55 protein-coding genes (1 of these 55 only partly in view) are annotated in these 56,772 nt (G+C 71.4%); 17 read left to right on the top strand and 38 right to left on the bottom strand.

Annotated elements, in window-relative coordinates:
- Both AB3M83_RS11955 and AB3M83_RS11950 read left to right on the top strand, forming a co-directional pair.
- Positions 1-1,381, top strand: the 3' portion of a protein-coding gene (locus AB3M83_RS11955; RefSeq protein ID WP_412948376.1) for a sensor histidine kinase. Its footprint begins 263 nt before the window's first position; 1,381 of the gene's 1,644 nt are visible here — the last part of the coding sequence; its start codon lies beyond the left edge, outside the window; it ends in the stop codon at positions 1,379-1,381.
- 123 nt (positions 1,382-1,504) lie between these two features.
- Positions 1,505-1,792 carry a WXG100 family type VII secretion target gene (locus AB3M83_RS11950; protein ID WP_412948373.1) on the top strand — a complete coding sequence of 96 codons (288 nt, stop codon included), beginning with the start codon at positions 1,505-1,507 and terminating at the stop codon, positions 1,790-1,792.
- Positions 1,793-1,883: 91 nt separating this feature from the next.
- On the opposite strand, the gene groL is transcribed toward AB3M83_RS11950, so the two are convergent.
- The 5 genes from groL to AB3M83_RS11925 all read right to left on the bottom strand — a co-directional run bounded on the left by groL (position 1,884) and on the right by AB3M83_RS11925 (position 6,034).
- Positions 1,884-3,503 (bottom strand): chaperonin GroEL, encoded by a 1,620-nt coding sequence (gene groL / locus AB3M83_RS11945; protein WP_412948370.1) that lies wholly within the window; start codon positions 3,501-3,503, stop codon positions 1,884-1,886.
- Between the two features lie 162 nt (positions 3,504-3,665).
- A complete protein-coding gene (locus AB3M83_RS11940; RefSeq protein WP_412948367.1) occupies positions 3,666-4,715 on the bottom strand; it encodes a DUF3048 domain-containing protein in 1,050 nt (349 codons plus the stop codon).
- 24 nt (positions 4,716-4,739) lie between these two features.
- Positions 4,740-4,940: a cold-shock protein gene (locus tag AB3M83_RS11935; protein WP_412948364.1), complete on the bottom strand. Its 201-nt coding sequence runs from the start codon at positions 4,938-4,940 to the stop codon at positions 4,740-4,742.
- 179 nt (positions 4,941-5,119) lie between these two features.
- Positions 5,120-5,725 (bottom strand): LytR C-terminal domain-containing protein, encoded by a 606-nt coding sequence (locus AB3M83_RS11930; RefSeq protein WP_412948362.1) that lies wholly within the window; start codon positions 5,723-5,725, stop codon positions 5,120-5,122.
- Positions 5,726-5,773: 48 nt separating this feature from the next.
- A complete protein-coding gene (locus AB3M83_RS11925) occupies positions 5,774-6,034 on the bottom strand; it encodes a DUF3263 domain-containing protein (RefSeq protein ID WP_412948360.1) in 261 nt (86 codons plus the stop codon).
- Positions 6,035-6,123: 89 nt separating this feature from the next.
- Between AB3M83_RS11925 and msrB the strand changes: the two genes are divergently transcribed.
- Positions 6,124-6,528: a peptide-methionine (R)-S-oxide reductase MsrB gene (msrB, locus tag AB3M83_RS11920; RefSeq protein ID WP_412948357.1), complete on the top strand. Its 405-nt coding sequence runs from the start codon at positions 6,124-6,126 to the stop codon at positions 6,526-6,528.
- Positions 6,529-6,531: 3 nt separating this feature from the next.
- Here the strand turns inward: msrB and AB3M83_RS11915 are convergent, their stop codons facing one another.
- The 3 genes from AB3M83_RS11915 to AB3M83_RS11905 form a co-directional block, all read right to left on the bottom strand.
- Positions 6,532-7,497, bottom strand: coding sequence for a DMT family transporter (locus AB3M83_RS11915; RefSeq protein ID WP_412948354.1), 966 nt, complete (start codon positions 7,495-7,497; stop codon positions 6,532-6,534).
- Positions 7,490-8,518: a 6-phosphofructokinase gene (locus AB3M83_RS11910; RefSeq protein WP_412948352.1), complete on the bottom strand. Its 1,029-nt coding sequence runs from the start codon at positions 8,516-8,518 to the stop codon at positions 7,490-7,492. Before AB3M83_RS11910 ends, AB3M83_RS11915 begins: the two co-directional genes overlap by 8 nt.
- A 132-nt stretch (positions 8,519-8,650) precedes the next feature.
- On the bottom strand, positions 8,651-10,807 hold the full coding sequence (locus tag AB3M83_RS11905) for a DEAD/DEAH box helicase (protein ID WP_412948350.1): 2,157 nt from the start codon (positions 10,805-10,807) through the stop codon (positions 8,651-8,653).
- Between the two features lie 296 nt (positions 10,808-11,103).
- On the opposite strand from AB3M83_RS11905, the gene deoC reads away from it, so the two are divergent.
- Positions 11,104-11,814, top strand: coding sequence for a deoxyribose-phosphate aldolase (gene deoC, locus AB3M83_RS11900; RefSeq protein ID WP_412948346.1), 711 nt, complete (start codon positions 11,104-11,106; stop codon positions 11,812-11,814).
- 84 nt (positions 11,815-11,898) lie between these two features.
- Here the strand turns inward: deoC and AB3M83_RS11895 are convergent, their stop codons facing one another.
- From AB3M83_RS11895 to truB, 4 genes are all read right to left on the bottom strand, one after another.
- Positions 11,899-12,864 (bottom strand): bifunctional riboflavin kinase/FAD synthetase, encoded by a 966-nt coding sequence (locus AB3M83_RS11895; protein WP_412948518.1) that lies wholly within the window; start codon positions 12,862-12,864, stop codon positions 11,899-11,901.
- The gene (locus AB3M83_RS11890; protein ID WP_412948517.1) at positions 12,861-13,274 is read right to left on the bottom strand and encodes a hypothetical protein; all 414 of its coding nucleotides are present in this window, start codon (positions 13,272-13,274) and stop codon (positions 12,861-12,863) included. Before AB3M83_RS11890 ends, AB3M83_RS11895 begins: the two co-directional genes overlap by 4 nt.
- Positions 13,275-13,405: 131 nt before the next feature.
- Entirely contained in the window at positions 13,406-13,774 is a 369-nt protein-coding gene (locus tag AB3M83_RS11885; RefSeq protein ID WP_412948344.1) for a hypothetical protein, read from the bottom strand.
- A complete protein-coding gene (truB, locus tag AB3M83_RS11880) occupies positions 13,771-14,664 on the bottom strand; it encodes a tRNA pseudouridine(55) synthase TruB (RefSeq protein WP_412948342.1) in 894 nt (297 codons plus the stop codon). Before truB ends, AB3M83_RS11885 begins: the two co-directional genes overlap by 4 nt.
- A 44-nt stretch (positions 14,665-14,708) precedes the next feature.
- On the opposite strand from truB, the gene AB3M83_RS11875 reads away from it, so the two are divergent.
- Entirely contained in the window at positions 14,709-15,575 is an 867-nt protein-coding gene (locus tag AB3M83_RS11875) for an HhH-GPD family protein (RefSeq protein WP_412948341.1), read from the top strand.
- A gap of 23 nt (positions 15,576-15,598) precedes the next feature.
- Here AB3M83_RS11875 and rbfA read toward each other — a convergent pair whose 3' ends face one another.
- The 4 genes from rbfA to nusA form a co-directional block, all read right to left on the bottom strand.
- Positions 15,599-16,051, bottom strand: a complete 453-nt coding sequence (gene rbfA / locus AB3M83_RS11870) for a 30S ribosome-binding factor RbfA (protein ID WP_412948339.1) — start codon at positions 16,049-16,051, stop codon at positions 15,599-15,601.
- Between the two features lie 128 nt (positions 16,052-16,179).
- Positions 16,180-18,948 (bottom strand): translation initiation factor IF-2, encoded by a 2,769-nt coding sequence (gene infB / locus AB3M83_RS11865; RefSeq protein ID WP_412948337.1) that lies wholly within the window; start codon positions 18,946-18,948, stop codon positions 16,180-16,182.
- A gap of 92 nt (positions 18,949-19,040) precedes the next feature.
- Positions 19,041-19,307: a YlxR family protein gene (locus tag AB3M83_RS11860; protein ID WP_412948335.1), complete on the bottom strand. Its 267-nt coding sequence runs from the start codon at positions 19,305-19,307 to the stop codon at positions 19,041-19,043.
- Positions 19,308-19,316: 9 nt separating this feature from the next.
- Positions 19,317-20,306: a transcription termination factor NusA gene (gene nusA, locus AB3M83_RS11855; protein WP_412948333.1), complete on the bottom strand. Its 990-nt coding sequence runs from the start codon at positions 20,304-20,306 to the stop codon at positions 19,317-19,319.
- Positions 20,307-20,430: 124 nt separating this feature from the next.
- Here nusA and AB3M83_RS11850 point away from each other — a divergent pair, with 124 nt between their 5' ends.
- On the top strand, positions 20,431-21,231 hold the full coding sequence (locus AB3M83_RS11850; RefSeq protein ID WP_412948331.1) for a DUF1206 domain-containing protein: 801 nt from the start codon (positions 20,431-20,433) through the stop codon (positions 21,229-21,231).
- Positions 21,232-21,243: 12 nt separating this feature from the next.
- Here AB3M83_RS11850 and AB3M83_RS11845 read toward each other — a convergent pair whose 3' ends face one another.
- Complete coding sequence (locus AB3M83_RS11845; RefSeq protein WP_412948329.1) at positions 21,244-22,323, bottom strand: LOG family protein; 1,080 nt, start codon at positions 22,321-22,323, stop codon at positions 21,244-21,246.
- Between the two features lie 103 nt (positions 22,324-22,426).
- Here AB3M83_RS11845 and AB3M83_RS11840 point away from each other — a divergent pair, with 103 nt between their 5' ends.
- Entirely contained in the window at positions 22,427-23,902 is a 1,476-nt protein-coding gene (locus tag AB3M83_RS11840; protein WP_412948327.1) for an alanine/glycine:cation symporter family protein, read from the top strand.
- Between the two features lie 31 nt (positions 23,903-23,933).
- Here AB3M83_RS11840 and AB3M83_RS11835 read toward each other — a convergent pair whose 3' ends face one another.
- Entirely contained in the window at positions 23,934-25,691 is a 1,758-nt protein-coding gene (locus tag AB3M83_RS11835; RefSeq protein ID WP_412948325.1) for a proline--tRNA ligase, read from the bottom strand.
- A 70-nt stretch (positions 25,692-25,761) separates the two neighbouring features.
- Here AB3M83_RS11835 and AB3M83_RS11830 point away from each other — a divergent pair, with 70 nt between their 5' ends.
- From AB3M83_RS11830 to AB3M83_RS11820, 3 genes are all read left to right on the top strand, one after another.
- Positions 25,762-27,195 (top strand): RNB domain-containing ribonuclease, encoded by a 1,434-nt coding sequence (locus AB3M83_RS11830; protein WP_412948323.1) that lies wholly within the window; start codon positions 25,762-25,764, stop codon positions 27,193-27,195.
- A 98-nt stretch (positions 27,196-27,293) separates the two neighbouring features.
- On the top strand, positions 27,294-27,887 hold the full coding sequence (locus tag AB3M83_RS11825; protein WP_412948321.1) for a GntR family transcriptional regulator: 594 nt from the start codon (positions 27,294-27,296) through the stop codon (positions 27,885-27,887).
- 84 nt (positions 27,888-27,971) lie between these two features.
- Positions 27,972-28,991, top strand: coding sequence for a 1-aminocyclopropane-1-carboxylate deaminase (locus AB3M83_RS11820; RefSeq protein ID WP_412948319.1), 1,020 nt, complete (start codon positions 27,972-27,974; stop codon positions 28,989-28,991).
- A gap of 77 nt (positions 28,992-29,068) precedes the next feature.
- On the opposite strand, the gene ispG is transcribed toward AB3M83_RS11820, so the two are convergent.
- Positions 29,069-30,220, bottom strand: coding sequence for a flavodoxin-dependent (E)-4-hydroxy-3-methylbut-2-enyl-diphosphate synthase (gene ispG, locus AB3M83_RS11815; RefSeq protein WP_412948317.1), 1,152 nt, complete (start codon positions 30,218-30,220; stop codon positions 29,069-29,071).
- Positions 30,221-30,436: 216 nt separating this feature from the next.
- Here ispG and AB3M83_RS11810 point away from each other — a divergent pair, with 216 nt between their 5' ends.
- Complete coding sequence (locus tag AB3M83_RS11810) at positions 30,437-32,341, top strand: chorismate-binding protein (protein WP_412948315.1); 1,905 nt, start codon at positions 30,437-30,439, stop codon at positions 32,339-32,341.
- Between the two features lie 9 nt (positions 32,342-32,350).
- On the opposite strand, the gene AB3M83_RS11805 is transcribed toward AB3M83_RS11810, so the two are convergent.
- Complete coding sequence (locus tag AB3M83_RS11805) at positions 32,351-33,640, bottom strand: M50 family metallopeptidase (protein WP_412948313.1); 1,290 nt, start codon at positions 33,638-33,640, stop codon at positions 32,351-32,353.
- An 81-nt stretch (positions 33,641-33,721) separates the two neighbouring features.
- On the opposite strand from AB3M83_RS11805, the gene AB3M83_RS11800 reads away from it, so the two are divergent.
- The 3 genes from AB3M83_RS11800 to AB3M83_RS11790 all read left to right on the top strand — a co-directional run bounded on the left by AB3M83_RS11800 (position 33,722) and on the right by AB3M83_RS11790 (position 36,763).
- Entirely contained in the window at positions 33,722-34,294 is a 573-nt protein-coding gene (locus tag AB3M83_RS11800; RefSeq protein WP_412948311.1) for a hypothetical protein, read from the top strand.
- A 79-nt stretch (positions 34,295-34,373) separates the two neighbouring features.
- Positions 34,374-35,093 (top strand): DUF1775 domain-containing protein, encoded by a 720-nt coding sequence (locus AB3M83_RS11795; RefSeq protein WP_412948309.1) that lies wholly within the window; start codon positions 34,374-34,376, stop codon positions 35,091-35,093.
- Between the two features lie 65 nt (positions 35,094-35,158).
- Entirely contained in the window at positions 35,159-36,763 is a 1,605-nt protein-coding gene (locus AB3M83_RS11790; protein ID WP_412948307.1) for a Mur ligase family protein, read from the top strand.
- On the opposite strand, the gene dxr is transcribed toward AB3M83_RS11790, so the two are convergent.
- Positions 36,755-37,837, bottom strand: coding sequence for a 1-deoxy-D-xylulose-5-phosphate reductoisomerase (gene dxr / locus AB3M83_RS11785; RefSeq protein WP_412948305.1), 1,083 nt, complete (start codon positions 37,835-37,837; stop codon positions 36,755-36,757). The genes AB3M83_RS11790 and dxr overlap by 9 nt on opposite strands.
- A gap of 28 nt (positions 37,838-37,865) precedes the next feature.
- On the bottom strand, positions 37,866-38,828 hold the full coding sequence (locus AB3M83_RS11780) for an FKBP-type peptidyl-prolyl cis-trans isomerase (RefSeq protein ID WP_412948303.1): 963 nt from the start codon (positions 38,826-38,828) through the stop codon (positions 37,866-37,868).
- 106 nt (positions 38,829-38,934) lie between these two features.
- Here AB3M83_RS11780 and AB3M83_RS11775 point away from each other — a divergent pair, with 106 nt between their 5' ends.
- On the top strand, positions 38,935-39,753 hold the full coding sequence (locus AB3M83_RS11775; RefSeq protein ID WP_412948301.1) for a lysophospholipid acyltransferase family protein: 819 nt from the start codon (positions 38,935-38,937) through the stop codon (positions 39,751-39,753).
- A 3-nt stretch (positions 39,754-39,756) separates the two neighbouring features.
- On the opposite strand, the gene AB3M83_RS11770 is transcribed toward AB3M83_RS11775, so the two are convergent.
- Positions 39,757-40,227 carry an OsmC family protein gene (locus AB3M83_RS11770; RefSeq protein ID WP_412948299.1) on the bottom strand — a complete coding sequence of 157 codons (471 nt, stop codon included), beginning with the start codon at positions 40,225-40,227 and terminating at the stop codon, positions 39,757-39,759.
- A 39-nt stretch (positions 40,228-40,266) separates the two neighbouring features.
- On the opposite strand from AB3M83_RS11770, the gene AB3M83_RS11765 reads away from it, so the two are divergent.
- A complete protein-coding gene (locus tag AB3M83_RS11765; protein WP_412948297.1) occupies positions 40,267-41,256 on the top strand; it encodes an asparaginase in 990 nt (329 codons plus the stop codon).
- A gap of 2 nt (positions 41,257-41,258) precedes the next feature.
- Here the strand turns inward: AB3M83_RS11765 and AB3M83_RS11760 are convergent, their stop codons facing one another.
- Together AB3M83_RS11760 and AB3M83_RS11755 are read right to left on the bottom strand one after the other, a co-directional pair.
- Positions 41,259-43,919 (bottom strand): FtsK/SpoIIIE domain-containing protein, encoded by a 2,661-nt coding sequence (locus AB3M83_RS11760; RefSeq protein ID WP_412948295.1) that lies wholly within the window; start codon positions 43,917-43,919, stop codon positions 41,259-41,261.
- A 164-nt stretch (positions 43,920-44,083) separates the two neighbouring features.
- Positions 44,084-44,869, bottom strand: coding sequence for a PP2C family protein-serine/threonine phosphatase (locus AB3M83_RS11755; protein ID WP_412948293.1), 786 nt, complete (start codon positions 44,867-44,869; stop codon positions 44,084-44,086).
- Positions 44,870-45,131: 262 nt separating this feature from the next.
- Between AB3M83_RS11755 and AB3M83_RS11750 the strand changes: the two genes are divergently transcribed.
- Entirely contained in the window at positions 45,132-45,680 is a 549-nt protein-coding gene (locus AB3M83_RS11750; RefSeq protein WP_412948291.1) for a DUF4870 domain-containing protein, read from the top strand.
- Here AB3M83_RS11750 and AB3M83_RS11745 read toward each other — a convergent pair.
- The 13 genes from AB3M83_RS11745 to prmC form a co-directional block, all read right to left on the bottom strand.
- Complete coding sequence (locus tag AB3M83_RS11745) at positions 45,673-46,431, bottom strand: YaaA family protein (RefSeq protein WP_412948289.1); 759 nt, start codon at positions 46,429-46,431, stop codon at positions 45,673-45,675. The genes AB3M83_RS11750 and AB3M83_RS11745 overlap by 8 nt on opposite strands.
- Positions 46,432-46,497: 66 nt before the next feature.
- Positions 46,498-46,758, bottom strand: a complete 261-nt coding sequence (locus AB3M83_RS11740; protein WP_412948287.1) for a F0F1 ATP synthase subunit epsilon — start codon at positions 46,756-46,758, stop codon at positions 46,498-46,500.
- A gap of 1 nt (position 46,759) precedes the next feature.
- A complete protein-coding gene (atpD, locus tag AB3M83_RS11735) occupies positions 46,760-48,208 on the bottom strand; it encodes a F0F1 ATP synthase subunit beta (RefSeq protein WP_412948285.1) in 1,449 nt (482 codons plus the stop codon).
- A 22-nt stretch (positions 48,209-48,230) separates the two neighbouring features.
- On the bottom strand, positions 48,231-49,130 hold the full coding sequence (locus AB3M83_RS11730) for a F0F1 ATP synthase subunit gamma (RefSeq protein WP_412948283.1): 900 nt from the start codon (positions 49,128-49,130) through the stop codon (positions 48,231-48,233).
- A gap of 21 nt (positions 49,131-49,151) precedes the next feature.
- Entirely contained in the window at positions 49,152-50,792 is a 1,641-nt protein-coding gene (atpA, locus tag AB3M83_RS11725) for a F0F1 ATP synthase subunit alpha (protein WP_412948281.1), read from the bottom strand.
- Between the two features lie 72 nt (positions 50,793-50,864).
- Positions 50,865-51,653 (bottom strand): F0F1 ATP synthase subunit delta, encoded by a 789-nt coding sequence (locus AB3M83_RS11720; protein ID WP_412948279.1) that lies wholly within the window; start codon positions 51,651-51,653, stop codon positions 50,865-50,867.
- On the bottom strand, positions 51,653-52,210 hold the full coding sequence (locus AB3M83_RS11715) for a F0F1 ATP synthase subunit B (RefSeq protein ID WP_412948277.1): 558 nt from the start codon (positions 52,208-52,210) through the stop codon (positions 51,653-51,655). Before AB3M83_RS11715 ends, AB3M83_RS11720 begins: the two co-directional genes overlap by 1 nt.
- A 29-nt stretch (positions 52,211-52,239) precedes the next feature.
- Positions 52,240-52,476, bottom strand: coding sequence for an ATP synthase F0 subunit C (gene atpE, locus AB3M83_RS11710; protein WP_412948275.1), 237 nt, complete (start codon positions 52,474-52,476; stop codon positions 52,240-52,242).
- A gap of 45 nt (positions 52,477-52,521) precedes the next feature.
- Complete coding sequence (gene atpB, locus AB3M83_RS11705; RefSeq protein WP_412948273.1) at positions 52,522-53,358, bottom strand: F0F1 ATP synthase subunit A; 837 nt, start codon at positions 53,356-53,358, stop codon at positions 52,522-52,524.
- A gap of 87 nt (positions 53,359-53,445) precedes the next feature.
- The gene (locus AB3M83_RS11700) at positions 53,446-53,943 is read right to left on the bottom strand and encodes a Cg1360 family ATP-synthase-associated protein (RefSeq protein WP_412948271.1); all 498 of its coding nucleotides are present in this window, start codon (positions 53,941-53,943) and stop codon (positions 53,446-53,448) included.
- The gene (locus tag AB3M83_RS11695; protein WP_412948269.1) at positions 53,940-55,100 is read right to left on the bottom strand and encodes an MraY family glycosyltransferase; all 1,161 of its coding nucleotides are present in this window, start codon (positions 55,098-55,100) and stop codon (positions 53,940-53,942) included. Before AB3M83_RS11695 ends, AB3M83_RS11700 begins: the two co-directional genes overlap by 4 nt.
- Positions 55,097-55,792 carry an L-threonylcarbamoyladenylate synthase gene (locus AB3M83_RS11690; RefSeq protein WP_412948267.1) on the bottom strand — a complete coding sequence of 232 codons (696 nt, stop codon included), beginning with the start codon at positions 55,790-55,792 and terminating at the stop codon, positions 55,097-55,099. The genes AB3M83_RS11695 and AB3M83_RS11690 overlap by 4 nt, the downstream gene beginning before the upstream one ends.
- 74 nt (positions 55,793-55,866) lie before the next feature.
- Positions 55,867-56,757 carry a peptide chain release factor N(5)-glutamine methyltransferase gene (prmC, locus tag AB3M83_RS11685; RefSeq protein ID WP_412948265.1) on the bottom strand — a complete coding sequence of 297 codons (891 nt, stop codon included), beginning with the start codon at positions 56,755-56,757 and terminating at the stop codon, positions 55,867-55,869.
- Positions 56,758-56,772: the final 15 nt, after the last annotated feature.

Here is a 56,772-nt window from a genome sequence, read left to right as displayed (position 1 = left end):
GACGCCCGATTTCCCCGACACCTTCACGATCGAGCGGACGCTGCTGTTCGGCACCGCTCCGTTCGACGTCGCCTCGGAGGACGGCACCGCCCGGTTCCGCGTGAGCGTCGACGTCCTCGAGATCGCGGGCGCCCGCGAGTACTACTCGCAGATGATCGCCCTGCCGCTCAACGAGGTGAACCGCACCGTCACCAACTACATCGGCATCTACACCGTGCTGGCGCTGTTCGTCATCCTGTGCGGGGCCGTCATCACCCGTGGGCTCGTCACGCTCGCGTTCCGCGGCCTGGGCCAGGTCGAGGAGACCGCGATGACGATCGCGAAGGGCGACTTCAGCCAGCGCATGGGCGACATCACCCCCGGCACCGAGGTCGGCCGGCTGAAGACCGCGATCAACGTGATGCTCGACCGCATCGACAACGCCCTCGGGCAGCGGGATGCCACGGTGCAGCAGATGCGCCGGTTCATCGGCGACGCGAGCCACGAGCTCCGCACTCCCCTCGTCACCGTCCGCGGCTATGCGGAGCTGTACCGCATGGGCGCCATCGACGGCGAGGATCAGACCGCCCAGGCGATGGAGCGGATCGAGAAGGAGGCGATCCGCATGGGCACCCTCGTGGAGGACCTCCTCGCCCTCGCGCGATTGGATGAGAAGCGCGAGACGCCGGTCGGTCCCGTCGACCTGCGGCCCATCGCGCGGGATGCGGCGCTCGACGCACGCGCGGCATCCCCCGACCGCGACGTGACCTTCGCCGGACAGACGCCGACGTCCGCCATCCCGATCGCCACGATCCCGGCCGAGGGTCCCGCGCCGCGCAAGCGTCAGAATCCGATCGCGGGCGCGCGGCGCACGCTGCTGCGCCGGAAGCCGCGAGGACCGGAGCAGCACGAGGACGCCGGGACCCCCGCGCCCGAGACGTTCCGGATGCCGGCCCCGCGCGAGCCGGTGCCGATCGTCCTCGCCGACGAGAACCGCGTGCGGCAGGTGGTCGCGAACCTGTTGGGCAACGCCCGCCGCTACACCCCCGCCGGCTCACCCATCGAGCTCTCCGTGGGCGTCGACCCCCACACCGAGCGCGGCTGGATCGCGGTGTCCGACCACGGCGAGGGCGTCCCGGAGCAGATCCGCGACAAGATCTTCCAGCGGTTCTGGCGCGCGGACTCGTCCCGCACCCGGGAGACGGGCGGATCGGGACTGGGACTGTCGATCGTGGCATCCGTCGTGTCCGCCCTGCATGGCGAGATCGAGGTCTCCGACACCCCGGGCGGCGGCGCGACCTTCACCGTCTCGTTCCCGCTGGCGGTGGACCGTGCGTACGCGGGCGAGTACCTCGACCTCGCGACCCAGCCGCTGATCCGGCCGGCGACGCCTCCGGACTGACTCGTCCCGCGGCCTTCTCCCCCAGACCGCACGGCGGAGGTCACTTCCACAGCCGTGGCGTCGTCGACGGATGCCGTGACGCCCGGCCCTAGCGTGGCCGCACATCCGAACGAAGGAGCAGCCATGAGTGTCTTCACCGTCGACAGCGACGCGGTCCTCGCCGCCACCGCCACCATCCGCGCGACCGGCGACCGGGTGCAGAGCGAGACGGCCGCCATGCTCGGTCAGCTGACCCAGCTGCAGGGTTCCTGGACCGGGACGGCATCCGTCGCCTTCCAGTCGGTCATCGAACGCTGGCGGGCGGCGCAGCGTGAAGTCGACGCGGCGCTCACCGACATCAGCGGCGCCCTGAACCTCGTCGGACAGCAGTACGCGCAGACCGAGCTGTCCGCCGCCGGCCTCTTCCGCTGACGCCCCGGCCCGGCACCGCCCGCCGACGCCCCGTGCGCACGAAGAAGGGCCCCTCCATCGGGAGGGGCCCTTCTGCACGTTCAGCGCAGGATCAGAAGTCCATGCCACCGGTCGGGTCGCCGGCCGGGGCCGCGACCTTCTCGGGCTTGTCCGCGACGACCGCTTCGGTCGTCAGGAACAGGCCGGCGATGGAGGCTGCGTTCTCCAGCGCGGAGCGCGTGACCTTGGCGGGGTCGATGATGCCGGCGGCGAACATGTCGACGTACTCGCCGGTCGCCGCGTTCAGGCCCTGGCCCGCGGGGAGCTCGGCGACCTTGTTGGAGACGACACCCGGCTCCATGCCCGCGTTGAGGGCGATCTGCTTCAGCGGAGCCTGGATGGCGACCTTGACGATGTTCGCGCCCGTGGCCTCGTCACCGGACAGCTCGAGCGACGCGAACGCCTTCTCGCCGGCCTGGATCAGCGCGACGCCACCACCGGGGACGATGCCCTCTTCGACGGCTGCCTTCGCGTTGCGGACGGCGTCCTCGATGCGGTGCTTGCGCTCCTTGAGCTCGACCTCGGTCGCGGCACCCGCCTTGATGACGGCGACGCCGCCGGCGAGCTTGGCGAGGCGCTCCTGGAGCTTCTCGCGGTCGTAGTCGCTGTCGGTGTTGTCGATCTCGCGGCGGATCTGGGTCACGCGACCCTCGATCTGCGCAGCGTCACCGGCACCCTCGACGATGGTGGTCTCGTCCTTGGTGATGATGACCTTGCGGGCACGGCCGAGCAGGTCGGTCGTCGCGTTCTCGAGCTTGAGGCCCACCTCTTCGGTGATGACCTGGCCGCCGGTGAGGATCGCGATGTCCTGCAGCTGCGCCTTGCGACGGTCGCCGAAGCCGGGCGCCTTGACGGCAGCCGACTTGAAGATGCCGCGGATCTTGTTGAGCACGAGCGTCGCGAGAGCCTCGCCCTCGACGTCCTCGGCGATGATGAGGAGCTCCTTGCCCTCCTGGATCACCTTGTCGACGATGGGCAGAAGGTCCTTGATGTTCGAGATCTTCTGGTTCGCGATCAGGATGTAGGGGTCCTCGAAGACCGCTTCCTGACGCTCGGCGTCGGTGACGAAGTAGGGGTTGATGTAGCCCTTGTCGAAGCGCATGCCCTCGGTGAGCTCGAGTTCGGTGCCGAACGTGTTCGACTCCTCGACGGTGACGACGCCCTCCTTGCCCACCTTGTCGATGGCCTCGGCGATCAGGGCGCCGATCTCGGCGTCGGCAGCGGAGATGGACGCGGTCGCGGCGATCTCCTCCTTGGTCTCAATCTCCTTCGCACCGGAGAGGAGCTCGGCCGAGAGAGCCTTGACGGCCTTCTCGATGCCCTTCTTGAGCGAGATGGGGTCGGCGCCGGCTGCGACGTTGCGCAGACCTTCGCGCACGAGCGCCTGAGCGAGGACGGTGGCCGTCGTCGTGCCGTCACCGGCGACGTCGTCGGTCTTCTTCGCGACCTCCTTGACGAGCTCCGCGCCGATCTTCTCGAACGGGTCTTCGAGCTCGATCTCCTTGGCGATCGACACGCCGTCGTTCGTGATCGTGGGGGCTCCCCACTTCTTCTCGAGCACGACGTTGCGGCCACGGGGGCCGAGCGTCACCTTGACGGCGTCGGCCAGCGTGTTGAGGCCGCGCTCGAGGCCGCGGCGGGCCTCCTCGTCGAAAGCGATGATCTTTGCCATAAGTGTGTCGTCCCTCCCGGACGTGACGTTCAGTCTTTAGCACTCAGGATGAGTGAGTGCTAAATCATTCTGGCACTCGACCATGGGGAGTGCAAGCCGCCCGGCCGGGGCGGATCACGCCCGCAGCGGAACTCCGCCTGCTGCGGATGCGACCGGCGGCCGTCACCGGACGGAGATCGAGCCCGCCTTCGGGACCAGCTCGACCCAGGTGTTCCCTGGCGCGAGTCGCACCTCGGAGCCGGCGTCGTTGAGGAGCACGATCCGGCTGTCCTGCTTCTCCTTCGTCCACCTGATCTTCATCGCGGACCCGCCCGTCGACACCCAGCCGGTCCCCGAGCCGACGAGGACCGTCTTGGGGATGTCCCCGTACCGGCCGTCGATGGACACCTCGAGCGCGACGACGTTGGTCGCGGTGATCCGCTCGCCGCCGTCGACCCGATCCGGCTGCCCGGCCTGCGAGCGCTCGTAGGCCTTCGCCGTGCCGTCCCATCGCCAGCTGCGGGCGGACACCTGTGAGAAGTCGATGTCGATGCCGCTGGACTTCTCACCGAACAGCGGCGCCCACCCTCCCGGCGAGTATCGGAACTGCGCTGCCGGCGCGTCGAGCGCCGCGTACTCCTCCACGATTTCGGGCGCGCGGAGGATGACGTTGTGGGGCGCCGCGCGCTCGCCGGTGCGGAACATGAACCGGTCGTCCGCGCCGCCGTGGATGGCGTTGTGCAGGCCGGTGTCCTTCATCATCCGGACGAACCGGCCCTGCCCGCCCGAGTAGGCGATGATCCCGCCGAGCGGCGACACGATGTCGGGGTCCATGGGACGGATGCTGCGGACCGGGCCCACCACGGCGGGCAGGTCCGAGTGCCACACGGCGACGTATCGGGTGAGCCCGCCCTCGACGAGCTCCTCGAAGACGATGTCCGTGCGGTCGAGGCCCCACTGCGGGCGGGCATCGACCTGGTTGTCGATCTTCGCCGACAGGGCGGGGCGGCTCGCCGCCGTGATCGGCATGTCCGTCCCCCGCAGCGGCGCCACGGCCGTCGTCGGCGGCGGGGACGGTGCCGGCGTGAACGTCGAGACGCTGCGTGTCGGCGTCGGCGTGGGCGTCGAGGTGGCCTCCGGCTGCGGTGTGCACGACACCAGCAGGGACGCCGCCAGGAGGAGCGGGAGTGCGAGGCGTCGGGCGCGCCGCACGGGGGAAAGCGGAGGGGTCACTCGGGAAGGATAAGCCGCGGCGACTCAGACGACGCGGACGGACTCGGCCTGAGGTCCCTTCTGGCCCGATCCCATGGTGAACTCGACCCGCTGTCCCTCTTCGAGGACGCGGAAGCCGTCCATGTCGATGTTCGAGTAGTGCACGAACACGTCCTCACCATCGACCTGGGTGATGAAGCCGAAGCCCTTCTCGGCGTTGAACCACTTGACGGTCCCCTGTGTCATCTGTGCGTCTCCGTCATTTCTGCGTGCTGCATGATCCCCGGAGCGGGGACCGTCGCCAGGCTATCCAGCCGCGTCGGAGCGGGACCGCCGATCCGGCACCTTTTGACATCCACGCCGCGAAGAGTTCACACCCGCGAAACACAGCCTCGACGCCGTCGTCCGCGGCGTCGCCGGACGCCTCACTCGGTGCGGTGGTCGAGGCCCACGATGACGACCAGCTGCAGCCCGACGGTGCCGTCGGCGGAGGGCGTCCCGGGGTCGTTGACGACCTGATACGTGTCGTCCAGCGAGACCTCCGCGCCGCCGATGACGTCGGCGAGTCCGCGTGCGGCCGCCTCGTCCGCTGCGCTCTGGTAGTACACCGTCGTGGTCGGGAAGTCGTCCGTGTTGGCGTTGTCGTCCTGGACGTCGCCGCCGGACCACCCGGCGTCGACGATGAGGTCGCGAATCTCGCCGCCGAGGCCCTCCTGCGCCGTCGCGTTGAGGACGAGGACGGGATAGGACGTGTCGACCTCGGGCGCGACCGGGCCGGCGCTCTGAGACGCGGCCGGTGCGGGCGCGAAGCTCAGCCGACCCGTGGCCAGCATCGTGCCGAAGACGCCCACCAGGATGATGACGACGGTCGCGATCGCCGACCACAGCAGCACGCCTCCGAACCGCAGGCGCGGGTTCTCCGCCCGGTGTGCGCCGACGCGCCGCGGCTCCGCCGGGAGGTCGTCGAAGCGGTCCTGGGGAAGCGCATCGGCTTTCGGAGCGGACGGACCGTGGGGGTCGGAAGCATCCATCGGGTCGGAGGTTTCCTGCGGGGAAGACGGGGTCGACACCCTGGAATGCTACCCGGCGCGGACCGCGGCGACCTGAGCGCGGCCCCGGCGGGCACGCTCCTGCTCGTCGCGGAGCCGGCGCAGCCGGTGCACCAGCACGGGGTCGTAGGCGACGGCATCCGCCGTGTCCACGAGACGGCCGAGCAGCTGGTAGTAGCGCGCGGGTGTCAGCTCGAGCTCGGAGCGGACCGCTTCCTCCTTCGCCCCCGAATGAGCGTTCCAGCGGCTCTCGAAGTCGAGCAGAGCGCGGTCGCGGTCAGAAAGGGGCACTCCCCCACGCTAGCTTCCGGATGCCGTCACATAAGGGAACAGCAGGGCGGGTCGTCCGGTTGAATAGGACGAGCGGAAGGGATCTCATTATGAGCAATCGCGTGGAGAAGACAGAAGAGCAGTGGCGTGCCGAGCTCACCCCCGAGCAGTACGCCGTCCTGCGTGAAGCGGGAACCGAGCGCGCCTGGACCGGCGAGCTGCTCGACGAGAGCCGCGCCGGCCTCTACACCTGTGCGGCGTGCGGCGCCGAGCTGTTCCAGAGCGGCACCAAGTTCGACTCGCACTGCGGCTGGCCGAGCTTCTACGAGTCGGTCCGCCCCGAAGCGGTCACGCTGATCGAGGACAACAGCCACGGCATGGTGCGCACCGAGGTGCGCTGCGCCGCCTGCGACTCGCACCTGGGACACGTGTTCCCCGACGGCTTCGGCACGCCCACCGGCGACCGGTACTGCATGAACTCGCTGTCGCTGTCGTTCACCCCGAAGGACGACTGAGCCTCACCGGCGGGTCCGCCAGAACCCCGCCACGAACACCGAGCACAGGGCGATCGCCACGGTGACGGTTTCGACGGCGAGGCCGGGGCTCGCCGGTGCCGGCCAGACCGCGTCGACGGCGAGGGACGCCACGAGCTGTCCCGACACCGCGGCGAGGCCGAACAGGAGAACGCCGGTCTGCGCGACCAGGGCCGCCGACATGACGATGTAGACGACGCCGAGCGCTCCGCCGAGGTAGAGCCACGGCTCCGGCGGCAGCGGGCGCGGCGGCCCGCTCACGGCGGCCACCACAATGGCCGCGGTCACGAGCATGACCGAGCCCACGATGAAGTTCACGAACGTCGCCGTGAGCGGCGTGCCGACGCGCTGCCGCAGCCGCCCGTTGGTCGCCTGCTGCCACGACAGCCCGACGCCCACGAGCAGCGGGAGCACCAGCATCCACACCGGCACGTCGCCGACCCCCTCGCCGACCGTCAGCATGACGCCGACGGCGACGAGTGCGAGGACGCCGCCCACCACGCGCGGCACGGTCACGGGGACCACGCCGCCCGGGCCGTACCCGACGCGGTCGATCACCAGCCCGCCGACCGTCTGACCGGCCACGAGGCCGACGGTGAACAGCGAGACGCCGATGATGCCGACCGCGAGGCTCTGCGTCGCCACGGTCAAGGCGCCCGCGGCGCCGCCGATCAGCATCCACCAGGGGATCGTGCGTTCGCGCACTCCCCGTCCGAGCGCGGCGAATCCGCGCCGGCCGGACGGCACGATGAGCGCAGCCGTGGTCACGATCACGAGACCGCTGCCGAACGAGATCGCCGCCGCGGCCATCGGATGATCGAGCCGCAGCCCGAGCTGGCCGTTGATGCGCGCCTGCACGGCCGTCAGCATCCCCACCAGCACGGCGCCGACCAGCGCGAGCCAGAGCGGGGGTGCCGGACGGGCGCCGGCGGCGTCGGATCTCTCAGCCAAAGAGCGCGGCGGCTTCTTCGTAGCGGTACAGCGGGACGGAGTTGAGCTCGCCGAGCGCCTCCTCGAAGGCGACGCGGACGATGTCGGTGCCCTTGAGCGAGACCATCTGACCCCAGGCGCCCTCGACGACGGCGTCCGCCGCGTGCAGGCCGAGGCGCGTCGCGAGGACGCGGTCGAATCCGGACGGCGACCCGCCGCGCTGGATGTGACCGAGGACCGTGGCACGGGTCTCGATGCCGGTGATGCGCTCGATCTCGGGCGCGAGGATCTCACTGATCCCGCCGAGCCGCGGACGGTTGAAGGCGTCCATGCCCTTGTCGCTGTACGCCTCGTCCATACCGGTGAGCTTGAAGCCCTCCGACACGACGACGAGGGGCGCGCGGCCGCGGTCGTGGGCCTTCGTGACCTGCTCGGTGACTTCGTCGATCGACATCGGCACCTCGGGGATGCAGATGACGTGGGCGCCCGCGGCGATGCCGGAGTGGAGCGCGATCCAGCCGACATGGCGGCCCATCACCTCGGCGACCATGCAGCGCTGGTGCGAGTCGCCGGTGGTGCGCAGGCGGTCCATCGCCTCGCTCGCGATGTTCACGGCCGTGTCGAACCCGAACGAGTAGTCGGTGGCACGGAGGTCGTTGTCGATCGTCTTCGGCACGCCCAGGACGTTGATGCCGTCCTTGTGCAGGCGGTTCGCCGCGGCGAGCGTCCCCTCACCGCCGATCGCGATGATCCCGTCGATGCGGTGGCCGTAGAGCGTCTTGGCGATGTTGTCGGCGCCGCCGCGCGGCCCCTCGTAGGGGTTGGTGCGACTGGTGCCGAGGATCGTCCCGCCGACCTTCGAGAGACCCTTGACCTCGTGGCGGGTCAGCGGGAAGAAGTCGCCGTCGACGACGCCGCGCCATCCGTCCCGGATGCCGACGAATTCGATGTCGTACGCCGTCGAGCCCTTGAGGACGACGCCGCGGATGACCGCGTTGAGTCCGGGGCAGTCGCCGCCGCTCGTGAGGATGCCGATCTTCATGGGAGATCCTTTTGTGGTTCGGGAGTAGCTGACGGCGACGCTGCCTCCCCCGACACTATCGCCGGATCCGGTCACCTGCCAGCAGGCGCGAGCGGCGCGGCCCGCAGCCGCGACCGCCCGCGGCGGCGGGCGTCAGGCCGCGCCGAGCGCCTGCCGGAGCAGGTGCATCAGAGCCGAGAGCTGCACCGAGTCGCTCGAGGTCGGGTCGACCGCATCGCCGTCGAGGGCACGCTGGGCGAGCCCCTGCTTGCTGTCGATGAGTTCGGCGATCTTCGTGTCGATCGTGTGCGCGGCGATGATCCGCCACGCCGTGACCGGCTCGTCCTGCCCGATGCGGTGCACCCGGTCGATCGCCTGAGTCTGCTCGGCCGCCGTCCAGCTGAGCTCCGCGAGCACCACGTTGGAGGCCGCCTGCAGGTTCAGGCCCACCCCGGCGGCGGTCAGCGAGCAGACCGCGATCGCCACGTCCGGGTCGCCGTTGAAGGCGTCGATCGCCTCCTGGCGCACGGGCGTGGTCTGATCGCCGCGGATCGACACGGTGCGAAGGCCCGCCGCGGCGAAGTGCGCCTCCGCGGCATCCATGACGTCGATGTGCTTCGCGAAGAAGACCACCTTGCCGACGGAGCGCTGCAGCTGCACGGCGTAGTCCGCCGCGAGGTGCGCCTTGGCCTGGCCGATGCGCCGGACCATCGTGAAGACGTTCTCCGACCCGGTGCCGGCGGCTTTCGCCTCTTCGAGCTCGCCGTGGGCGACGAGGCGCACGATGTCGGCGTCGGCCTCGCCGGTGACGACCCGGTCGCCGCGCGCTTCGATGATGCGACGGTACTTCGCTGCCAGACGCTCGCCCAGTTCGCGCTCGGCGGCGCGGATCGAGCGGCCGAACTCGTCGTCCAGCTCGACCGGGAGGTCGGCGATGAGCTTGTCGGGCAGGTCGGCGGCGACGTCCTTCTTCTTGCGCCGCACGATGCCCATCGAGATGACCGCGTCGCGCGCCTCGGGATAGAACGCCTTGTCGGCCGGGGTGTAGCCGGTCGCGTCGAGTCGCTCCATGAGCTCGGGGCCCGGCTTCTCGCCGTTCGTCCAGCCGAGGAAGCGCCAGATCGCGTCGAAGTCCTCGACGTCGTTGATCAGCGGGGTGCCGGTGAGCGCCATCAGGAGCGGATCGCGCACCTGCTCGCGGATGCGCGCCGCGAGGGCGAGCACGTTCTGGGACCGCTGCGAGGTGAGGTTCTTGATGAAGTGGGCCTCGTCGACGACCATGCCCTTCAACCCGATCGAGCCGAGCCACGCCAGGTGGCGGTCGAGGATCTCGTAGTTGACGATGAAGACGTCCGCGAACGCGTCCATCGTCTCGCCGTCGCCCTGGATGACCGTCGCACGTCGCTGCGGCGTCCACCGCTCGACCTCGCGCGCCCAGTTCATCTTGACCACGTTCGGGACGACGACCAGCAGCGGGTAGGCGTCGGCGACGGATGCCGCGAGCACCGACTGCGCGGTCTTGCCCAGACCCGGCTCGTCGGCGAGCAGGAAGCTGCGGTGACCGGTGCGGACGGCTTCGAGGAAGCGCGACTGGTGCACCATGATCTCGAGGCCCTTGGGCGAGAGACGGTCGAACTCGGGGACCTCGGGAAGCTCCATCGAGGCCGCTCCGCCGCCGGCGCCGGTCTCGAAGGCCTTGTACAGCGGGCCCATGAGCTCCCAGCCGTCGAGGCGGCGGCGCGGTGTGGACGCGGGGTCGCGCGGGGACAGGTCGGGAGCGAGGAACGGGTTCGCCTCGCGTCGCGCGTCGATCTGCGCCGGGATGACCTGGCGGTCGGCGACGGCCGCGGGGACCACGGGGGTCTGCACGGGCTTCACGTCGGTGATGATGAGCTCGTCCTCGGGCAGGTCCGCACCCGACTCGAGCAGCCAGTCGCGACGCATGCGCCGGGCGACGGGCGACGTCGCCTGGTCGACCTCGAGCAGCTGGATCAGCGAGGTGTCGCGCGCCGCCGTCTTGGCGAGGATCGTCGCGACGCCGTCGAGGCGCTTCAGCAGCTCGGCGCGGGCGGCGTCGGCCACCTCGGTGTCCGCCTTGACGCGGGCGCGCTCCTCGCGGACGAGGAACGCGATCACCTGGAACTTGACCCGGTTGGTCGGGCCGAGCTTTCCGCGCTGCGACTTGGCCTCGATCTCGCGCACCTTGCGGGCGAGGATCGGGATGAGTGGTGCGTCGTCGTCGCGGCGCGACGACGAGCCCTTGCGGCGTCTCGAGGACGACTTCGGGGCGGTGGATGCCGTGGTCGGCATGCTCCTCCTGAGCGTGACACCGGGAGAACCCGGCGGGCCCGGCCGCGAACGACGGGGCATATGGACCGCGACGATGCGCCACGGTGAGGGGTGTTACCCGGATCGTTCCGGCTGCGGGCACTCGCTTCGGCGAGCTCGCGGCGACGGGACGGACCCTTGGCCTTCAGTCTAGCGGGTCAGCCGGCGTGGCGACGCCCCGACGCCCGGGTGACGACGCCGGGATCCGCGCACGCCGTCCCGGGGTGTGCGCGGCGGCTCCGGCGGCGCCCGCCGCTTCGGGAAAGTACCCTGGGATCATGCCCACCGAACGCGACCTCGCCGCCACCATCGACCACGCGATCCTGAAGCCGGAGCTCACCCGCGCCGACGTCGACGCCGAACTCGACATCGCCGCCGAGTGGGGTGTGTTCAGCGTCTGCGTGCGTCCCAGCGACATCCCCCACGCCGTCTCGCGCCTGGCAGGCACCGGCGTGAAGGTGGGCACCGTCATCGGGTTCCCGCACGGCACCACCTCCACCGCGGCGAAGGTCGCCGAGACGCGTCAGGCCCTCGCCGACGGCGCCGCCGAGGTCGACATGGTCGTCAACATCGGCGCTCTGCGCTCGGGCTTCGACGACGTCGTGGTCGACGACATCCGGGCCGTCGTGGAGGCGGCATCCGGTCACATCGTCAAGGTCATCCTGGAGACCGCGCTGCTCGACGACGAGCAGATCGAGCGCGGCAGCCGGCTGACCGAGGCGGGTGGGGCGGACTTCGTGAAGACGTCCACCGGCTTCGCCGGCGGCGGCGCCACCGTCGCCCACGTCGAGCTCATGCGCCGCACCGTGGGCGAGGGCGTCCAGGTGAAGGCGTCGGGCGGGGTCCGCAGCTACGCCGACGCCCTCGCCATGCTCGATGCCGGCGCCACGCGCCTCGGCACGAGCGGCAGCGCCGTGATCCTCGGCGAGGCCCGTCGCGTGGATGCCGGCGGTCAGGCCACCGGCGACGTCGACTCCGGCTCGTACTGAGCTCTCCTCGCACGGACGGAGCGCCCGCGGCCACGGCTGCGGGCGCTCCGTCGTTCCGGCGACGGGATGCGGGGGCGGACCCGGTCAGCTGCCCGGCAGGAGCGCGGCGCGGACCGCGGCGACATCGCCGCCCATCGTCGTGATGAGCGCCTCGATCCCTTCGAACCTCACCATCCCGCGGATGCGGTGGGTGAGCTGCACCTGCACGGTGTGGCCGTAGAGGTCGAGGGTCGTCTCGTCGAGCACGTACGCCTCGACCTGTCGCACCGGCACGTCGTCGAAGGTCGGGTTAGTGCCGATCGAGATGGCGGCGGGATAGCGCGTCGCGGCCGCGAGGCTGCCGGCATCCGTCCCCTCGTCGACGAGCCAGCCGGCGTAGACACCGTCGGCGGGAACGAAGCCCTCGGCGTCGACCGCGAGGTTCGCCGTCGGGTAGCCGAGCTCACGACCGCGCTTGAGCCCGTGGACGACCTCGGCGCGGAGGGCGTGCGGGCGCCCCAGCAGGCGGGCGGCTCCCTCGACGTCGCCGGCGGTGAGCAGCTCGCGCACCCACGTCGACGAGACGCGGCGGCCGCCGCCGCGGACGTCGGAGACGACGTCGACCGAGAACCCGAGCTTCTCCCCCAGGTCGGCCAGCACCGCGGGCGTCCCCGCGCCGCCACGACCAAAGCGGAAGTCGTCGCCGACGAGCACGCTCACCGCGGCCAGGGCCTCGACGAGGACGTGCTCGACGAACTCCGTCGGCGACAGCGAGGCGAGCGCCTCGTCGAAGCGGAGGACGAGGGTGGCGTCCACGCCGGCGTCCGCGAGCAGCGCGATCTTCTGATCCACGCTCACGAGGTTCTCGGGACAGACGTCGGGGCGGAGGAGGCTGAGCGGGTTGCGGTCGAAGGTGACGGCGACGACGCGGGCCGCGGCATCGGTCGCGGCCACGCGGGCGCGGTCGATGACGGCGCGGTGGCCCGAGTGGACGCCGTCGAACTTCCCGATCGCGACGACACTCGGACCGAAGCCGGCAGGGATCTCGGCGGGGTCGAAGAACACCTTCACGGACGCGGACCTGCCGGTGCGGGGACGGCTCTCGCCGTGCGGTGCGTCAGGAGCCACCAGAGGCCGAGGCACGGCAGGATCACCGGGATGAACACGTACCCGATGCCGAAGCCCGACCAGACCGTCGGGTGGTCGAAGAGCTCGGGATGGGTGAGCGACAGGGTCCCCACCACGAGGACGCCCACCAGCTCGAAGGAGATCGCCGTCCACGCGATGCGGTACCAGGTGTCCGACGCGCTGAAGATCAGGGCGAGCGTCGCGACGATGTAGACGACCGCGGCGCCGGCGGACAGGGAGTACGCGAGGGGCGCCTCGTCGAACTCCCGGACGATCTGGACGAAGGAGCGGCCGGTCGCGCCGAGCGCCATGATGGCGTAGAACACCACGAGCACGCGGCCGATGCCCGTCATGCGGCGCACAGCCGGCGGGGTCGGCGCGGACGCGCTCGGGGTGGTCGCGGACGGCGAAGTGACCTCAGACATGGCGCTTCGATTCTACGTTCGTGGCGGGCATCGGCGGATCGCGCCCCCGCGCGGGCGGCTCAGGCGAGCTGGACCGTCCAGATGACGTGCATGCGCCACACCATGATCGCGATGGCGAACGCGGCGACCCCCATGATGACGGTACTCCAGCGGCCGCGCTCGATCAGCGCCCAGGCGACGGCCGCGGGCGGGATCAGCACGGCGGAGATCAGGTAGACCCAGTACTCCAGCAGGTCGCCGCTCGGCGGGTTGCCCGCCAGCGGCGACACGATCGCGATCACGACCTGCGCGATCAGCAGCAGCAGGATGAGCGCCTGCGTGCCGACCGACAGATCGCTGGGGCGCCGTCCGACGAGCCCGAGGAGGACGCACAGGAGGCCGGACGCACAGGCGACGACGAGCTGGAGCACGGTGAACCACAGGATCACGGCTGCTCCTCCGGCATGTTCATGATGCTCTTGACGTCGGCGCCGCGGCGGCCGACGATTCCGACGAGCTCGCCGTCCGGGTCGATCGCGGCGGGGGTCTCGGCCGCCAGCCGGTCCGCGGCCCCGATGAGGCGCTTGCCGTGACGCAGGTCGCGCGCCTCGTCGGCGGTGACCGGGAAGGAGCCCAGGACGGATGCCGCGACCGCCGCGCCCGCGCGCAGCGGGGCCTCGGCGGTGATCTCCGCGACGGCGTCGGCGACCGGGAACGGCCCGATGCGGGTGCGGCGGAGAGCGGTGAGGTGGCCGCCGACGCCGAGTCGCTCGCCCACGTCGCGGGCCAGCGCGCGGATGTAGGTGCCGCTCGAGCAGTCCACGACGACGTCGACGTCGATGACGCCGTCGCCGCGTCGGACCCTGAGGACGTCGAACCGCGAGACGGTCACGTCACGGGCCTTGAGCTCCACCTGCTCCCCCGCGCGCGCCAGGTCGTACGCACGGCGGCCGCCGACCTTGATGGCCGAGACGGTGCTGGGGACCTGCGAGAGGGGGCCGGTGAGCGCCGCGACGGCGGTGCGGATCGCGTCGTCCGGAACGGACGCGGCATCCGTCTCGCCGGTCACCGCGCCGTCGGCATCGTCCGAGTCGGTGGCGACGCCGAGGCGCATGGTGGCCTCGTACGTCTTGTCGAGGCCGACGAGATAGGTGAGCAGGCGGGTGGACGGGCCCACACCGAGGACGAGCAGTCCGGTGGCCATCGGGTCGAGGGTGCCGGCGTGACCGATCTTGCGGGTGTTCAGCGCGCGGCGGGCGCGGGCCACGATGTCGTGGCTGGTGACGCCGCCGGGCTTGTCCACGAGCAGGATGCCGCTCGGGTTCGGCGTCTGATGCATGGCCTCCAGCTTAGGCGGCGCCGCCCACGACATAGGCTGGGCCGGTGTCCGACCTCGCTGCGCCGCTGATCGCGTGGTACCGATCGAACGCGAGGGACCTGCCGTGGCGCGCGGCCGGGTTCGGGGCCTGGGGCATCCTCGTCAGCGAGTTCATGCTGCAGCAGACGCCCGTCGCCCGGGTGATCCCGCGGCTCGAGGAGTGGCTCGCGCGCTGGCCGGCACCGGCCGACCTCGCCGCCTCACCGCCGGCGGACGCCGTGCGACTGTGGGCGAACCTCGGGTACCCGCGCCGTGCCCTCTGGCTGCACCGCGCCGCGACCGAGATCCGGGACCGCCACGACGGCGTCGTCCCCCGGGACGTCGACGCCCTCCTCGCGCTCACCGGCATCGGCGACTACACCGCGCGCGCCGTCGCCGTGTTCGCGTACGGGGACCGGCATCCGGTCGTCGACACCAACACCCGCCGGGTCCTCGCGCGTGCGGTCGCCGGACGCTCGCAGCCGGGGCCGCCCGCGAGGACGGACCTCGCCGCCATGGCGGCTCTCCTTCCGGCGGACGACACGGATGCCGCCGTCGTCAACGCCGCGGCGATGGAGCTCGGGGCGCTCGTGTGCGTCGCGCGCACGCCGCGCTGCGACGCCTGCCCGCTCGCCTCCCGGTGCGCGTGGCGCGCCGCCGGATACCCCGACACCGGGGACGAGCGGCGCAGGCAGGCGCGCTACGAGGGCAGCGACCGGCAGGCGCGCGGCGCGGTCCTGCGGGTCCTGCGCGCCGCCGCCGACCATGCGGCGCCGGTCGACGAGGTCCTCGCGGACTGGCCCGACGCGCTGCAGCGCAGCCGTGCCATCGACTCGCTGATCACCGACGGACTCGTCGAGGTGACGAGTCCGACCCTCCACCTGCCGCGCTGAGCGCCGCCGGAGGAGTCCGCCCGTCAGACGCCGCGGGCGTCCTCGGCGTCGTCGTCGGCGTCCTTCGCCTTGACGTAGGGGTCCTCGTCGCCGGCGAAGGTGCCGGATGCGGCGATGCTCGCCACGGCGGCGTCACGCTCCCGGGCCTCGCGCAGCAGCTCCTCGATGTGACCGGCGTTCTCGGGCAGCCCGTCGAGGATGAACTCGAGCGTCGGGGTCAACCGCACGCCGAGCTTGCGCCCGACCTCGCTCCGCAGCATCCCCGTGGCGGCCGACAGCGCGGCGGCCGTGTCGGTCCGCGCGGTGTCGTCGCCGTAGACGGTGTAGAACACCGATGCGTGCTGCAGGTCGCCCGTGACGCGGACGTCCGTGATGGTCACGAAACCGAGGCGCGGGTCGCGCAGCCCCTTCTCGAGACGCTCCGCGATCAGAACGCGGATGCGGTCGGCCAGTCGTGCCTGACGTTCACCAGCCATGTGTGTTTCTCCTTCTCAGGCCCGCGCATCGGCGGACCGCGAACTGCGAGGCGATGGATGCCACCGGGTGGTCGGGGCCGGAGGGCCCGTCATCCCGATGGCATCCATCGCCGAGCGACAGACGAGGATCAGCCGCGCGGCTTCTCCACCATCTCCGTCGTCTCGATCTCGTCGCCCACCTGGATGTCATTGAACTTGCCGAGACCGATACCGGCCTCGAAGTCCGTCCGCACCTCGGTGACGTCGTCCTTGAAGCGACGCAGCGACTCGATGGCCAGGCCGTCGGCCAGCACGACGCCGTCGCGGATGACCCGCGCCTTGGCGTTTCGCGTGATGGTGCCCGAGCGGACGATGACACCGGCGATGTTGCCGAACTTGGAGGACCGGAAGACCTCGCGGATCTCCGCGACGCCCGACTGGACCTCTTCGTACTCCGGCTTCAGCATGCCCGTGAGCGACTGCTCCACGTCGTCGATCGCGTTGTAGATGACCGAGTAGAACCGGACGTCCACGCCCTCGCGGGAGGCACGCTCCCGCGCCTTCGCGTCGGGGCGGACGTTGAAGCCGATGACGATCGCGTTGTCGATCGTCGCCAGGTTGATGTCCGACTCGGTGATCGCGCCGACGCCGCGGTGGATGATCCGCAGCTGCACGGACTCGTCGACCTCGATCTTGAGGAGCGACTCCTCCAGCGCCTCGACGGCACCGGAGACGTCACCCTTGATGATGAGGTTGAGCGACTCGACCTTGCCCTCTTCGAGAGCACGGGTGAAGTCCTCGAGCGAGATGCGCTTGCGGGCCTTCGCCAGCTGGGCGTTGCGCTCGACCGCTTCACGCTTCTCAGCGATCTGGCGTGCCATGCGGTCCTCCTCGGTGACGATGAACACGTCACCGGCACGGGGCACGGAGTTCAGACCCTGGACCTGCACCGGGCGGGACGGGTAGGCCTCGTCCACGGCGTCGCCGTTCTCGTCGATCATGGCGCGCACGCGGCCGTACGCCGTGCCGGCGACGATCGCGTCGCCGATCCGCAGCGTTCCGGACTGGATGAGCACCGTGGCGACCGAACCGCGGCCCTTGTCGAGCTTGGCCTCGATGGCGACACCGCGTGCAGCCTTGTTCGGGTTGGCCGTGAGGTCGAGGCCCGCGTCGGCGGTGAGCAGCACGGCGTCGAGCAGGCTGTCGATGCCGGTGCCCTGACGAGCCGAGACGTCGACGAACATGACGTCGCCGCCGTACTCCTCGGCGACCAGGCCGTACTCGGTGAGCTGCTGACGGACCTTGGCCGGGTTGGCCTCGGGCTTGTCGACCTTGTTGACCGCGACCACGATCGGCACGTTCGCCGCCTGGGCGTGGTTCAGCGCCTCGACCGTCTGCGGCATGATGCCGTCGTCGGCCGCGACCACGAGGATCGCGAGGTCGGTCACCTGCGCACCACGGGCACGCATGGCGGTGAACGCCTCGTGGCCCGGGGTGTCGATGAAGGTGACGGCGCGCTCGATGCCCTCGTGCTCGGTCCAGACCTGGTACGCACCGATGTGCTGCGTGATGCCGCCGGCCTCGCCGCCGACCACGTTGGTCTGACGGATGGCGTCGAGCAGTCGCGTCTTACCGTGGTCGACGTGGCCCATGACGGTGACCACGGGAGGACGGATCTCGAGGTCGTCCTCGCTCTCCGCCTCCAGCTCGGCCTCGAGGTCGAGACCGAAGCCCTCGAGGAGCTCCTTGTCCTCGTCCTCGGGGGAGACCATCTGGATCTTGTAGCCGAGCTCCTCGCCGAGGACCTCGAAGGTCGCCTCGTCGAGCGACTCGGTGGCCGTGGCCATCTCGCCCAGGTTGAAGAGGATCGTCACCAGGGTGCCGGGCTGCACGTTGTAGCCGCGCAGCGCCTCGAGCTTGTCCGCGAAGTCGGAGATGGATGCACCGCGACGGAGGCGGATGATCTCGCCGTTGCCCTTCGAGACGTTGACGCCGCCGACGACCGGCGCCGACCGCATCTCGAACTCTTGCCGCTTCGCCCGACGCGACTTGCGCTGCTTCGACTTGCCGCCGCCCTTGCCGAAGGCACCCGCGGTGCCGCCGCCGGGGCCACGGCCACGGCCACCGCCGCCACCGGGACGACCGGCGAAGCCGCCGGCCGGAGCGCCGGGACGCGCGGCACCGAAGCCACCGCCGCCGCCGGGACGGCCGGGGCCGCCGGGACGCTGCTGGAACGGTGCACCGGGACGACCGCCGCCGCCGGGACGACCGGCGCCACCGGGACGCGGAGCACCGGGACGAGGAGCACCGGGACGCGGCGCCTGCGGACGCGGGATGTTGCCGGGGGTCGGGCGCTGGCCCATGCCCTGCGCGCTCGCGAACGGGTTGTTGCCCGGGCGGGGACCGGCGGGACGCTGTCCCATGCCCTGTGCGCTGGCGAACGGGTTGTTGCCGGGGCGCGGCGCGCCGGGAGCGCCACCGGGACGGGGCGCCTGCGAGGCGGGCTTGCCGGGAGTGGGTGCGGCTCCGCCCGGCTTCGGCGCGTCGCCGGAATCGGATGCCGGAGCGGCAGGCGCCGCAGCGGGCGCTGCCGGAGCCTCAGCGGCGGGAGCCGCCGGAGCAGCCGCTGCCGGAGCGGCGGGCGCCGGAGCCGGAGCTGCCGGGGCGGGGGCGGCGGGCTTGGGCGCACCGGGACGGGGTCCCGACGCACCGGGCTTCGCAGCCGGCTTCGCGGGCGCCGCGGCGGATGCCTTGACGCCTTCCGCCTCGAGGGCGGCGCGGAGCTTGCGAGCCACGGGGGGCTCGATGGTGGACGAAGGGCTCTTGACGAATTCGCCGAGCTCCTTCAGCTTCGCGAGGGCGACTTTACTGTCGACGCCGAGCTCGGAAGCGATCTCGTGCACGCGTGGTTTTGCCACAATTCTCCTGTCTGGGGCCCGCCCCGGACAGGGCAGACCATCATTGGCGGACGGGTCTCATTTCGAGCCGTTCACTTTGAGTCCATAGCCGTTCAGCCGTTTCGCTGGTGGGTGTTATGAGTGGTCCGCGTGTCCAGTGCTGCCGTCTCCAGCAGACCGGACACCCGTAGTGCGCGTCCGAATGCGCGGCGCCGCAGGGCGGTGGTCACGCAGCTGTCCGTGTCATGCACCCACGCGCCCCTCCCCGGCAGGACGGCATCCTCGTCGGGGACGAGGGCTCCATCCACGGCGACGACGCGGAGCATCGAGGACCGGGGGGCACGCGCGCGGCATCCCACGCACGTTCGAACAGGTTCCATCCTACCGCGTCAGGACTCTTCGAGAATGCTGTCGGGCTGAATGTCGATCTTCGCGCCCGTCAGTTTCGCCGCCAGCCGGGCGTTCTGTCCTTCTTTTCCGATGGCCAGCGACAGCTGGTAGTCGGGAACGAGGGCGCGCACGGCCTTCGTCGCCTGGTCGAGGACGAAGCTCGAGGTGACCTTCGCCGGCGACAGCGCGTTGGCGACGAACTTCGGCAGCGTCTCGTCGTAGTCGACGATGTCGATCTTCTCGCCGCCGAGCTCCTCGGTCACGGCGCGCACACGGCGGCCGAGCTCGCCGATGCAGGCGCCCTTCGCGTTGATGGACGGGTCGTTCGCCTTCACGGCGATCTTGGTGCGGTGCCCCGCCTCGCGGGCGAGGGACACGATCTCGACGACGCCGGATGCGATCTCGGGCACCTCGAGGGCGAACAGCTTGCGAACGAGACCCGGGTGGGTGCGCGAGACGGTGATCTGCGGCCCCTTGAGCCCCTTGGACACCGACGTCACGTAGACGCGCAGTCGTGCGCCGTGCGCGTAGTCCTCGCCGGGGACCTGCTCCTCGGGCGGGAGGATCGCCTCGATCGTGCCGAGGTCAACGTGCACCATGCGGGGGTTCGGGCCCTGCTGGACGACGCCGGCGACGATGTCGCCCTCCTTGCCCTTGAACTCGCCGAGGACGGCGTCGTCGGCGATGTCGCGCAGGCGCTGGCTGATGACCTGCTTGGCGGCGAACGCGGCGATCCGGCCGAAGTCGTCCGGGGTGGACTCCTCCTCGCCGATGACGGCGCCCTCCTCGTCGCGCAGCGGCACGTAGACGGCCACATGACCGGTCTTGCGGTCGAGGTTCGCGCGAGCGCCCTCGGGCAGCTCGCCGTCGGGCGAGGTGTGCTTCGCGTAGGCGGTGAGGATGGCCTGCTCGATGATCCGGATCAGCTCCTCGAGCGGGATCTCCCGTTCGCGTTCGACCGTCCGCAGCAGCCCCATGTCGATGTCCATGAGTGCCTCCCTCTTCAGTTGATGTTCATGGTGCCGCGGCTCGAGCGCGTCCTCGCGGACCCGCCTCGCGGCATCCTCTCCACGTTAGCCGATCGGGGCACGCCGGACCTGACAAGATCGTCTGATGACCGATGCCGCACGAGACGTCGCCCGCGCCGCAGAGCAGTCCCCGCTGATGCGCGGACTCGCCCGCGGCGGCTATGCCGCGAACGGGGTGATGCACGTGCTCCTCGGCGCCATCATGATCACCCTCGCCCTGGGCGGAGGCGGCGACGCCGATCAGGCGGGGGCGTTCGCCGCGGTCACCGAGGCTCCCCTCGGCCTCGCCGGCGTCTGGGTGCTCGCGGTGCTGCTCGCGGCGCTCGGCGTCTGGCATTCGCTGCGCACCGTGCGCGTGCGCGGCGGTGACCTGCGGGCGTGGGGCCGGCGGGTCAGCCCGGCCGCCCAGGCCGTCGTGTACTTCGTGCTCGCCGGCATCGCGACGAACGTCGCCCTCGGCGCCCGCCCCGACTCGGACGAGCGCGCGAAGGAGGCGAGCCAGGGCCTGCTCGCCACACCCGGCGGCGTGTTCGTGCTCGCCGCGGCCGGCATCGGGATCGCCGTCACCGGGATCTGCTTCGCCTCGATCGGCGTCCGCCGCTCGTTCGACAAGGTCGTCCGGATCCCCGACGGCCCCGCCGGGCGGACCCTCACCGTCGCGGCGGTCGTCGGCTATCTGGGCAAGGGCGTCGCGATCGGCATCGTCGGCGTCCTGATCCTGGTCGCCGCGTTCCGCCACGACCCGGGCGCCGCCGGCGGGCTCGAGGCGGCGATCCACGGTCTCCTCGAGCAGGCGTTCGGCCCGATCCTCGTCGTCCTGGTCGGACTCGGCCTCATCTCGTACGCGGTGTTCAGCTTCCTGCGCGTCCGCTACGCGAAGCTCTGACGCCGCGGTCGCTCAGCTGCCGGAGCGCGGCTCCTCGGGAGGGCTGGCAGGCGGCGCCGAGGCGAACTCGTTGACGGCGCGGATCAGCTGGTGCAGGTCGCCCACCCGATGACGGTCGAAGGTCATGACCAGCCGGGGCAGCTCGATCCGGTCGTCGTCGCGGACCTCGGCCGGCAGCGGGTCGGTGCGTTCGATGCGGCCGGTCGGCACGAGATCGGCGAACCGGTCCGCCAGCCCCGCCACCTCGGCGTCGGTGGGCGGCGCGCACAGCCGGAGCACGAGGCGCGAGCCGAACCAGCGCAGCGAGTCGTAGTTGCGCCAGAATCCGGTGATCTCGGATGCCGCCGCCTCGACCGAGTCGGTCATCAGCACGCGGTCGAAGTCGTCGGCCGAGATGACCCCGCTCGGGATGAGCTGCTCGTCGGCGAACCGCTGCAGGCCCTGCCAGAACGTGCCCCCGGGGGCATCGAGCAGCACGATCGGGGTGGGCTCGGCCTTGCCGGTCTGCTGCAGCGTGAGCAGCTCGAACAGCTCGTCGAGGGTCCCGAACCCGCCGGGGACGCAGACGAACCCGCGCGACTCCTTGACCAGCATGAGCTTGCGGGTGAAGAAGTACTTCATCGCCACGACGCGGTCGGCCTCCGCGATCACCGCGTTCGGCTTCTCCTCGAACGGCAGCCTGATCGACACGCCCAGCGAGTTGTCGGGCCCCGCCCCCTCGGCGGCGGCCTGCATGATGCCGGGACCGGCGCCGGTCACCACCATCCATCCCCGTTCGGCGAGCGCACGGGCGACGTCGGCGGCGGCGCGGTAGAGGGCGTCGTCGGGACGGGTGCGCGCCGATCCGAAGATCGTGACTTTCGGTGCGGCCCGGTGAGGCGCGAACAAGCGGAACGCCGCGCGCATCTCCGACAGCGCCGCCGAGGTGATCTTCAGATCCAGGCGGTCGGTGTCGTCGCGGCCGAGCGCCACGCCGGTGACGAGGATGCGCGCGATCAGGTCCTCGTTCTCGGCGATGCCGGCATCCGCGATGAGCGTTCGCAGGTCATCGGTGATGTGTCCGCGGACAGGGTCGGTGGAGCTCGTCGACATGCCTCCAGGCTGTCATGTCCTCGGCACGGTTGGGCGGACCGATCCTCCCCCGGTGCGGCGCGCGCCATGGCGCCGGCACCGCGGCACGGGGATACTGGCCGGCATGGATGCGATCAACGCGTGGCTGCTCTCGTCGGGTGACCTTCTCTGGACGTGGCTCGTCCTCCCGGTGGTGGTCGGCCTGGGGCTGTACTTCACCGTCCGCTCCGGCGTCGTGCAGTTCCGGCTGATCCCGGACATGTTCCGCACGCTGACCGACAAGACGCCGCAGACCGAGGACGGCGAGCCGCAGTCGGTGTCGGCGTTCCAGGCCTTCACGATCTCCGCGGCCTCCCGCGTCGGCGTCGGCAACATCGCCGGTGTCGCCACGGCCATCGCGCTCGGCGGACCCGGCGCCGTCTTCTGGATGTGGCTCATGGCGTTCATCGGCGGCGCGTCGAGCTTCATCGAGTCCTCGCTGGCGCAGCTGTTCAAGATCCGCGACCGCGGGAGCTTCCGCGGCGGACCGGCGTACTACATGGAGCGCGGCCTCGGCGCGCGCTGGATGGGGATCGTCTTCGCCGTCATCCTCATCATCTGCTTCCCGTTCGCGTTCAGCTCGCTGCAGGCCAACACGATCGCCGCCACGATCACGACGACGCTCGGATCGGATGCCGGCTGGGTCCCGTGGGCACTCGGTGCCGTCGTCGCGGCCCTGACCGCGCTCGTCGTCTTCGGCGGCGTGCGCCGCATCGCGTCGGTCACCCAGACGCTCGTGCCCCTGATGGCGCTGCTCTACCTGCTGCTCGGCCTGAGCGTCGTGGCCATCCACATCACCGAGGTCCCGCGGGTGTTCGCGTCCATCTTCACGCAGGCGTGGGGGCCCAACGAGGTGCTCGGCGCGACGCTCGGGTACATCATCATGACGGGCGTCAAGCGGGGCATGTTCTCCAACGAGGCGGGTCTCGGCTCCGCCCCGAACGCCGGTGCGAGCGCCGCCGTCACCCACCCCGTCAAGCAGGGTCTCGTGCAGACGCTCGGCGTCTACTTCGACACCTTCCTGGTGTGCTCGATCACGGCGTTCATCATCCTCGTGTCGGTCCCCGATCTGTCGGGTGCGGCGCAGGGCATCGACCTGACGCAGGACGCGCTGACGTCGACGCTCGGCTCGTGGTCGAGCATCGCGCTGAGCGTGATCATCTTCCTGCTCGCGTTCTCGTCGATCCTCGGCAATTACTACTACGGCGAGTCGAACGTCGAGTTCATCACGCGCAACCCGGCCGTCCTCACCGGGTACCGGGTGCTCGTGGTGGTCGCCGTTCTCCTCGGGTCCGCGGCATCCGCGGAGCTCGTCTGGAACCTCGCCGACGGGGTAATGGGGCTCATGGCCCTCACGAACCTCATCGCGATCGCGCTGCTCTCGCCGCTGGCGCTGCGGCTCCTGAAGGACTACTCGGCGCAGCGGCGCGAAGGCCGCGACCCGGTGTTCACGCGCGATCGCCTTCCGGGCGTCGGCGGGATCGAGTGCTGGGAGGACGAGCGCACCGTCACCGGTCCGATCCGCGTGGTGACCCCCCGCACGCGGCCCGCGCGGCGCTGACGCCGCCGCCCGCGCACGCGGGGGAGGCGGGTCAGCGGGCCGTCAGCGCGGCGATCGCATCGGCGGCGGCGACGGTCTGCCGCTCCCCCGTGCGCCGGTCCCAGAGCTCGACCTGGCCGTCGGCGGCGCCGCGTCCCACGATGAGGATGCGGGGGACGCCGACGAGCTCGGCGTCGCCGAACTTGACGCCCGGCGACACCTTCGGACGGTCGTCGAAGAGGACGTCGACGCCGGCCGCGTCGAGCTCTGCCGACAGCGTCTCGGCCAGCTCGAACGCGACGGCATCCCGGCCCGTCGCCACGACGTGCACGTCGAAGGGTGCGATGGACTCGGGCCAGACGAGGCCCTTCTCGTCGTTGTTCAGCTCGGCGAGCGCGGCGAGGATGCGGGTGACCCCGATGCCGTACGAGCCCATGGTGACGGTGACGAGCTTGCCGTTCTCGTCGAGGACCTTGAGCCCCAGCTTGTCGGCGAAGAAGCGGCCGAGCTGGAAGACGTGGCCGATCTCCATGCCGCGGGCGAGCTCGACCGGCCCGGAGCCGTCCGGGGCCGGGTCGCCGGGGCGCACGTCGGCGACCTCCACGACGCCGTCCGCCGTGAAGTCGCGGCCCGCGACGAGCGAGTGGACGTGCTTCTGGTCGATGTTGGCGCCGGTGATCCAGCTCGTGCCGTCGACGACCCGCGGGTCGAGGACGTAGCGGATGCCGGTGGCCGACTCCTCGCCGAGGACCGGGCCCTCCGGCGACCAGGGACCGATGTACCCCTTGACCAGTCCCGGGTGCTTCGCGAAGTCGGCCTCGGTCGCCGCCTCGACGGCGGCGGGCGCGAACGCCACCTCCATGCGCTTGTCGTCGACCTCGCGGTCCCCGGGGATCCCGACGACGACGAGCTCGCGCGTGCCGTCGAGGTGCGTGAGCGCCAGCACGACGTTCTTGAGCGTGTCCGCGGCGGTGTACTCGCCGTCGAGCGCGGCGTTGCAGTGCGCGACGAGGGTGTCGATCGTCGGGGTGTTCGAGGAGTCGAAGATCGTCGCAGCCGGCAGTCCGTCGAACGGGATCGGCTCGGGGGCGACGGTCGTGAACGCCTCGACGTTGGCGGCGTAGCCGCCCGCGGAGCGGACGAAGGTGTCCTCGCCGACCGGGGTGGGGTGCAGGAACTCCTCGCTCCGCGCGCCGCCCATCAGGCCGTTGTCGGCGTTGACGATCACGTACTCCATGCCCAGGCGCGTGAAGATGCGCTCGTACGCGTCGCGCTGCAGCTGGTACGACGCGTCGAGTCCGGCATCCGTGTAGTCGAAGGAGTACGCGTCCTTCATCGTGAACTCGCGACCGCGCAGGAGCCCCGCGCGGGGGCGTGCCTCGTCGCGGTACTTGTCCTGGATCTGGAAGATCGTCAGCGGCAGATCCTTGTACGACGCGTACAGGTCCTTCACGAGCAGGGTGAACATCTCCTCGTGCGTGGGCGCGAGCAGGTAGTCGGCGTCCTTCCGGTCCTTCAGGCGGAAGATGCCGTTGCCGTACGCCTCCCAGCGCCCCGACTGCTCGTACGGCTCCCGCGGCAGCAGTGCCGGGAAGTGCACCTCGAAGGCCCCGGCGCGGGTCATCTCGTCGCGGACGATGGCTTCGATCCTCCCCTTGACGCGCAGGCCGAGCGGCAGCCACGTGAAGATGCCCGGGGCGGCGCGGCGGATGTATCCGGCGCGCACCAGCAGGCGATGGCTGGTGACCTCGGCGTCGGCCGGGTCTTCGCGGAGCGTGCGGAGGAAGTATGTCGAGAGACGGGTGACCACGAGCACCAAGTCTAGGCGCGCCGTCCGCGCGGGCCGTCCAGGCATCGCCACCCCGCTCTACACTGACGGCGTGGCCATCCGCAGCGCTCGACTCGTCGCCGACACCCGAACCGAACTGAGCGCCGCGCTCGCCGATCTGCGACGTGAGCTCGGCCTGCCGGACGCCTTCCCGGACGACGTGCTCACCGAGGCCGACCGTGCCGCGCGGGAGGTGCCGGTCGACCCGGACACCGCCGGCCTCGCCGACCTCCGCGGCATCCCGTTCCTCACGATCGACCCCGACGGGTCGACGGACCTCGATCAGGCCCTCCACATCGAGCGGACCGGCGCGGGTGTCGTGCTGTCGTACGCGATCGCCGACGTGCCCGCCTTCGTGGCTCCCGGCGGCGCCGTGGACGACGAGGCCCGCCGCCGCGGTCAGACGGTCTACGCCCCCGACGGTCGGATCCCGCTGCATCCGCCCATCCTCAGCGAGGACGCGGCGTCGCTGCTGCCTGAGCGCGACCGTCGCGCCTACGTCTGGCGCTTCGAGCTGGACGACGGGGCGCGCCCCGTCACCACCACCCTCACCCGCGGGGTCATCCGCTCGCGGGAGCAGTGGACCTACGTCGACGCGCAGCAGGCCGTCGACGACGGAACGGCGCCCGAGACCCTGCGGGAGCTGGTGTGGTTCGGCGACCAGCGCGCGGCCCGCGAGAGCGAGCGGGGCGGTGCCAGCCTCAACATCCCCGAGATCCGCATCGTCACGACCGACTCGGGATACGGCCTCGAGGTGGACGAGGGCGTGCCGCTCGAGGACGCGAACGCCCATGTGTCGCTGCTGACCGGCATGGCCGCGGCGGACATCATGCTGCGCGGGCGGATCGGCATCCTGCGGACGATGCCGCCGGCGTCCGACGACGACGTCGCGGCGTTCCGCGCCCAGACCGCTGCGCTCGGTCTGCCGTGGGCGGCGGGCGTCCCCTACGGCGACTACCTGCGCGACCTGCCGCGGACCCCGCTCGGCCGGGTCGTCCGCGAGCACGCCGCGAGCCTGTTCCGCGGCGCCGGCTACGTCGCCTTCGACGGCGAGCTGCCCGAGCTGACGACGCAGGCGGCGATCGCGGCGCCGTACGCCCACACCACGGCGCCGCTGCGGCGACTCGTCGACCGCTGGTCGCTGGTCGTCTGCGAGGCCCTCGCCAACGGGACCGAGGTGCCGAGCTGGGCGAGGACGAGCCTGCGCGAGCTGCCGGCGGCGATGGGGCGCTCCGCGCAGCTCGCGGGCCGCCTCGACTCGGGGGCGATCGACCGCGTGGAAGCCGCGGTCCTGTCGGGACGCGAGGGCGAGGAGTTCGCCGGCATCGTGCTGCGGCGGCGCGACTCCGAAGCGCGGGTCGCCCTGACGGATCCCCCCGTCGAGACCACCGTGGCGGACGTCGACGTCGAGGCCGGGTCGACGATCCGCCTGCGCCTGGAACGCACCGACATCGGTGCCGGCCGGGCGGAGTTCCGCGTCGTCTGACGCCGCTCGACTTGACGGATCCGGCGCCACCCGTTGCAATATATTGCATGCCGGTTCCCGCGACGTCGACTCCACCGCGTCCTCTCCTTCGCGATGAGGTGCTGCATCGTCTCCGGGGCGCCATCATCGACGGGACGATCGCGCCGGGCGAGCAGCTGCGCGACGCAGAGGTTGCGGCATGGCTGGGGGTCAGCCGCACGCCGGTGCGGGAGGCACTGCTCGAGCTCTCCCGCTCCGGGCTCGTCTCGGCACTCCCCGGCCGGTCGACCGTCGTCACCCGGATCGACGACGCGGACGTCCGGAATGCGGCCGCCGTGGTGGCCGCCATGCACCGTGTCGCCGTCATCGAGGCGATGGCCCGGTTCACGGACGCCGACCTCGAGCGGATGCGGATCGCGAACGCGGATTTCGTCGCGGCGCACGCGGCCGCCGATGCGGTCGCCGCCCTGGCCGCCGACGACCGCTTCCACGCCGTCGCCGTCGATCGCGCCGACAACACCGCGGTGCGCACGGTCCTGGCGCTCCACTCCCCCGTCCTGCAGCGGGCGGAACTGCTCCGGTTCGGATCCCACGACGCCGAGGCGTCCGCCGCTCGACACGAGGAGCTGATCCGGCACTGCGCGGCCCGGGATGCCGCGGCCGCGGCCGCCGTCGCGGAGCGCATCTGGCTCGACCTCGTCGAGACCGCCTGACCCCGAACGGACCCGCCCGAACGAACCCGCGGCCGGCGGACCCGCCGACCGGCATCCGCCCCCTCGACCCGACCAGGAGCACGCATGATCCTCGACCAGTTCCCCCGCCACCCGCTGACCTTCGGGCCGAGCCCCGTGCACCACCTGAAGCGACTCACGCAGCATCTCGGCGGGGCGCAGGTGTGGGCCAAGCGCGAGGACGTCTCGAGCGGGCTCGCCTTCGGCGGCAACAAGACGCGGAAGCTCGAGTACATCGTCCCCGACCTGCTCGCGTCGGGCGCCGACACGATCGTCTCGATCGGCGGCTACCAGTCCAACCACACCCGCCAGGTCGCCGCCGTGGCCGCGCACCTGGGGCTCAAGGCCCGCCTCGTGCAGGAGAAGTGGGTGCCGTGGGACGAGCCCACCAACGAGACGGTCGGCAACATCCTGCTGTCGCGGATGATGGGCGCGGACTCCCGGCTCGACGACGCGGGCTTCGACATCGGCATCCGGGACTCGTGGAAGCAGGCGCTGGCCGAGGTGGAAGCGGCGGGCGGGACGCCCTACCCGATCCCCGCCGGCGCATCGGAGCACCGCCTCGGCGGCCTCGGGTTCGCGAACTGGGCGTTCGAGGTCGCCGAGCAGGAGAAGCAGCTCGGCGTCTTCTTCGACACCATCGTCGTCTGCACCGTGACCGGCTCGACGCACGCCGGCATGATCGCCGGCTTCGCGGCCCTCGAGGACCTCACCGGGGTGACGCGCCGCGTGATCGGCATCGACGCCTCGGCGACTCTCGCCAAGACCCGCGACCAGGTCGCGCGCATCGCGCGCAGCACGGCGGCGCTCATCGAGCTCGGTCGCGACCTGCGGGACGACGAGATCCAGGTCCTCGACGGCTGGGCGGGCGACCTGTACGGCATCCCGGTGGCCTCGACCATGGACGCCATCGCCCTCGGCGCGCAGCTCGAGGCGATGATCACCGACCCGGTCTACGAGGGCAAGTCGCTCGCCGGTCTCATCGACCTGGTGCGAAGCGGTGACATCCCGAAGGACTCGACCGTCCTCTACGCGCACCTCGGCGGCCAGCCGGCGATCAACGCCTACGCGTCGCTCTGGAGCTGACGGGCGGTCTCAGCGGCGGACGCGGGCGCCCCGACGCTCCGCGTGACGTGCCGGCGCAGCGCGCTCGCGCCGGTGCGTCAGCTCGTGAGGACCTGCGCGGTGCCGATCGGGGCGTCCGGTCCCATCTCGGCCGCGATGCGGTTGGCCTCTTCGATGAGAGTCGCGACGATGTCCGCCTCGGGCACGGTCTTGACGACCTCGCCCTTGACGAAGATCTGGCCCTTGCCGTTGCCGGATGCCACACCCAGGTCGGCCTCGCGGGCCTCGCCCGGACCGTTCACGACGCAGCCCATGACGGCGACGCGCAGCGGGACGGTCATGTCCTTGAGCCCCTCAGTCACGTCGTCGGCGAGCGTGTAGACGTCGACCTGCGCACGACCGCACGACGGGCACGAGACGATCTCGAGCTTGCGCTCGCGCAGGTTCAGCGACTGCAGGATCTGGTGGCCGACCTTCACCTCTTCGGCGGGCGGTGCCGACAGCGAGACGCGGATGGTGTCGCCGATGCCCTCGGAGAGCAGGATGCCGAACGCGGTCGCGCTCTTGATGGTGCCCTGGAACGCGGGGCCCGCTTCGGTCACACCGAGGTGGAGCGGCCAGTCGCCTCGCTCGGCGAGCAGGCGGTAGGCCTTCACCATCACGACCGGGTCGTTGTGCTTGACCGAGATCTTGAAGTCGTGGAAGTCGTGCTCCTCGAACAGCGACGCCTCCCAGACGGCGCTCTCCACGAGCGCCTCGGGGGTGGCCTTGCCGTACTTCTCGAGCAGGCGCTTGTCGAGCGAACCGGCGTTGACGCCGATGCGGAGCGAGACCCCGGCCGCCTTGGCGGCCGCCGCGATCTGACCGACGTTGCCGTCGAATTCGCGGATGTTGCCGGGGTTCACGCGGACGGCGCCGCACCCGGCGTCGATCGCCTGATAGATGTACTTCGGCTGGAAGTGGATGTCGGCGATGACCGGGATCTGACTCTTCGCGGCGATGATGTGCAGCACGTCCGCGTCCTCGGGGCGGGGCACGGCCACGCGCACGATCTCGCAGCCGGAGGCGGTCAGCTCGGCGATCTGCTGCAGGGTCGCGTTGATGTTGTTCGTCGGCGTCGTCGTCATCGACTGCACGGTGACGGGCGCGTCGCCGCCGACGAGGACCTTGCCGACCTTGATCTGACGGGTCTTGCGGCGGGGGGCGAGGACTTCCGGCACGCGGGGCATCCCGAGATTGACTGCTGGCACGATCCCAGCCTAGGCCGCGTCGGCTGGAGCCGGGCTGTACGGCCCGGGATGCCGGATCGGGCCCGGCCCGCTGTGATAAGTTCGGCCCATGTTCGCGAACCGTTCCTGGTGGCGCTCCGCCTGAGGCGGACGCCGCGTGCATCCCGACGACCGCCTGAGCTTCCAGCCCGGCGGTCTTTTCGTTGAGACGGCGACCGCCCCGAACGAAAGAGCACCATGCCCGGCACCGCCCCGTTCAGCCTCGCCGACCTCGCCGCCTCCGGCACGCCGTTCGCCCTCCTCGCCCGTGACGGCGCCACCGTCGAGGTGCTGACCGGCGACGTCGTCGACGTCGACCTGCTCGCCGACATCCCCCTGACCGACGACGCCGGCGCCGCGCGCGAGGTCCTCGCGCTGGTCCCGTTCCGCCAGGTCGTCGAGCGCGGCTTCGAATGCCACGACGACGCCGCGCCGCTCCGCTGCCTCGTCGTCGGCCAGCGCACCGCCCTCTCCCTCGCGGATGCGTTCGCTCACCTCCCCACCGAGCGGGTCCCGCTCGCGGGCGCCGGTTTCGACATCGACGACGAGGAGTACGCCACGATCGTGCGCCGCGTCATCGCCGACGAGATCGGGCAGGGGGAAGGCGCGAACTTCGTCATCCGCCGGGACTACGTGGCATCCGTCGAGGCGGATCCCGTGACCGCGGGCCTCACCTGGTTCCGGGCCCTCCTGGAGCACGAGCGGGGCGCCTACTGGACGTTCCTCGTCTCCACGCCCGGCCACCTCGCCGTCGGGGCGAGCCCTGAGGCCCATGTCAGCGCGCGCGGCGGCGTCGTGACCATGAACCCGATATCGGGCACCTTCCGTCACCCCGCCGGCGGCGCGACCGTCGAGACCCTGACCGAGTTCCTCTCCTCCACCAAGGAGACCGAGGAGCTGTTCATGGTGGTGGACGAGGAGCTCAAGATGATGTCCGCCGTCTGCAGCGACGGCGGTCGGATCACAGGTCCGCACCTGAAGGAGATGTCGCGTCTCACCCACACGGAGTACATGCTGAGCGGCACCAGCACGATGGACCCGCGTGACATCCTGCGCGAGACGATGTTCGCCCCGACCGTCACCGGCTCGCCCATGCAGAACGCGTGCACGGTCATCACGCGACACGAGCGATCGCCGCGCGGGTACTACTCCGGCGTCGCGGCGCTGTTCACCCCGCGCCCGGACGGCGGGCACGACCTCGACGCTCCCATCCTCATCCGCACCGCCTACCTCGTCGACGGCCGCCTCCGCGTGCCGGTCGGCGCGACGCTCGTCCGGCACTCCGACCCGTACGGCGAGGTCGGCGAGACGCACGGCAAGGCCGCCGGCGTCCTGGGCGCCATCGGCGCGATCGAGCGAGACCGGGTCGCCGAGGCGATCGACGAGGACGCCCCCGCCGCCGTCCCGCCGAGGCGGCTCGCCGACGACCCCGGGATCATCGAGCTGCTGGCGTCGCGAAACTCGCGGCTCGCGCCGTTCTGGCTGAACCCGCAGTCGACAGGCGAGGACGGGCCGTTCGCCGGCCGCCGCGCCCTGGTCGTCGATGCGGAGGACCGTTTCACGACCATGCTCGCCCACCAGCTGCGCCACCTCGGCTTCGACGTCACCATCGCGCACTGGAGCGCGGCGACCGCCGAGCGCGTCGCCGCCGCGGAGCTCGTGGTCACCGGCCCGGGCCCGGGCGATCCCCGCGACGAGGAGAGTGCGCGCATCGCCCGCCTCCACGAGGTCGTCCGCACCCGCCTGGACGCCGGGACGCCGCTGCTCGCCGTCTGCCTCAGCCATCAGGTGCTCGCCGATCAGCTCGGCCTCGACCTCGCACCGCTGGCGAGCCCCCACCAGGGGATGCAGAAGACCGTCGACGTGTTCGGCGCGCCGGCATCCATCGGGTTCTACAACACCTTCACCGCGCGGGTCTCCCCCGGCACGGCATCGGTCGGCGGGGCCGACGTGGCAGCGGATGCCGCGACGGGCGACGTCTACGCGCTCCGCGGTCCCGGCTACGCCTCGGTGCAGGGGCACCTCGAGTCGATCCTCTCGGGCGACGGCCTCATCACCCTGGAGCGCCTCATCGGACACGCCCTGCAGCGCGTCGACGCCTGATCTCGCGGATCAGCCGAACAGCTGCACCGGGTTCACGATGTCGGCGAGGATGAGCGTGCCGCCCATCACGACGAGGGCGATCACGACGACGTAGGTGATCGGCACGAGCTTCGTCGCGTCGACCGCGCGGGGCCTCGGCCGCCGGAGCAGCGTGGCCCACGCGCGCTTGATGCCGTCCCACAGGGCGACGACGACGTGGCCGCCGTCGAGGGGCAGCAGCGGCACGAGGTTGAACACGAACAGCGCGATGTTGAGCGACCCGAGGAGCGCCACCATGCCGGACACCCGGTTGAGGATCGGCGCGTCGGTCGCCGCGACCTCACCCGCGAGACGGCCCGCGCCGACGACCGACAGCGGGCCGTTCGGATCGCGGCCGGCGCCGGTGACCGTGTCGACGGCGGTCTCGTAGACCCGCACCGGCAGCTGCCAGATGATGCCGAGCACCTGCCCGGTCTGCTCGAGGGCGGCGCGCGGGCCCTCCCAGAGCGGCTGGGGCACGAAGGCGGTGGCGGCCGTCATGCCGACGAAGCCCACGTCGGCGATCTTCGTCTCGCCGTCCTCCCCCTGCACTTCGCGCTCCGCGAGGACGGGTGTGATGCGCAGCGTCTGCTCCGAGCCGCCTCGGCGGACGACCACGGCGAGCTCCTGCTCGGGCGCATCCTGGATGATCGCGGACGCCTCGGCGAAGGTCGAGACCGGCTGGCCGTCCACCGACACGATCTCGTCGCCGGGGCGGATTCCGCCGGCCGCGGCCGGCGAGGCGGGATCGTCCGCCGTGCACTCCGTCTGCGCCGTCCCGGTGGGGAGGACGCATTCGTTGACGCCGGCGATCGTCGTCGTGGCGGTCTGGATGCCGATGCCCGAGAACATGACCGCGAACAGCACCACCGCCAGAACCAGGTTCATGAGCGGACCGCCGAGCATGATGACGACCCGTTTGAACACCGGCAGCCGGTAGAAGGCCCGGGTGGCGCCGTCGCCTTCGAGCGTCTCGTCGTTGACGGCGCGCGCGTCCTGGACGAGCGTCGCGAACAGCCGACTGCGCGGCGCGTCCGCGCGCGAGGGCGGGTACATCCCCGCCATCGAGATGAAGCCGCCGAGCGGGAGCGCCTTGAAGCCGTACTCCGTCTCGCCGAATCGCCGCGACCAGAGCGTCGGGCCGAAGCCGATCATGTACTGGCCGACCCGCACGCCGAACGCCTTCGCGGGCAGGAGGTGCCCCACCTCGTGCAGGGCGATCGACACGGCGAGGCCGACGACGAGCACCAGGACGCCGATGACGAATGCGAGAACGGTCACGAGTCGGAACGCTACCCCGTGCGGCTATGAAACCGCCGTCGACCGGCTCCGCACCGGGCGCGGCCCGGTTAGGCTCGTGGCGTGAGAAACCGCCCCGCCGACACGCGTCAGCTGCGTGCCGTGCGCGGCGGGTCGGCGGCCGTCGTCGCCGTCCTCCTCGCGGCGACGTCGCACACCGTGTCGGGCGGCACCGCGCCGCCGCTCTGGCTGCTCGCGGCCGTCACCCTCCTCGCCTGGCCGCTCGCCGTCGCGCTCATCGGCCGGAGGCCGTCCGCTGCCCGGACCGCCGCCGCCGTGAGCGCAGCGCAGGCGCTCCTCCACACCGCCTTCGCGACCGTGGGCTCCGCACGCCCGCGGGGCCTCGGCGCGCACGTGCACGGTCCTCTCACGCTCGCCTCCCCGGGCGAGGGGATGTCGATCGACGTCGCCATGGTCGCCGGGCACGTCCTGGCCGCGGTGGTCACGACGATCCTCCTCTGCACCGGCGAGCACCTCCTGCGGGGCATCGCGGACGGCCTCCGGGCACTGCTGCCCGCCGTCCCGATGACCCTCCCGTTCCCGGCACCGGCGCCACGAGCCGCCACCGGCGTCCTCCGCGCCGCCGGGCCGCGCGTCACCCTCTCCGGCCTCTCCCGCCGCGGTCCGCCGCGGTGAGCCCCGTCGCGCGCTGCGCGACATCACGCTCACCTTCGCCGAAACCGCGGCATCCGCCGCACACTCAGAGAGACCTGACATGACCCTTCGCTCCGCGCGCCGTTCGGCGCTCACCCTCACCGCCGTCGCGCTCGGCGGCGCCCTCGCCCTCGCCGTCCCGATGGCAGCCTCCGCACACGTCCACGCCACCGCCGACGGCGCCACCGCCGGATCGACCAGCCGCGTCGAGTTCAGCTTCAGCCACGGGTGCGACGGCTCGCCGACCACGGCGCTCGTCGTCGACCTGCCCGACACGGTCGAGACCGCCACCCCCGTCGTCGACGGGGTCTGGACCGTCGAGCGCGAGCTCGCCGACAACGGCCTGCCGACGTCGGTGACCTACACGGCCGTCACGCCGATCGAAGACGGCCTCGCCGCGAGCGTCGCGATGGACGTCGTGTTCGGCTCCGAGGCCGCCGACACCGAGGTGGCCTTCCCCGTCACGCAGGAGTGCGCGTCCGGTGAGACCGCGTGGGTGGAGGTCCCCGAGGAGGGCCAGGATCCCCACGAGCTCGAGGCACCCGCCCCGACCGTCGCGGTCGCCGCGGCATCCGCATCGGACGCCGACTCCGACGGGCACGCGCACGCCGACGAGCACGCCGACACCGACGAGCACGCAGCCGCGGACGCGGACGAGTCCGCGGCGACGGCAGCCGCCGCCACCGATGACACCGGCGTGTGGGCCACCTGGCTGGCCGGCGGGGCACTCGCCGTCAGCGTCGCCGCGCTGGCCGTCGCGCTGATCCGCCGCCGCGCCTGAGACCGACGTCCTCCGGCCGCTCCGCCGAGGAGCGGCCGGAGGACCCGGGGGATAATGGACGGATCATGCCGAACGCTGCGTCTCCTCCGTTGCCGCCCGTCCTCCGGCCGTCGACCTCCCCGCGCAGATCGCTCGCTGATCTCGCGGCGCGCTTCCAGGCGGCGACGGCCGACGACCTGACCGGTGTCGAGGTCACCGGCGTGACCCTCGCCACCGGCGATCTGCGCGCCGGCGAGCTCTTCGTCGCCGTGCAGGGCGCGAAGCGTCACGGCGCCGAAGTGGCGGGCGGCGCCGTCGCCCGCGGCGCGGTGGCCGTCCTGACGGATGCCGCGGGTGCCGCCCTGCTGACCGACGTCGGCGTTCCGGTGCTCGTGGTGGACGACCCGCGCGCCCGGCTCGGCGCGATCTCGGCGGACGTCTACGGAACCGGCGCGGACGGACAGCTCCCGCCGCTGCTCGCGGTCACCGGCACGAACGGCAAGACGAGCGTCACGCACCTCATGGAGGGGATCCTCGGCGGGCTGGGCGTCGTCACCGGCATGTCGTCGACGGCCGAGCGCCACATCGCCGGGCAGGTCATCCCGTCCCGGCTCACGACGCCCGAGGCATCCGAGATGCACGCCCTCATCGCGCTCATGCGCGAGCGCGACGTCCAGGCGATCCTCGTCGAGGTCAGTGCGCAGGCGCTCACGCGCCACCGCGTGGACGGTCTGCACTTCGACGTCGCGGGCTTCACCAACCTCACCCACGACCACCTCGACGACTACGGCGACATGCGGACCTACCTCGAGGCCAAGCTCGCGCTGTTCCGCGCCGACCGATCGCGCCGAGCGGTCGTGTGCGTCGACCAGCCCGAGGGCGTGGAGGTCGCGCAGCGGGCCGAGGTCCCGGTGACCACCATCCTCACCCCCGCCATCGCGGCGGACCCGGACGTCGCCGCCGACTGGCGCGTCGACATCGTGGGCGAGGAGCCGGACGGCGTGACCTTCACCCTCACCGGGCCGGCCGGAGCCCTCACCACGACGGTGCCCGTCATCGGACCGCACATGGCGTCCAACGCGGCACTCGCGATCGTCCTGCTGCTCGAGGCGGGCTGGGAGTGGGAGGCGATCTCGGCGCTCGTCGGCGACGCCCGCATCGACGCGCACCTGCCCGGCCGCATCCAGCGGCTCTCGGGCGACCGCGGCCCGGCCTTCTACCTCGACTTCGGCCACTCCCCCGACGCGTTCGCGAAGACGCTCGAGGCCGTCCGTCGGGTCACTCCGGGGACCGTGATCATGGTGTGCGGCGCGAACGGCGACCGCGACGTCACGAAGCGTTCGGACATGGGCCGGGCGGCCGCGCTCGGCAGCGACATCGTGATCGTGACCGACCAGCATCCCCGCTCCGAGGACCCGGCGACCATCCGCGCCGCGCTGGTCGCGGGTGCCCGGGACGCCCGGCCCGACGTCACGGTCTTCGACGTCGCCGCGCCGGAGGAGGCGGTCGCGCGGGCCGTGTCCCTCGCCGGCGAGGGCGACGCGATCCTGTGGGCGGGTCCCGGACATCAGCACTATCGCGAGATCGCCGGGGTGCGGACCCCGTTCGATGCGGAAGAGGTGGCCCGGACGGCCCTCCGCCGCGCCGGCCGGCCCGTCGACGACCGACAGGCACCTCGCGCGTCAGAGTGAGGCGATGAGCCGATCGGCCGCCTCGCGGGCCCAGCGCTCGGTCTCGGCGAGGCTCTCGCGCGTCAGCGACGCGGGGGCATCGTGCGCGTCGACGACACGGGCGATCGTGTCGACGATGCCGAGGAACGACAGCCGCCCCTCGTGGAAGGCATCGACGGCCTGCTCATTGGCGGCATTGAACACCGCGGGGTACGTTCCGCCGGCTTCGCCGACCTGCTTCGCCAGCTCCACGCTCGGGAAGGCCTGACGGTCCAGCGGCTCGAAGGTCCAGGTCGTGGCGGTCGTCCAGTCCAGCGGAGCGCCGACACCGGCGACGCGGTGCGGCCAGTCGAGGCCCAGCGAGATGGGAAGCCGCATGTCGGGCGGCGACGCCTGCGCGATCGTCGAGCCGTCGATGAACTCGACCATCGAGTGCACGATGGACTGCGGATGGACGGCGACGTCGATGCGGTCGTACGGCACGCCGAAGAGCAGGTGCGCCTCGATGACCTCCAGGCCCTTGTTCACGAGGGTCGCCGAGTTCGTGGTGACGACGCGCCCCATGTCCCACGTCGGATGGGCCAGCGCCTGTGCGGGTGTCACCTCGGCGAGCTCGTCCCGGGTGCGACCGCGGAAGGGCCCCCCGGACGCGGTGAGCACGAGCCGGCGCACCTCGTCGGAGGATCCGGCGCGCAGCGCCTGGGCGATCGCGGAGTGCTCGGAGTCGACGGGCACGATCTGACCGGGTGCGGCGAGCGCCGTCACCAGCGCGCCGCCGACGATGAGGGATTCCTTGTTGGCGAGGGCGAGCGTCCGCCCGGTCTCGAGCGCGGCGATCGTGGGCCCGAGGCCCACCGACCCCGTGATGCCGTTGACCACCACGTCTGCGTCCACCGTCCGGACCAGCTGCTCGGCCTCGTCGGCGCCGAGCGCCGTGTGCGCGACCCCGAAGGCGTCGGCCTGCGCCGCCATCCCTGCGCGGTCGGACCCTGCCGCGAGGCCGACGACCTCGAAGCGGTCGGGGTTCGCGGCGATGACGTCGAGCGCCTGCGTCCCGATCGAACCGGTGGAGCCGAGGATCAGAACGCGCCGCATGCCGTTCAGCCTAGCGGCGCGCCCGTCGTCACTCGGTGGGAGCGGCGCCCTGCGGAGCCGCCTGGCCGCCCAGGATGTCGATCACGAAGACGAGGGTGTCGCCCTTGAGGTCGGACTCGTTGATCTCGCCCTCGCCGTACCCGTCGGCCGGCGCGATGACGGCGAGCACCTGCGAGCCGACCGTCTGCCCCTCGAGCGCCTTCTGGAACCCGGGCACGAACTGGCTCGTCGACGAGGCGTACGGAGTGCCGTCCGCCCAGGTGTCACCGCCGTCGAAGAGCTCACCCGACGACCAGCGCGCACCGCGGAACTGGATGAGCACGTTGTCGCCCGCCTGGACCTCGTAGCCGTCGCCCTTCTTGAGGGTGGTGATGCTCGTCTCGGCGGGTGCGTCCGTCTCCGGGACGGAGATGGAGGGGGTGCCGTCCTCGGCGAGGGTCACCTCGGGGAGGCCGGCTGCCGGCTCCTGCGGCTCGCCCCAGGCCGCCGTCGGCGCGGCGGACAGCAGGTCGAGGACGTACACCTCGGCACCGGCCTGCTCGCTCGCCGGGAAGGCGGCCACGACGCGCGTGCCGATCGGGGAGCAGCCGAAGACCTGGCCGAAGATCGAATCGGGGGACATCTGCGTGGGGAGGAGCTCGCCGTCTTCGAAGCCGATGGATGCCAGCTCGTCGCCGTTCTCGCCGTTGTACGCCGTCATGGCGTAGGTCACGAAGTCTCCGGCTTCGACCTTCTCGCCGTCGCCTTCCTCGACGACGGAGACCTCGAGGGTCTCCGGCTCGACCGGCATCTCGAAGGTCGCCGTCGACGGCGTGCCCCGCTCTCCCTCGACGGTGATGGCCTCGGAGGTGGCGCCCGGTTCGGCGGCGGCGTCGCAGAGGCTGGCGGGCGTGCCCGTCGGCTCCGACTCGGGCTCTCCGGCGCCGCAGCCGGCGAACAGCAGGACCGACACGGCGGCGGCGGACAGGGCGGCGATGGGACGCAGGCGCACGGAGAACCTCACAGATAAAAGGGGGACGGGAACATCCTCCCCCATCTCCCTTTGTCCCCGGTGTGAAAGCGGCGGCGTCCCGCGGCCCGCCCGGGCGGCCGGCCCCATGCCAGGGGCAGCATGGAAATGGCAGTACCCTCTTCTGGTGACCGAAGCGACGACTCCCGACGAGACCCCCGCGGAGGAACCCGACGACGGACTCGCCCGCGCGGGCGCGCTCTACTACCTCGTCCGCTGGGGCATCGGTCCCCTCGCACGCCTCATCTACCGCCCGCGGATCGAGGGCAGCAACAACATCCCCCGTACCGGCCCCATCATCCTCGCGAGCAACCACCTGAGCTTCATCGACTCGTTCGTGCTCCCGATGTTCGCGCCCCGGCCGGTCTACTTCCTCGCGAAGTCGAGCTACTTCGAGGGCACCGGCATCGGCGGCTGGTTCAGTCGCCGGTTCTTCCGCGCCCTCGGCGCCACCCCGGTGCGCCGCGGCGCAGGGCAGGCCGCGCTCGACGCGCTCGATCAGCAGCGACGCATCCTGCAGACGGGGAAGGCGATCGCGCTGTACCCCGAGGGGACGCGCTCCCTGGACGGCCGCCTCTACCGGGGTCGCACCGGGATCGCGTTCCTCGCCCTCGAGACGGGCGCGAAGGTCGTCCCGGTCGGGATCGTCGGCACGAACGACGCGATGCCGGTCGGCGCCAAGTGGCCGCGGATCTCACCTCGCGTGACCATCCGCTACGGATCGGCGATCGACCTCTCCCACCACGGGCCCGCCTCGTCGGGACGCGCCCGCCGACTGGCGACGGACGAGATCATGTCCGCCATCCACGCCCTGTCCGGACAGGAACTCGCCCACGCGTACAACGAAGTGCCGGCTCAGAACCCGGTCGAGCGTCTCAAGCAGGTGCTCCCGCACGAGCGCCGCTGAGGATCAGCCGACGGTCACCGTCGGCTCGTGACGGACCGGGAAGTTCACCGAGTTCGCGATGAAGCACCAGGCGTTCGCCTGGGCGTGCGCGGCCTCGGCGGCCTCGACCATCGCGGCATCCGCCACCGTCACCCGCGGGCGCAGCACGACCTCCCGGAAGGCGCCGCCACCGCGACCGTCCTCGACCATCGTGCCGGTGGCGTCGTCCTCGTAGGACGTGACGATCACTCCGGCCGTGACGCAGGCGTGCAGGTACGAGAGCAGGTGGCACTCCGACAGCGCCGCCAGCAGCAGGTCCTCCGGGTTCCAGCGGGAGGCGTCGCCGCGGAAGGGCTTGTCGGCGGATGCCCGCAGCACCGGCTTGCCGTCGATCCGGATCGTCACCGCGCGGTCGTAGTCCCGGTAGCCGCTCGTGCCCGTGCCGCGGTCGCCGGTCCAGCGGGTGTTCAGTCGGTAGGAGTGTTCGCCGTACACGCGGCCAGTCTCGCACAGCGCGCTCGGTAGGCTGGGGAGGTGCCAGAGACCTTCGCCGTGACCGATGCCGTCGAACTCGCCGTGGTCGAACGGAGCGGCTTCGTCGAGTCCCGCCACAGCGGCTCGGCCATCGTCCTGAATCCCGACGGCGCCGTGGTCACCGCCCTGGGCGCAGTCGACGAGCAGATCCTGCCGCGCTCGACGCTGAAGCCCCTGCAGGCGCTCGGCAGCGTCACCGCGGGCGCGTCGCTCGAGGGCGCGCACCTCGCCGTCTCGACGGCGAGCCATTCGGGCACCGACCGCCACGTCGGACTCGTCACCGACATCCTCAGCGCGGCGGGCGTCGGCGAGGACGCCCTGCAGTGCCCGCCCGCATGGCCCGGCGACGCGCGGGCGCGCGACGAGATGACCCGCGAGCTGATCGGCCCGCAGCGCGTGCGCATGAACTGCTCGGGCAAGCACGCCGCGATGCTGCTGGCGTGCACCGCCAACGGGTGGGACACGGCCTCGTACCTGGAGGCCATGCATCCGCTGCAGGTCCACACCCGTGAGGTCATCGAGCGGCTCACCGGCACGAAGATCACGACGACAGCCATCGACGGCTGCGGCGCCCCGGTCTACGGCATGTCCCTCTCGGCCCTCGCCCGGGCGGTCCACCGCATCGGCGCCTCCTCGGAGCGGTCGCCGTTCGCGCTGCACCGCTCCGCCGGCGCGCTCCTGCGGGCCGTCCGCGAGAACCCCTGGGTCATCCAGGGCCCGGGACTGCCCGACTCGATCGTCACCGAACGTCTGGGCCTGTTCGCCAAGCACGGCGCCGAGGGCGTCATGACGATGATCGCCCCCGACGGCACCACGGTCGCCCTGAAGATGCTGGACGGCAGCAATCGGGCGTCGACGGTCACCGCGCTGACGCTCCTCGTCCGCGCGGGAGCACTGGCCCCGGCCGACGTCGCCCGCACCCTCGGCGACCTGCCGCTCACCGTGACCGGCGGCGGCCGCGACGTCGGCGTGATCCGTCCCACCGTCTGAGCTCACCACTCCGCGAGGACGACGCGCCGCGCCGGCCGCGCGGGTGCGATCAGCCACGCCCGGCCGGCGACCGGCGCCGCGAACGGCGGCAGGTCGCGCGACCCGGTGATCGCGCGGTACTCGGCGGCGCACGCCGCATCCACGACGAGGTCCGCGTCGGCGCGCGCCGCTCCCAGCAGCCGCCACTGCGCGAGCCAGTCCTCGGCCGTGCCCACGACCGCCCCGCCGCGGACGAGCGACGCCGCCCCGTCGACCGCGGAGACCGCGATGCCCAGCCGCCGCCAGGACCCGACGATCCGGCGGGACCGCGCTCCCGCGGGGAGGACGACCGCCGCGGGCCGCCGGCCCGGCAGCCACGTCGGCGGCCCGACGGCCCCGGCCGCCGGGACGGCGGCCGGGGCGGCGGCGAACTGCACGAGGGTGCGGCCCAGGCGCCCACGGCCCGGGGGCAGCTCGGGGCGATGGTCGGCGGCATCGCCGCCCGCCGCGACGTGGTCGGCCCGGGTGGGAAGGGCGAGGACCACCCGCCGCGGGATGAGGTCGACGAGCCGAGCGACGCCTCCCGTCAGCCGCTGCGCTGTGACCACGAGCCGGATGCCGCGCTCGCGCGCCCCTCGAAGAGCGCGCTCCAGCGCGTCGAGCACGGCCGGACCGTACTCCCCCGGCATCCGTGTCATCAGCGAATCCAGGTCGTCGACGGCGACGGTCGTGCCGCGCGGGACGTCCGCGAGCGCCATGACGACGTCCCACGCCTGCTCAGGGTCCGCCGGCACGACGAGGGTCGGCGTCTGCGCGGCGATCGCCCGGAGGATGCCCGTCCGCCCGCTCCCCGGACCGCCGACGACGGCGAGGGCGAGATCGGCCGGATCCCAGCCGATCGGTCCCTGCCACTGCCGTTCCGGCTCATCGGCCAGTCCGAGCACGAGCTCGCCGCCGGAACGGACCCCCGCGAGCGGCACCCGCGCCGGCAGCGCGGGCAGCCACGGAGCGCGGGCCGGCGGGCCGGGATGCCGGGACGCGACCTCCGCCAGCGTCCCCGGTCCGCAGCGGGCGATGCGCACCGGGATCGGAGCACTGTCGGCTGCGCGTCGCACGAGGGCGAGACCCCGCGCCTGCGCCCGGCCGGAGAGCCGGCACGCGTCGTCGACGCCGAGGAGGGCACGCGAATCAGCCGCATCCGTCACCCGCAGGGCGAGGCGCAGCGGCGCGTTCGCCAGCACAGCGTCGCGGAAGACGCCCGTCGCGCGCTGAGCCGCGAGCACGAGGTGGATGCCGAGGGCGCGGCCGCGAGCGGCGAGATCCGCGAACAGGTCGTGCAGCGCGGGATGCGCGGCCACCAGCGCCGCATACTCGTCCACGACGATGACGAGCCGACCGAGCGGTGCGCCGGTCGCCGCCGTCTCGGCGACGTCCCGAGCGCCGACGTCGGCCAGGGCCCGCTCCCGGTGCCGGATCTCGGCGCGGAGGCTGTCGATCGCCCGCAGCGCCGTGGCATCGTCGAGGTCGGTGAGCACGCCCGTCACGTGGGGCAGCGGCAGCAAGTGGTCGAACGTGCGCCCGCCCTTGAAGTCGACGAGCAGCAGGGCGAGCTGCTGCGGCGTGTGTCCGGCGCACAGCGCGGCCACCCAGGACGTGAGCAGCTCGCTCTTGCCCGACCCGGTCACCCCGATGACCACCGCATGCGGCCCATCCCGGACCAGATCGACGACGAAGGGCTCCGCAGCGGTCGACGCGAAGACCGCCGGCAGGGCGTCGGGGGCCGGCGACGGGGCCGCCGCGATCAGCTCGTCGAGGCCGACCGGGACGTCGATGCGGCGGCCGAGTGCCCGCGCCGCCCGGTCGGCGAGGAACGCCGCGACCGCGGCGGCCTGCGCCGTCGACACCGGCTCGACGGCGAGCTCCCGGACGTCGCCGTCGACGTCGAGCTCCGCCGTTGCGGGCCCGGTGAGGCGCAGGATGGCGCCGCAGCGCGGCGGCGGCGGCTCGCCCTCGGGGACCACGGCGACGGGCACATCGACGTCACCGCCGATCAGGCCGCCGGACTCGCGCAGCTGCAGGAGCAGTCCGGCGGGCGCGTCACGATGCGGGAGGGCGGCCGCCCACGAAGGCGCATCCTCGCTCCACTGAACTCGTCCCGGTGCGAGGCTCAGGCACACCTGCACCGCGAGCCCCCGCGCCACCGCCGCCGCGAGCACCGGAGGCCCGACGACGGCGACGCCCGTCGTGAGCGGCACGAGGAGAGGGACGTCGCTCACCGAGGCCGCCTCGCGCCGGAGGTCGGCCGCGCCGGCATCCCCGTCGCCGCCCGTGACGCGGAGCGCGCTCTCGCCGACGCCGCGACCGACCACGAGGACCCCCTCCCGCTCCGGAGTCGGACGCCAGATCGCGTCGGGACGTCGCAGGAATCCGGCGACGTCGGGGTGGCGCGCCCATCGTGCGGAGCGCTCGTCCGCGTGCCGCCGGTGCATCTCGTCTCCGGCGCGCCGCACCGCGCGCGCCACCTCGGCCGCGCCCCGGCGGCGGCTCCGGCGCGACCCGCGTGCCGCGTCGACGACGGAGGCGACCGCGATCAGCGGGCCGAGCAGGGCGAACAGAAGGGCGTAGGCGGATCCGGTCACCGCCCACAGCACCACGCCGCCGAGCATCGGCACGATCGCCGTCACGAGCGGCAGCGGCGCTCGGGGGGCGGGTGCGGGGCCGCGGGCAGGATGAGCGGCTCCGTGCCCGCGGCGGGCGGGGCAGGAGGCGGGTGGATCGTCACCGCACCAGCGTGCGAGCACGGCGACCGCGGCGCCCGGTCGGCGCCGACGCGGTGGAGTGCGGCCGGTCAGTCCCCGGCTGGGGAGGAATCGCTGCGGGCGACGTTCACGACGATGATCGACACGTTGTCGCGGCCGCCGTTCTCGAGCGCCGCTTCGAGCATCGCGTCGACGGCTTCCGTCGGGTCGTCGTGCTGCAGCAGGAAATGCAGGATGCCGTAATCGGTGAGCTCTTTGGTGAGCCCGTCGCTGCAGACCACGAAGCGGTCGCCGTCGACGACCTCGAGGCGGACGTAGTCGGGCACGACGCCGTCGCTCGGCCCGACGGCACGGGTGATGACGTTGCCGTACGGGTGGTTCTCGGCCTCTTCCGGGCTCAGCCGGCCCGCGGCGATGAGCTCCTGGACGACGGAGTGATCGGTCGTGACCTGGGCGAGCGCCCCGTCGCGGAAGAGGTAGACGCGGGAGTCGCCGATGTTCAGCGTCACCCAGGTGGGTTCTTCGGCGGTCAGGTCGAGGTACACGCCGGTGACCGTCGTGCCGGTGCCGTCGTCCGTCGTCTCGGCGGATGCGGCGATGTCGGCGACGGCCCGCTCGAGGGCCTTCTCGATGGATGCCGGGGAGACCTCGCCGTCTCCGACGGCGCCGGACAGTCGCTCGATGGCGCGCGAGCTCGCGATCTCACCGCCGATGTGACCGCCCATGCCGTCCGCGACGACGAACAGCGGGAAGGCCGAGAGGACGGCGTCCTGGTTGTTCTCGCGCCGACGGCCGCGGTGGGTCACATCTGACCATCGCAGCTCTATCGTCCCAGTCGCGAACGTCACGACCCGGGATTCGGTGGCTTCGGGCACGCTTTCACCCTTCCGTGATCGGTGCAGCGTCCTCACACTCTAATGGACGACGCGCCCCTCGATCCGCCGTCCCCCGCATTGCCCGCGACCTTGCCCCGGCGCTACGGTGACGCTGTGGCGGTGCGGGTGCATCGCACCGGCGCCCGTCGTCGAGCCGTGGCGACCCGTCGCCTCGACGCAGCAGAAAGGCAGCGACCCCATGACCGACCCGAACACGCCTCCCGCGGGAGACGAACCGACTCGCCCGCCGGCAGGTCCGCCCGTGCCTCCGCCGGGTCCCGCCACGCCGCCGCCTCCCGGTCCCACCCAGGCGCCTCCCGGAGGGTACGCCGCCCCGCCTCCCGGCGGCTACGGTGCCCCGCCCCCCGGATACGGGCAGCAGCCCGCCGGCGGTCCCCCGCCGCAGGGGTACCCGCCGCAGCAGGGATATCCGCAGCAGGGCTACGCCCCGTCCGGCGGCGCACTGACCCCCGAGCAGGACAAGACGTGGGCGATGTGGGCGCACATCGGCGGCATCGCGTTCATCCTGCCCTCCCTCATCATCTGGCTCGTCTTCAAGGACCGCGGGCACCGTGTCGACGTCGAGGGCAAGGAGGCGCTCAACTGGCAGATCACGTTCACGATCGTCTACGTGGCGGTGTCGGTCGTCGGTTCGGTCCTCAGCGCGATCGCCTGGTTCCTCGGCCCGATCGTGGGGCTCGCGATGTTCGCCCTCTGGGTGGCCAACGTCGTCTTCTCGATCCTGGGCGGACTCAAGGTCAACCAGGGCGGCGGCTACCGCTACCCGATCAACTTCCGGTTCATCACGTAGGCGGCACCACGAGTTCGACGGTGCGATCGTCGAGCTCGCGCAGCACGACTCCGGCGCCGTCCGCCCACGCCAGCAGGTCCGCTCGCGACCGCACGGGCGGACGGCTCCGGGCGAGCAGGCGGACCATCTCGCCCTTCGCGTGCTTGTTGAAATGGTTGAGCGCGCGGACGGAGCCGTCCGGGCCCGCCGTCACAACACGGACGTACGCGTGCGGGATGCCGGCGGGCACCGGCCCCAGCGCGACGTAGGCCTCGGAGCGCAGGTCGAGGATGAAGGGCGGGGCTGATGCCGCGAGGGCCGCGCCGACGGCATCCGCCCACACCCGCCGGAGCGACGGAAGCCCCGGCAGCGACGTCCCGGCGGCGAGCCGGTAGGCCGGGATGGGGTCGAGCGCTGCCACGAGGCCGAAGGGCGCCGAGTGGATGGCGGCGTGGGCGCCCAGCCATCCTCGTGCATCCGCATCGAGCGAGGCGGCGTCCAGTGCGTCGTACAGGACCCCGGTGTACCGGTCGACGGCCGGGAGGGACGGTGACGAGCGCAGCGCCGCGTTGACGGCGATCTCCCCCCGCTGTCGCGCCGACAGCTTGAGAACCCGGGCCGCGCGGTCCTCGTCGGCGCTGAGGGCGACGAGTGCGTCGAGGACAGCCTCACGCGGAGCGGTCAGCTCCGGGTGCGCGAGGGCGGTGTCCGAGAGCGGGGCACCGGTCCCGCCGGGCCGCTTCGTCTCGGAGGGGGGCAACAGGATCAGCACGATGGCTCCAGCCGGAAACGTCGCAGCGCCGCCCGGCGTACCGGGCGGCGCTGCGACGAGAGTGGATCAGGACTGCAGAGCTGCGTTCCCCGCGACGATGGTGAGCTCGTCGCCCGCCATCGAGAGGAAGCCGTCCTGCGCCGAGGCGACGATCTTCGAACCGTCGGTCTGCGTGATGCGGACCTGACCCTCGGCGAGGATCGCGAGGACGGGTTCGTGACCGGCCATGAAGCCGATCTCGCCCTCGACCGTCTTGGCGACGACGAGGCTCGCCTCGCCGCTCCAGACCTCCGCCTCAGCGGAGACGAGGGTGACCGTCAGAGCCATCTCAGCCGTTCTCCTTCTGGATCTGCGCCCACTTCTCCTCGACGTCGGAGATGCCGCCGACGTTGAAGAAGGCCTGCTCGGCGACGTGGTCGAAGTCGCCCTTGACGATCGCGTCGAACGACTCGATCGTCTCCTTGATCGGGACCGTGGAGCCCTCGACGCCGGTGAACTTCTTGGCCATGTAGGTGTTCTGCGAGAGGAACTGCTGGATGCGGCGTGCGCGCGACACGACGACCTTGTCCTCTTCGGAGAGCTCGTCGACACCGAGGATGGCGATGATCTCCTGGAGTTCCTTGTTCTTCTGCAGGATCTGCTTCACCGAGGTGGCCACGCGGTAGTGGTCCTCACCGATGTAGCGCGGGTCCAGGATCCGGCTGGTCGAGGTCAGCGGGTCGACGGCCGGGTACAGGCCCTTCGAGGCGATCTCACGCGACAGCTCGGTGGTCGCGTCGAGGTGGGCGAACGTGGTCGCCGGGGCCGGGTCGGTGTAGTCGTCGGCGGGGACGTAGATCGCCTGCAGCGAGGTGATCGAGTGACCGCGCGTCGAGGTGATGCGCTCCTGGAGGACACCCATCTCGTCGGCCAGGTTGGGCTGGTAGCCCACGGCGGAGGGCATACGGCCCAGCAGCGTGGAGACCTCGGAACCGGCCTGCGTGAAGCGGAAGATGTTGTCGATGAACAGCAGCACGTCCTGCTTCTGGACGTCGCGGAAGTACTCCGCCATCGTCAGCGCCGACAGGGCGACGCGCAGACGCGTCCCCGGCGGCTCGTCCATCTGGCCGAAGACCAGGGCGGTCTTGTCGAAGACGCCCGCCTCTTCCATCTCGTGGATCAGGTCGTTGCCCTCACGGGTGCGCTCGCCGACACCGGCGAACACCGACACACCACCGTGGTCCTGCGCGACGCGCTGGATCATCTCCTGGATGAGGACGGTCTTGCCGACACCGGCGCCGCCGAACAGGCCGATCTTCCCACCCAGAACGTAGGGGGTCAGGAGGTCGATGACCTTGATGCCGGTCTCGAACATCTGGGTCTTCGACTCGAGCTGGTCGAAGTTCGGCGCCTGGCGGTGGATGCCCCAGCGCTCGGTGACCTCGATCGTCTCGCCCTCGGCGGCGTTCAGGACGTCGCCGGTCACGTTGAAGACCTTGCCCTTGGTGACGTCGCCGACGGGGACGGTGATGGGGCCGCCCGTGTCACGGACTTCCTGGCCGCGGATCATGCCGTCGGTGGGCTTCAGCGAGATGGCGCGGACGAGGTCGTCGCCGAGGTGCTGCGCGACCTCGAGGGTGATCTCGCTCGACGTGTCGCCGATGACGATGGTGGTCTTCAGCGCGTTGTAGATGTCGGGGATCGAGTCGTGCGGGAACTCGATGTCGACGACCGGGCCGGTGACGCGCGCGACGCGGCCGACGACCGGAGCTTCCGTCTTCTCAGCGGTGAGGCTCATGGCTTCTCTTCTTTCGTGTGGTCTATTTGCCCGACGCCAGAGCGTCGGCGCCGCCGACGATCTCGGCGATCTGCTGCGTGATCTCCGCCTGGCGCGCGTTGTTGCGCAGACGGGTGTAGTCGGTGATGAGCTTGTCGGCGTTGTCGCTGGCGGACTTCATCGCCTTCTGCGTCGCCGCCTGCTTGGCTGCCGACGACTGCAGGAGCGCGTTGAACACGCGGCTCTGCACGTACACCGGCAGGAGCGCGTCGAGCACCGTCTCGGGGCTCGGCTCGAACTCGTAGAGCGGGTATACCTGGTTGTCCGTGGCGGTCTCGTCGGCCTCGACGACCTCGAGCGGAAGCAGCCGGACCGTCTCGGGCGTCTGCGTCATCATGCTCACGAAGCGGTTGTAGACGAGGTGGATCTCGTCGACGCCGCCCTCGGCCCCGCCCAGCCCGTAGCCCTCCAGGAGGGCTCCGGCGATCTCCTCCGCGGTGGAGAAGTGCGGCGTGTCGGTGTCGCCGATCCACTCGCCCGCCGTCGGGATGCTGCGGAACTGGAAGAACCCGACCGGCTTGCGCCCCACCAGGTAGTACACCGGCTCGCGACCCTCGGAGCGCAGCAGCTCACCGAGCTGCAGCGCCTCGCGGATCACCTGCGAGTTGAATGCGCCGGCCAGTCCTCGGTCGGAACCGAACACGACGACGGCGGACCGACGGATGTCCTCGCGCTCGGTCGTCAGCGGATGCTGGACGTTCGAGTGCGTCGCCACGGCGGAGACGGCACGCGTCACGGCCCGCGCGAAGGGGTTGGACGCGCGGACGCGTCCCATCGCCTTCTGGATGCGCGAAGCCGCGATGAGTTCCATCGCCTTCGTGATCTTCTTGGTCGTCTGAGCAGAAGAGATCTTCTGCTTGTAGACCCTGAGTTGTGCGCCCATGTGATGAGTCTCCCGTCGGCGTCAGCCGCGGCGGCCCTTGACGATCTTCTCCTGGTTCACGTCGTCCGCGCCCGCAGCAGCGACCTCTTCGTGACCGGGCTTGTTGATGGCCTGGCCCTTGCCGCCCTGGAACTCGAGGACGAACGCATCGGTCGCCTTCTCGAGCTCGGCGAGCGTCGCGTCGTCGAGGACGTTGGACTCGCGCAGGGTGTCGAGGATGGAGGTGTTGCGCTTCAGGTGGTCGAGCAGCTCGCGCTCGAACCGCAGCACGTCCTCGACCTCGACGTCGTCGAGCTTGCCGTTGGTGCCGGCCCAGATCGAGACGACCTGCTCCTCCACCGGGTACGGCGAGTACTGCGGCTGCTTGAGCAGCTCGGTCAGACGAGCGCCTCGCGCCAGCTGGCGGCGCGACGCGGCGTCGAGGTCGGATGCGAACATCGCGAACGCCTCGAGCGACCGGTACTGCGCGAGCTCGAGCTTGAGCGTGCCGGAGACCTTCTTGATCGACTTGACCTGAGCGTCACCGCCGACGCGCGACACCGAGATGCCCACGTCGACCGCCGGACGCTGGTTGGCGTTGAAGAGGTCGGACTGCAGGAAGATCTGGCCGTCGGTGATCGAGATCACGTTGGTCGGGATGTAGGCCGACACGTCGTTGGCCTTCGTCTCGATGATCGGGAGGCCCGTCATCGAGCCCGCACCGAGCTCGTCGGAGAGCTTGGCGCAACGCTCCAGCAGACGCGAGTGCAGGTAGAAGACGTCGCCGGGGTATGCCTCGCGGCCCGGCGGGCGGCGCAGCAGCAGCGACACGGCGCGGTAGGCCTCGGCCTGCTTCGACAGGTCGTCGAAGATGATCAGGACGTGCTTGCCGCCGTACATCCAGTGCTGGCCGATGGCCGAGCCGGTGTAGGGGGCGAGGTACTTGAAGCCGGCGGGGTCGGATGCCGGGGCCGCGACGATGGTGGTGTACTCCATCGCACCGGCGTCCTCGAGCGCGCCCTTCACCGAAGCGATGGTCGAACCCTTCTGGCCGATCGCGACGTAGATGCAGCGGACCTGCTTCTCGGCGTCGCCCGACTCCCAGTTGGCCTTCTGATTGATGATCGTGTCGATCGCGATGGCCGTCTTGCCGGTCTGGCGGTCGCCGATGATGAGCTGACGCTGGCCGCGGCCGACGGGGATCATGGCGTCGATGGCCTTGATGCCGGTCTGCATGGGCTCGTGCACGCTCTTGCGCTGCATGACGCCCGGCGCCTGCAGCTCGAGGGCGCGACGGCCGTCGGTCGCGATCTCGCCGAGACCGTCGATCGGGTTGCCGAGCGGGTCGACGACGCGGCCGAGGTAGCCGTCGCCGACACCGACCGAGAGGACCTCGCCGGTGCGGGTGACCTTCTGGCCTGCTTCGATGCCGGAGAAGTCGCCGAGGACGACGACGCCGATCTCGTGCTCGTCGAGGTTCTGCGCCAGACCCTCCACGCCGTTGTCGAAGCGAACGAGCTCGTTCGCCATGACGCCGGGCAGGCCCTCGACGTGGGCGATGCCGTCGGCAGCGTCGACGACGGTGCCGACCTCGGTTGCCGCTGCCCCGGTGGGCTCGTATGCGGCGACGAAGTCTTTCAGCGCGTCACGGATGACGTCGGGGCTGATGGACAGTTCTGCCATGGTCTTCCTTCTTTGAGGTCTTGTGGCGGGCACTCGGCCAGCCGGGTCCGCTCCGATGTGGAGCGGGAAGATCTAGCCCGCCAGTCGCTGACGGAGGTCGCCGAGACGCGATGCGACGGTGGCGTCGATCACATCGTCGGCGATTTCGATGCGCATGCCGCCGACGACCGACGGGTCGACCACGACGTTCAGCGACACCTCGGTGCCGTAGCGCTGCGTGAGGGTGCGCTGCAGGCGGCCGAGCTGGTCGCCGGTCAGGTCGGTGGCGGCGAACACCGTCGCGACGGCGCGGCCGCGCTGGTCGGCCACGACGCGCATGGCACGGCTGAACATCGACCGGACGCGACGCTCGCGGGGCACCTGGACGAGCGTGGCCGCGATCAGCACGGTGGCCTCGCCGGCACGGCCGCCGAAGAGGTTCTCGATCAGCGCGCCCTTGGCTGCGGCGTCACCGAGACGACGGCCGAGCGCGAGCTCGAGCTCGGAGTTCGACGCGACCGTCCGGGCCACCGTGAAGAGCTCGGCCTCGATGTCCACCGACGGCGACGAGATGGCGGCGGCACGGATGCCGGCCTCCTCGATGCCGCTGATGAGATCGTCCGCCGAGGACCACCGCTGACCGGCAGCGGCCTGGAGGACCGCCACCGACGCCGGCGAGAACCCGCCGAAGACGGCGGTCACGACGCCTCGCCGAGCCTCGGCCGGGGCGGACGCGTCGGACAGCGCGCCGCTCAGGTGCGACGAGCCGGCCAGGGCGCGGACCGCGGCGAACAGCTCGCGGGCGACGCCGAGGTCGACGCTCGGCGCGGCCTGGAGGGCCGACGTCGTCGCCGCGAGGGCCTGAGTGGTCGCGCTGCCCATTACTGGGCCGCCTTCTCGGAGGCCTCGAGGTCGGCGAGGAAGCGGTCGACGACGGCCTGAGCCTTCGCGTCGTCCGACAGGGTCTCCCCGATCACGCCGCCGGCGAGGTCGAGGGCGAGCGTGCCCACCTCGCTGCGCAGCGACACGAGCGCCGTCTGACGCTCGGCCTCGATCTGCGAGTGCGCCGCGGCGGTCAGGCGGTTCGCCTCGACCGACGCCGTGTCCTTCGCCTCGGCGACGATCTTCTTGCCGTCCTCACGGGCGGCGTCGCGGATCTCACCGGCTTCCTTGCGGGCGGCGGCGAGCTGTGCGGTGTACTCCTCGAGCGCCGCCTCCGCCTTGCGCTGGGCCTCGTCGGCCTTGGCGATGTTGCCCTCGATGGCGGCTGCGCGCTGGTCGAGCATGACCTGCATCTTCGGAAGGGCGACCTTCACGAAGACGAACAGGATCACGACGAAGCAGACCGCCGACCAGATGATGTCGTACCACGCCGGGATCAGAGGGTTGTGCTCTGCAGCACCCTCTTCCGCCGCATACGCGACAAGAGCGTTCAGCATCCTGTCTCCTTAAGACTGGGAAAGCGCGATCAGTAGCCGAAGATGAAGGCGGTTGCGATGCCGATGAAGGCGAGCGCCTCGGTGAAGGCGATACCGATCCACATGAGGACCTGCAGGCGACCGGCCAGCTCGGGCTGACGGGCGACACCCTCGATCGTCTTGCCGACGACGATGCCGACGCCGATGGCGGGGCCGATGGCGGCGAGGCCGTAGCCGACGGTGGCGATGCTGCCGTTGATCTCAGCGAGAACCGTAGTTGCGTCCACGGGTTTTTCCTTTCGGTTGGGTGGGAAGGCCGGAGGCCGACCCGCTCAGTGCTCTTCTGCCACCGCGAGCTGGATGTAGACCGCGGTGAGGATGGTGAAGACGTAGGCCTGGAGAACAGCCACCAGGAGCTCGAAGACGGTGAAGGCGAGGCCGAAGGCGAGCGAACCCGCCGCCAGCGCCGACCACCAGCCGCCGAGGTCCAGGAGGAAGAACTGCGTCGCCGCGAAGAAGAGGACGAGCATCAGGTGCCCGACCATCATGTTCATCAGCAGTCGCAGGGTCAGCGTGACGGGCCGGATGATGAACGTCGAGATGAACTCGAGCGGCGTCACGATGATGTATAGGAACGGCGGGACCCCCGAGGGGAACAGCGCGTTCTTGAAGAAGTTCTTGGGGCTCTTGCGCACGCCGGCGTAGATGAAGGTGACGTAGCTGACGACCGCGAGCAGCAGCGGCACGGCGATGATGCTCGTGCCGGCGATGTTCAGGAAGGGGATGACGCCCGTGAGGTTCATGAACAGCGTCATGAAGAAGATCGTGGAGAGGATCGGCAGGAACCGCGTGCCGTCCTTCTTGCCCAGGATGTCCTCGGCGACGTTGACGCGGACGAAGTCCAGGCCCATCTCGACGAGGCTCTGGAAGCGACCGGGCACGACCGTCATGCGGCGGGTGCCCAGCCAGAAGACGAGGACGATCGCGATCGTCGCGAGCAGCTGGATCAGGTGGATCCGGTTGACCTCGAGGCCCCCGATCGAGAACAGCGTCTCAGGGAAGAACTCGGAAATCGAGGGTCCGTGGAATTCCGGACCTTCTCCGGCGGCGGCGGTGGCGATCAGGGTCGCAGCTTGAGTGAACAGCGCTGGCTCCAGCTTCGGGGGCATCGGTCATGAAACCGTGACGACGATGGTAGGTGAGCTGACTCCACCAGACGTTCCCGTCGGGGGTCAGGCGGGCTCGGGAATACCCTATCAGTCCCGGGGCGTGATGCCGTCCTCCGGCCGCCGTTCGGAGGCCTCGGCCTCGGCGGCGGTGGGCAGCGTGACGTCGCTCGCGTGGGGCAGGCGCATGCGCGTCATCACGATGACGTCGATGACGAGCGACACGATGATGCTCACGACGAGCGCGATGAGGAACACCATCGGGTGCAGCCAGGGCTGTCCGCGCAGCACGAACAGCACGATCAGGAAGATCACGAACTTCACGATCCACCCGCCCATCACCGACGCGAAGAACACCGGGACGAACAGGTCGCTGCCGTACCAGCGGTTCGCGATGAGGATCGTGCCGGTGGTCAGCCCCAGGAACACCGCGGCCATGAGGACGGCGACGAGGGCGCTCCACAGTCCCGAGCTTCCGGCGACGAGCAGTCCGACGACGGAGCCGACGACGGCGAGCGCCGCGGTCGCTGCGGCGGACAGCAGCAGGGTGCGACGCAGAAGCGGTGTGGACGAGACAGGGCTGCTCATGAGGAGACCTTCGGTGAGGGCGACGTGCCGGGCACACGGCGGGCGGGCGGGAGGGTGACGACGAGGCAGGCGAGGACGCCCAGGCCGAGGTAGGCGACGCCGGGCCAGTACAGACCCGGCCATCCCGACGCCGTGCCGATGTACATCAGCAGCACCGACAGCGAGACGATCGCCGTCCAGGCGTAGAAGACGAAGACGGCGTTCCGGTCGGTGTGACCGAGGTCGAGCATGCGGTGGTGCATGTGCTTGCGATCGGGAGAGAACGGCGACTTGCCCTTGGCCATCCGCCGGATGACGGCGAGGCCGAAGTCGACGAGCGGCAGCAGCACGACGACGATCGGCAGGATGATCGGGATGTACGCGCCGATGAGCTGGGAGCGGCCGAAGAGGTCGTTGTCGGCCAGCAGCTGCGGCGACAGGTTGCCCGTCACGACGATGGCCGACGCGCCCATCATGAGCCCGAGCAGGAGCGCCCCGGCATCCCCCATGAACATGCGGGCGGGGTTCCAGTTCAGGGGCAGGAAGCCCGCGCACACGCCGAGGACGACGACGGCGATGAAGAGCGCGGTGTTCGTCTCGGGGCTGTTGCCGAAGTCGCGCGCCATCAGCACCGCATAGAAGAAGAAGACGGCGTTCGCGATGAGGCAGACGCCGGCGACCAGCCCGTCGAGCCCGTCGATGAAGTTGATGGCGTTCATGACGATGACGATGACGAGGATCGACAGGCTGATGCCGATCCAGCTGGCCGTCACGACACGCTCACCGAACGGGACGGCGAAGATCTGGATGCCGCCGACGCCGACCACGATCCACGCCGCGACGAACTGCGCGCCGAGCTTGATCAGCCAGTCGAGGTCCAGCAGATCGTCGGCGACCCCGACCGCGACGATCAGCGCGGCGGCGCCCAGCAGCGCCCACATGCGGGTCGGCTCGGTCCACAGGATCGCGAACGCGGGCAGCTGCGACGAGAGGATGAACATGGCCGTGAGGCCGAGGAACATGGCCACGCCGCCCAGCCGGGGCGTCGGCGTCTTGTGGACGTCGCGCTCGCGGATCGCGGGATGCAGCCCGAAGCGCACGGCGACCTTCCAGACGACCCAGGAGAGCACGAAGGTGATCGCGGCCGTGATCACGAAGGCGACCAGATAGTTCCTCACGCGTCGTCGGATTCGTCGGATCCGGCCGGGTCCGGCTCGAGGAGGTCGCCCAGCACCTCGCGGAGCTCGGCACGATCGATCGCGCCCTCCCGCAGCACCGTGACGGGGCGACGGTCCGTGCCGACCAGGCCTGTGGCATCCACGATCGTGGACGAGACGCCGGTGGCGACCATCCCGCCGTCGAGGTACACCGACACGCTGTCCCCCAGCATGTCGACGGCCGCGTCGACGTGCAGGGCGGCCGGTCGGCCGGTCTTGTTGGCGCTGGAGACGGCGAGCGGGCCGCACTCCTCGAGCAGCTCGAGCGCGAACCGGTCGTCGGGCATGCGGACGGCGACGCTGCCGTGGGTCTCCCCCAGGTCCCAGCTCAGCGACGGCTGGGCGGGCAGGACGATGGTCAGGCCCCCCGGCCAGAACCGCTCCATGAGGCGGTCGACGGCCTCGGGCACCTCCGCGACCAGCGCGCGCATCGTGGTCGGCCCGGACACGAGCACGGGCGGCGGCGACTGCCGGCCGCGTCCCTTGGCCGCGAGCAGCTTCGCCACGGCGGCGGCGCTGAAGGCGTCGGCAGCCACACCGTAGACGGTGTCGGTGGGCATGACGATGAGTTCGCCACGGCCGATGGCCTGGCGCGCGCGGCGCAACGCCGGCAGCAGCTGGTCCGCATCGCGGCAGTCGAGCACGGGAGACATATCCGGAGCATTCTACGGGGATGCCGCGGCGATCTCCTGAGAGGCGGTCGACGCCGGGTCGGGCGAACAGCCGATCAGGGGCGGATCGCGGTGGTCGCGCGGTCTCGGGTGGTGAGATCGGGGTGGGTCGCAGCGCCTCGCCAGCCGTCGGCCGTGAGGAGGTCCCGAATCGGCCGCCCCTGCCACTCGCCGTGCTCGATGACGAGGGTGCCGCCCGGATGCAGCAGCCGCATCGCCACCCCCGACAGCACGCGGACGACGTCGAGTCCGTCAGCCCCGCCGTACAGCGCGGCGGGCGGATCCCAGTGCCGCACCTCCGGGTCGCGCGGGATCGCGTCGTCGGGGACGTAGGGCGGGTTGGACACCAGCACCGACACCATGCCGTCGAGGTCGGGGAAGGCGTCGGCGAGATCGATGAACGCGAGCCGGGCGTGCGGCGCGTGTCGGGCGAAGTTCTCCTTCGCCCAGATGAAGGCGTCCACCGAGTTCTCCGCGGCGTGCACGCGGGCGTGCGGGACCTCGGTCGCCATCGCCAGGGCGAGGGCGCCGCTGCCGGTGCCGAGATCCACGGCGACGGGGGCCGGTCCGGCCGCCGCGCGCAGCGCGTCGATCGCCAGCTGCGCCACCGTCTCGGTCTCGGGCCGCGGGACGAAGACACCCGGCCCGACCCGCAGCTCCAGATGACGGAAGGGGGCGGTGCCGGTGAGATGCTGCAGCGGCTCCCGTGCGGCGCGACGCTCGATGAGCTCGCCGAGGACGGCGGCGGCGTCCGCCGGCATCCGGTCGCCGCGCAGCGACGCTGCCGCCAGCTCGCCGCGGCCGAGGCCGAGGACGTGTGCGGCGAGCAGCTCGGCGTCGACGTCGGGAGTCGGGACGCCGGCGGCGGCGAGTCGGGCGGCCGCTTCCCGGAGCACCGGGCCGAGGTCGCCTGCGGCGGGCGCGCCGGCGGGAGGGGGGATCACCATGGGAGCCCTCAGGAT

The organism is Microbacterium pasadenense (assembly GCF_047246565.1).
Lineage (GTDB): Bacteria > Actinomycetota > Actinomycetes > Actinomycetales > Microbacteriaceae > Microbacterium.
The sequence above is the reverse complement of the archived record's forward strand: the minus strand, read 5'-3'. Positions and strand labels throughout refer to the sequence as shown.

Coding starts and splice junctions, on each gene's coding strand:
- atpA (WP_412948281.1), bottom strand. CDS start 50,792: ATGGCAGAACTGTCCATCAGCCCCGACGTCATCCGTGACGCGCTGAAA.
- AB3M83_RS11740 (WP_412948287.1), bottom strand. CDS start 46,758: ATGGCTCTGACGGTCACCCTCGTCTCCGCTGAGGCGGAGGTCTGGAGC.
- dxr (WP_412948305.1), bottom strand. CDS start 37,837: ATGCGGCGCGTTCTGATCCTCGGCTCCACCGGTTCGATCGGGACGCAG.
- AB3M83_RS11905 (WP_412948350.1), bottom strand. CDS start 10,807: ATGCCGACCACGGCATCCACCGCCCCGAAGTCGTCCTCGAGACGCCGC.
- AB3M83_RS11700 (WP_412948271.1), bottom strand. CDS start 53,943: ATGAGCAGCCCTGTCTCGTCCACACCGCTTCTGCGTCGCACCCTGCTG.
- AB3M83_RS11950 (WP_412948373.1), top strand. CDS start 1,505: ATGAGTGTCTTCACCGTCGACAGCGACGCGGTCCTCGCCGCCACCGCC.
- prmC (WP_412948265.1), bottom strand. CDS start 56,757: ATGGTGATCCCCCCTCCCGCCGGCGCGCCCGCCGCAGGCGACCTCGGC.
- AB3M83_RS11840 (WP_412948327.1), top strand. CDS start 22,427: ATGGATGCGATCAACGCGTGGCTGCTCTCGTCGGGTGACCTTCTCTGG.
- AB3M83_RS11845 (WP_412948329.1), bottom strand. CDS start 22,323: ATGTCGACGAGCTCCACCGACCCTGTCCGCGGACACATCACCGATGAC.
- AB3M83_RS11930 (WP_412948362.1), bottom strand. CDS start 5,725: ATGGATGCTTCCGACCCCCACGGTCCGTCCGCTCCGAAAGCCGATGCG.
- AB3M83_RS11860 (WP_412948335.1), bottom strand. CDS start 19,307: ATGGAACCTGTTCGAACGTGCGTGGGATGCCGCGCGCGTGCCCCCCGG.
- groL (WP_412948370.1), bottom strand. CDS start 3,503: ATGGCAAAGATCATCGCTTTCGACGAGGAGGCCCGCCGCGGCCTCGAG.
- AB3M83_RS11730 (WP_412948283.1), bottom strand. CDS start 49,130: ATGGGCGCACAACTCAGGGTCTACAAGCAGAAGATCTCTTCTGCTCAG.
- deoC (WP_412948346.1), top strand. CDS start 11,104: ATGCCCACCGAACGCGACCTCGCCGCCACCATCGACCACGCGATCCTG.
- AB3M83_RS11850 (WP_412948331.1), top strand. CDS start 20,431: ATGACCGATGCCGCACGAGACGTCGCCCGCGCCGCAGAGCAGTCCCCG.
- atpB (WP_412948273.1), bottom strand. CDS start 53,358: ATGCCCCCGAAGCTGGAGCCAGCGCTGTTCACTCAAGCTGCGACCCTG.
- AB3M83_RS11910 (WP_412948352.1), bottom strand. CDS start 8,518: ATGAAGATCGGCATCCTCACGAGCGGCGGCGACTGCCCCGGACTCAAC.
- AB3M83_RS11690 (WP_412948267.1), bottom strand. CDS start 55,792: ATGTCTCCCGTGCTCGACTGCCGCGATGCGGACCAGCTGCTGCCGGCG.
- nusA (WP_412948333.1), bottom strand. CDS start 20,306: ATGGACATCGACATGGGGCTGCTGCGGACGGTCGAACGCGAACGGGAG.
- AB3M83_RS11715 (WP_412948277.1), bottom strand. CDS start 52,210: ATGCTGAACGCTCTTGTCGCGTATGCGGCGGAAGAGGGTGCTGCAGAG.
- AB3M83_RS11935 (WP_412948364.1), bottom strand. CDS start 4,940: ATGACACAGGGGACCGTCAAGTGGTTCAACGCCGAGAAGGGCTTCGGC.
- atpD (WP_412948285.1), bottom strand. CDS start 48,208: ATGAGCCTCACCGCTGAGAAGACGGAAGCTCCGGTCGTCGGCCGCGTC.
- AB3M83_RS11775 (WP_412948301.1), top strand. CDS start 38,935: ATGCCAGGGGCAGCATGGAAATGGCAGTACCCTCTTCTGGTGACCGAA.
- AB3M83_RS11810 (WP_412948315.1), top strand. CDS start 30,437: ATGCCCGGCACCGCCCCGTTCAGCCTCGCCGACCTCGCCGCCTCCGGC.
- msrB (WP_412948357.1), top strand. CDS start 6,124: ATGAGCAATCGCGTGGAGAAGACAGAAGAGCAGTGGCGTGCCGAGCTC.
- rbfA (WP_412948339.1), bottom strand. CDS start 16,051: ATGGCTGGTGAACGTCAGGCACGACTGGCCGACCGCATCCGCGTTCTG.
- AB3M83_RS11790 (WP_412948307.1), top strand. CDS start 35,159: ATGCCGAACGCTGCGTCTCCTCCGTTGCCGCCCGTCCTCCGGCCGTCG.
- AB3M83_RS11820 (WP_412948319.1), top strand. CDS start 27,972: ATGATCCTCGACCAGTTCCCCCGCCACCCGCTGACCTTCGGGCCGAGC.
- AB3M83_RS11890 (WP_412948517.1), bottom strand. CDS start 13,274: ATGACGGGCATCGGCCGCGTGCTCGTGGTGTTCTACGCCATCATGGCG.
- truB (WP_412948342.1), bottom strand. CDS start 14,664: ATGCATCAGACGCCGAACCCGAGCGGCATCCTGCTCGTGGACAAGCCC.
- AB3M83_RS11795 (WP_412948309.1), top strand. CDS start 34,374: ATGACCCTTCGCTCCGCGCGCCGTTCGGCGCTCACCCTCACCGCCGTC.
- AB3M83_RS11720 (WP_412948279.1), bottom strand. CDS start 51,653: ATGGGCAGCGCGACCACTCAGGCCCTCGCGGCGACGACGTCGGCCCTC.